Source organism: Alphaproteobacteria bacterium, from assembly GCA_017308135.1.
Taxonomy (GTDB): domain Bacteria; phylum Pseudomonadota; class Alphaproteobacteria; order CACIAM-22H2; family CACIAM-22H2; genus Tagaea.
On record JAFKFM010000006.1, the window covers coordinates 113,614 to 168,730 of the forward strand.

At 65.7% G+C, this 55,117-nt stretch carries 61 protein-coding genes and 1 riboswitch (2 of these 62 running past the window's edge); of the genes, 26 read left to right on the forward strand and 35 right to left on the reverse strand.

Annotated elements, in window-relative coordinates; translation table 11 throughout:
- On the reverse strand, positions 1-147 hold the 5' end (the start) of the coding sequence (locus J0H39_00760; GenBank protein ID MBN9495255.1) for an ActR/PrrA/RegA family redox response regulator transcription factor. Its footprint begins 420 nt before the window's first position; the window shows 147 of its 567 coding nt (coding positions 1-147); it begins with the start codon at positions 145-147; its stop codon lies beyond the left edge, outside the window.
- Positions 148-156: 9 nt separating this feature from the next.
- Positions 157-1,446 (reverse strand): ActS/PrrB/RegB family redox-sensitive histidine kinase, encoded by a 1,290-nt coding sequence (locus J0H39_00765; GenBank protein ID MBN9495256.1) that lies wholly within the window; start codon positions 1,444-1,446, stop codon positions 157-159.
- 57 nt (positions 1,447-1,503) lie between these two features.
- Between J0H39_00765 and J0H39_00770 the strand changes: the two genes are divergently transcribed.
- Positions 1,504-2,256: an ABC transporter ATP-binding protein gene (locus tag J0H39_00770; GenBank protein MBN9495257.1), complete on the forward strand. Its 753-nt coding sequence runs from the start codon at positions 1,504-1,506 to the stop codon at positions 2,254-2,256.
- Positions 2,253-3,050 carry an ABC transporter permease gene (locus J0H39_00775; GenBank protein ID MBN9495258.1) on the forward strand — a complete coding sequence of 266 codons (798 nt, stop codon included), beginning with the start codon at positions 2,253-2,255 and terminating at the stop codon, positions 3,048-3,050. Before J0H39_00770 ends, J0H39_00775 begins: the two co-directional genes overlap by 4 nt.
- A gap of 4 nt (positions 3,051-3,054) precedes the next feature.
- On the opposite strand, the gene J0H39_00780 is transcribed toward J0H39_00775, so the two are convergent.
- Positions 3,055-3,951 carry a LysR family transcriptional regulator gene (locus tag J0H39_00780; protein MBN9495259.1) on the reverse strand — a complete coding sequence of 299 codons (897 nt, stop codon included), beginning with the start codon at positions 3,949-3,951 and terminating at the stop codon, positions 3,055-3,057.
- 213 nt (positions 3,952-4,164) lie between these two features.
- A complete protein-coding gene (gene cobT / locus J0H39_00785; GenBank protein MBN9495260.1) occupies positions 4,165-5,193 on the reverse strand; it encodes a nicotinate-nucleotide--dimethylbenzimidazole phosphoribosyltransferase in 1,029 nt (342 codons plus the stop codon).
- A gap of 78 nt (positions 5,194-5,271) precedes the next feature.
- On the opposite strand from cobT, the gene cobS reads away from it, so the two are divergent.
- A complete protein-coding gene (gene cobS, locus J0H39_00790; protein ID MBN9495261.1) occupies positions 5,272-6,048 on the forward strand; it encodes an adenosylcobinamide-GDP ribazoletransferase in 777 nt (258 codons plus the stop codon).
- 5 nt (positions 6,049-6,053) lie between these two features.
- Positions 6,054-6,698 (forward strand): histidine phosphatase family protein, encoded by a 645-nt coding sequence (locus J0H39_00795; GenBank protein MBN9495262.1) that lies wholly within the window; start codon positions 6,054-6,056, stop codon positions 6,696-6,698.
- A 1-nt stretch (position 6,699) separates the two neighbouring features.
- On the opposite strand, the gene J0H39_00800 is transcribed toward J0H39_00795, so the two are convergent.
- Both J0H39_00800 and J0H39_00805 read right to left on the reverse strand, forming a co-directional pair.
- Entirely contained in the window at positions 6,700-7,263 is a 564-nt protein-coding gene (locus tag J0H39_00800) for a HupE/UreJ family protein (protein ID MBN9495263.1), read from the reverse strand.
- Positions 7,264-7,338: 75 nt separating this feature from the next.
- The gene (locus J0H39_00805) at positions 7,339-8,160 is read right to left on the reverse strand and encodes a hypothetical protein (protein ID MBN9495264.1); all 822 of its coding nucleotides are present in this window, start codon (positions 8,158-8,160) and stop codon (positions 7,339-7,341) included.
- A riboswitch (cobalamin riboswitch) is annotated at positions 8,160-8,402 on the forward strand. Its footprint overlaps the gene before it by 1 nt.
- Positions 8,403-8,449: 47 nt before the next feature.
- Between J0H39_00805 and cobU the strand changes: the two genes are divergently transcribed.
- From cobU to J0H39_00830, 5 genes are read left to right on the forward strand one after another with little or no spacing between them, the layout of a single operon-like run.
- Entirely contained in the window at positions 8,450-9,013 is a 564-nt protein-coding gene (gene cobU, locus J0H39_00810; GenBank protein MBN9495265.1) for a bifunctional adenosylcobinamide kinase/adenosylcobinamide-phosphate guanylyltransferase, read from the forward strand.
- Complete coding sequence (cobW, locus tag J0H39_00815; protein ID MBN9495266.1) at positions 9,010-10,032, forward strand: cobalamin biosynthesis protein CobW; 1,023 nt, start codon at positions 9,010-9,012, stop codon at positions 10,030-10,032. Before cobU ends, cobW begins: the two co-directional genes overlap by 4 nt.
- A complete protein-coding gene (cobN, locus tag J0H39_00820) occupies positions 10,032-13,388 on the forward strand; it encodes a cobaltochelatase subunit CobN (protein MBN9495267.1) in 3,357 nt (1,118 codons plus the stop codon). Before cobW ends, cobN begins: the two co-directional genes overlap by 1 nt.
- A complete protein-coding gene (gene cobO, locus J0H39_00825; GenBank protein ID MBN9495268.1) occupies positions 13,385-13,981 on the forward strand; it encodes a cob(I)yrinic acid a,c-diamide adenosyltransferase in 597 nt (198 codons plus the stop codon). Before cobN ends, cobO begins: the two co-directional genes overlap by 4 nt.
- Before the next feature lie 3 nt (positions 13,982-13,984).
- The gene (locus J0H39_00830) at positions 13,985-15,436 is read left to right on the forward strand and encodes a cobyric acid synthase (protein MBN9495269.1); all 1,452 of its coding nucleotides are present in this window, start codon (positions 13,985-13,987) and stop codon (positions 15,434-15,436) included.
- Between the two features lie 2 nt (positions 15,437-15,438).
- On the opposite strand, the gene cobD is transcribed toward J0H39_00830, so the two are convergent.
- Positions 15,439-16,428 carry a cobalamin biosynthesis protein CobD gene (gene cobD, locus J0H39_00835; GenBank protein ID MBN9495270.1) on the reverse strand — a complete coding sequence of 330 codons (990 nt, stop codon included), beginning with the start codon at positions 16,426-16,428 and terminating at the stop codon, positions 15,439-15,441.
- Between the two features lie 56 nt (positions 16,429-16,484).
- On the opposite strand from cobD, the gene J0H39_00840 reads away from it, so the two are divergent.
- Both J0H39_00840 and cobM read left to right on the forward strand, forming a co-directional pair.
- Positions 16,485-16,871 (forward strand): cobalamin biosynthesis protein, encoded by a 387-nt coding sequence (locus J0H39_00840; protein ID MBN9495271.1) that lies wholly within the window; start codon positions 16,485-16,487, stop codon positions 16,869-16,871.
- On the forward strand, positions 16,868-17,623 hold the full coding sequence (cobM, locus tag J0H39_00845) for a precorrin-4 C(11)-methyltransferase (protein MBN9495272.1): 756 nt from the start codon (positions 16,868-16,870) through the stop codon (positions 17,621-17,623). The genes J0H39_00840 and cobM overlap by 4 nt, the downstream gene beginning before the upstream one ends.
- Before the next feature lies 1 nt (position 17,624).
- Here the strand turns inward: cobM and J0H39_00850 are convergent, their stop codons facing one another.
- Entirely contained in the window at positions 17,625-18,176 is a 552-nt protein-coding gene (locus tag J0H39_00850; protein ID MBN9495273.1) for an ankyrin repeat domain-containing protein, read from the reverse strand.
- Between the two features lie 109 nt (positions 18,177-18,285).
- On the opposite strand from J0H39_00850, the gene cobA reads away from it, so the two are divergent.
- The 4 genes from cobA to J0H39_00870 all read left to right on the forward strand — a co-directional run bounded on the left by cobA (position 18,286) and on the right by J0H39_00870 (position 22,114).
- Complete coding sequence (gene cobA, locus J0H39_00855) at positions 18,286-19,128, forward strand: uroporphyrinogen-III C-methyltransferase (protein ID MBN9495274.1); 843 nt, start codon at positions 18,286-18,288, stop codon at positions 19,126-19,128.
- A 26-nt stretch (positions 19,129-19,154) separates the two neighbouring features.
- Positions 19,155-19,475: a hypothetical protein gene (locus J0H39_00860; GenBank protein ID MBN9495275.1), complete on the forward strand. Its 321-nt coding sequence runs from the start codon at positions 19,155-19,157 to the stop codon at positions 19,473-19,475.
- A 9-nt stretch (positions 19,476-19,484) separates the two neighbouring features.
- On the forward strand, positions 19,485-20,804 hold the full coding sequence (locus tag J0H39_00865; GenBank protein MBN9495276.1) for a cobyrinate a,c-diamide synthase: 1,320 nt from the start codon (positions 19,485-19,487) through the stop codon (positions 20,802-20,804).
- Between the two features lie 86 nt (positions 20,805-20,890).
- Positions 20,891-22,114, forward strand: coding sequence for a polyhydroxyalkanoate depolymerase (locus tag J0H39_00870; GenBank protein ID MBN9495277.1), 1,224 nt, complete (start codon positions 20,891-20,893; stop codon positions 22,112-22,114).
- Positions 22,115-22,117: 3 nt separating this feature from the next.
- Here J0H39_00870 and J0H39_00875 read toward each other — a convergent pair whose 3' ends face one another.
- Positions 22,118-22,960, reverse strand: coding sequence for a DMT family transporter (locus tag J0H39_00875; GenBank protein ID MBN9495278.1), 843 nt, complete (start codon positions 22,958-22,960; stop codon positions 22,118-22,120).
- 49 nt (positions 22,961-23,009) lie between these two features.
- Between J0H39_00875 and J0H39_00880 the strand changes: the two genes are divergently transcribed.
- The gene (locus J0H39_00880) at positions 23,010-23,888 is read left to right on the forward strand and encodes an endonuclease/exonuclease/phosphatase family protein (GenBank protein MBN9495279.1); all 879 of its coding nucleotides are present in this window, start codon (positions 23,010-23,012) and stop codon (positions 23,886-23,888) included.
- 1 nt (position 23,889) lies between these two features.
- On the opposite strand, the gene J0H39_00885 is transcribed toward J0H39_00880, so the two are convergent.
- The 14 genes from J0H39_00885 to J0H39_00950 all read right to left on the reverse strand — a co-directional run bounded on the left by J0H39_00885 (position 23,890) and on the right by J0H39_00950 (position 34,784).
- Positions 23,890-24,345, reverse strand: a complete 456-nt coding sequence (locus J0H39_00885; protein ID MBN9495280.1) for an isoprenylcysteine carboxylmethyltransferase family protein — start codon at positions 24,343-24,345, stop codon at positions 23,890-23,892.
- A complete protein-coding gene (gene ugpC, locus J0H39_00890) occupies positions 24,342-25,418 on the reverse strand; it encodes a sn-glycerol-3-phosphate ABC transporter ATP-binding protein UgpC (GenBank protein MBN9495281.1) in 1,077 nt (358 codons plus the stop codon). The genes J0H39_00885 and ugpC (J0H39_00890) overlap by 4 nt, the downstream gene beginning before the upstream one ends.
- 14 nt (positions 25,419-25,432) lie before the next feature.
- The gene (gene ugpE / locus J0H39_00895) at positions 25,433-26,284 is read right to left on the reverse strand and encodes a sn-glycerol-3-phosphate ABC transporter permease UgpE (GenBank protein MBN9495282.1); all 852 of its coding nucleotides are present in this window, start codon (positions 26,282-26,284) and stop codon (positions 25,433-25,435) included.
- Positions 26,284-27,165 carry a sn-glycerol-3-phosphate ABC transporter permease UgpA gene (gene ugpA, locus J0H39_00900; GenBank protein ID MBN9495283.1) on the reverse strand — a complete coding sequence of 294 codons (882 nt, stop codon included), beginning with the start codon at positions 27,163-27,165 and terminating at the stop codon, positions 26,284-26,286. The genes ugpE and ugpA overlap by 1 nt, the downstream gene beginning before the upstream one ends.
- A 91-nt stretch (positions 27,166-27,256) precedes the next feature.
- Complete coding sequence (gene ugpB / locus J0H39_00905) at positions 27,257-28,594, reverse strand: sn-glycerol-3-phosphate ABC transporter substrate-binding protein UgpB (protein ID MBN9495284.1); 1,338 nt, start codon at positions 28,592-28,594, stop codon at positions 27,257-27,259.
- Positions 28,595-28,701: 107 nt separating this feature from the next.
- A complete protein-coding gene (gene glpK / locus J0H39_00910; GenBank protein ID MBN9495285.1) occupies positions 28,702-30,249 on the reverse strand; it encodes a glycerol kinase GlpK in 1,548 nt (515 codons plus the stop codon).
- A gap of 44 nt (positions 30,250-30,293) precedes the next feature.
- Entirely contained in the window at positions 30,294-31,412 is a 1,119-nt protein-coding gene (locus tag J0H39_00915) for an aminotransferase class V-fold PLP-dependent enzyme (GenBank protein MBN9495286.1), read from the reverse strand.
- 4 nt (positions 31,413-31,416) lie between these two features.
- Entirely contained in the window at positions 31,417-32,028 is a 612-nt protein-coding gene (locus tag J0H39_00920) for a glutathione peroxidase (GenBank protein MBN9495287.1), read from the reverse strand.
- The gene (locus J0H39_00925; GenBank protein MBN9495288.1) at positions 32,021-32,683 is read right to left on the reverse strand and encodes a sulfite oxidase-like oxidoreductase; all 663 of its coding nucleotides are present in this window, start codon (positions 32,681-32,683) and stop codon (positions 32,021-32,023) included. The genes J0H39_00920 and J0H39_00925 overlap by 8 nt, the downstream gene beginning before the upstream one ends.
- Before the next feature lie 102 nt (positions 32,684-32,785).
- The gene (locus tag J0H39_00930; protein ID MBN9495289.1) at positions 32,786-33,022 is read right to left on the reverse strand and encodes a hypothetical protein; all 237 of its coding nucleotides are present in this window, start codon (positions 33,020-33,022) and stop codon (positions 32,786-32,788) included.
- Positions 33,023-33,171: 149 nt separating this feature from the next.
- The gene (gene fliP / locus J0H39_00935) at positions 33,172-33,909 is read right to left on the reverse strand and encodes a flagellar type III secretion system pore protein FliP (GenBank protein MBN9495290.1); all 738 of its coding nucleotides are present in this window, start codon (positions 33,907-33,909) and stop codon (positions 33,172-33,174) included.
- Positions 33,906-34,187 (reverse strand): flagellar biosynthetic protein FliO, encoded by a 282-nt coding sequence (locus tag J0H39_00940; GenBank protein MBN9495291.1) that lies wholly within the window; start codon positions 34,185-34,187, stop codon positions 33,906-33,908. The genes fliP and J0H39_00940 overlap by 4 nt, the downstream gene beginning before the upstream one ends.
- Positions 34,187-34,456, reverse strand: coding sequence for a hypothetical protein (locus tag J0H39_00945; GenBank protein ID MBN9495292.1), 270 nt, complete (start codon positions 34,454-34,456; stop codon positions 34,187-34,189). The genes J0H39_00940 and J0H39_00945 overlap by 1 nt, the downstream gene beginning before the upstream one ends.
- Positions 34,457-34,460: 4 nt before the next feature.
- Positions 34,461-34,784 (reverse strand): EscU/YscU/HrcU family type III secretion system export apparatus switch protein, encoded by a 324-nt coding sequence (locus J0H39_00950; protein ID MBN9495293.1) that lies wholly within the window; start codon positions 34,782-34,784, stop codon positions 34,461-34,463.
- Positions 34,785-35,084: 300 nt separating this feature from the next.
- Here J0H39_00950 and flgB point away from each other — a divergent pair, with 300 nt between their 5' ends.
- The 7 genes from flgB to J0H39_00985 are packed head-to-tail and all read left to right on the forward strand — an operon-like array spanning position 35,085 to position 39,689.
- A complete protein-coding gene (gene flgB / locus J0H39_00955) occupies positions 35,085-35,474 on the forward strand; it encodes a flagellar basal body rod protein FlgB (protein MBN9495294.1) in 390 nt (129 codons plus the stop codon).
- A 12-nt stretch (positions 35,475-35,486) separates the two neighbouring features.
- Positions 35,487-35,897 (forward strand): flagellar basal body rod protein FlgC, encoded by a 411-nt coding sequence (flgC, locus tag J0H39_00960; protein MBN9495295.1) that lies wholly within the window; start codon positions 35,487-35,489, stop codon positions 35,895-35,897.
- Positions 35,898-35,920: 23 nt separating this feature from the next.
- A complete protein-coding gene (locus tag J0H39_00965) occupies positions 35,921-36,232 on the forward strand; it encodes a flagellar hook-basal body complex protein FliE (protein MBN9495296.1) in 312 nt (103 codons plus the stop codon).
- Positions 36,233-36,253: 21 nt separating this feature from the next.
- On the forward strand, positions 36,254-36,535 hold the full coding sequence (gene fliQ, locus J0H39_00970; GenBank protein MBN9495297.1) for a flagellar biosynthesis protein FliQ: 282 nt from the start codon (positions 36,254-36,256) through the stop codon (positions 36,533-36,535).
- A complete protein-coding gene (gene fliR / locus J0H39_00975; GenBank protein ID MBN9495298.1) occupies positions 36,532-37,314 on the forward strand; it encodes a flagellar biosynthetic protein FliR in 783 nt (260 codons plus the stop codon). Before fliQ ends, fliR begins: the two co-directional genes overlap by 4 nt.
- A 9-nt stretch (positions 37,315-37,323) precedes the next feature.
- The gene (gene flhB, locus J0H39_00980) at positions 37,324-38,430 is read left to right on the forward strand and encodes a flagellar biosynthesis protein FlhB (protein MBN9495299.1); all 1,107 of its coding nucleotides are present in this window, start codon (positions 37,324-37,326) and stop codon (positions 38,428-38,430) included.
- A 2-nt stretch (positions 38,431-38,432) separates the two neighbouring features.
- The gene (locus tag J0H39_00985; protein MBN9495300.1) at positions 38,433-39,689 is read left to right on the forward strand and encodes a class I SAM-dependent RNA methyltransferase; all 1,257 of its coding nucleotides are present in this window, start codon (positions 38,433-38,435) and stop codon (positions 39,687-39,689) included.
- On the opposite strand, the gene J0H39_00990 is transcribed toward J0H39_00985, so the two are convergent.
- Positions 39,686-40,444: a hypothetical protein gene (locus J0H39_00990; GenBank protein MBN9495301.1), complete on the reverse strand. Its 759-nt coding sequence runs from the start codon at positions 40,442-40,444 to the stop codon at positions 39,686-39,688. The genes J0H39_00985 and J0H39_00990 overlap by 4 nt on opposite strands.
- Positions 40,445-40,534: 90 nt before the next feature.
- Here J0H39_00990 and J0H39_00995 point away from each other — a divergent pair, with 90 nt between their 5' ends.
- The 3 genes from J0H39_00995 to J0H39_01005 are packed head-to-tail and all read left to right on the forward strand — an operon-like array spanning position 40,535 to position 43,660.
- Entirely contained in the window at positions 40,535-41,287 is a 753-nt protein-coding gene (locus J0H39_00995) for a M48 family metallopeptidase (GenBank protein ID MBN9495302.1), read from the forward strand.
- Positions 41,280-42,476 carry a multidrug effflux MFS transporter gene (locus tag J0H39_01000; GenBank protein MBN9495303.1) on the forward strand — a complete coding sequence of 399 codons (1,197 nt, stop codon included), beginning with the start codon at positions 41,280-41,282 and terminating at the stop codon, positions 42,474-42,476. Before J0H39_00995 ends, J0H39_01000 begins: the two co-directional genes overlap by 8 nt.
- Positions 42,473-43,660 carry a multidrug effflux MFS transporter gene (locus J0H39_01005; GenBank protein MBN9495304.1) on the forward strand — a complete coding sequence of 396 codons (1,188 nt, stop codon included), beginning with the start codon at positions 42,473-42,475 and terminating at the stop codon, positions 43,658-43,660. The genes J0H39_01000 and J0H39_01005 overlap by 4 nt, the downstream gene beginning before the upstream one ends.
- Here J0H39_01005 and J0H39_01010 read toward each other — a convergent pair.
- The 11 genes from J0H39_01010 to J0H39_01060 all read right to left on the reverse strand — a co-directional run.
- Positions 43,657-45,834: a PBP1A family penicillin-binding protein gene (locus J0H39_01010; GenBank protein MBN9495305.1), complete on the reverse strand. Its 2,178-nt coding sequence runs from the start codon at positions 45,832-45,834 to the stop codon at positions 43,657-43,659. The genes J0H39_01005 and J0H39_01010 overlap by 4 nt on opposite strands.
- Positions 45,835-45,887: 53 nt before the next feature.
- The gene (locus J0H39_01015; GenBank protein ID MBN9495306.1) at positions 45,888-46,496 is read right to left on the reverse strand and encodes a glutathione S-transferase family protein; all 609 of its coding nucleotides are present in this window, start codon (positions 46,494-46,496) and stop codon (positions 45,888-45,890) included.
- A complete protein-coding gene (gene ugpC / locus J0H39_01020) occupies positions 46,496-47,542 on the reverse strand; it encodes a sn-glycerol-3-phosphate ABC transporter ATP-binding protein UgpC (GenBank protein ID MBN9495307.1) in 1,047 nt (348 codons plus the stop codon). The genes J0H39_01015 and ugpC (J0H39_01020) overlap by 1 nt, the downstream gene beginning before the upstream one ends.
- A 269-nt stretch (positions 47,543-47,811) precedes the next feature.
- Positions 47,812-48,102 (reverse strand): HU family DNA-binding protein, encoded by a 291-nt coding sequence (locus tag J0H39_01025; GenBank protein ID MBN9495308.1) that lies wholly within the window; start codon positions 48,100-48,102, stop codon positions 47,812-47,814.
- A 308-nt stretch (positions 48,103-48,410) separates the two neighbouring features.
- Positions 48,411-48,929, reverse strand: a complete 519-nt coding sequence (locus J0H39_01030) for an ATP-binding protein (protein ID MBN9495309.1) — start codon at positions 48,927-48,929, stop codon at positions 48,411-48,413.
- 1 nt (position 48,930) lies between these two features.
- Positions 48,931-49,260, reverse strand: a complete 330-nt coding sequence (locus J0H39_01035; GenBank protein ID MBN9495310.1) for a hypothetical protein — start codon at positions 49,258-49,260, stop codon at positions 48,931-48,933.
- A 39-nt stretch (positions 49,261-49,299) separates the two neighbouring features.
- A complete protein-coding gene (locus J0H39_01040) occupies positions 49,300-50,307 on the reverse strand; it encodes a hypothetical protein (protein ID MBN9495311.1) in 1,008 nt (335 codons plus the stop codon).
- A gap of 9 nt (positions 50,308-50,316) precedes the next feature.
- Positions 50,317-51,282: a magnesium/cobalt transporter CorA gene (gene corA, locus J0H39_01045; protein MBN9495312.1), complete on the reverse strand. Its 966-nt coding sequence runs from the start codon at positions 51,280-51,282 to the stop codon at positions 50,317-50,319.
- 58 nt (positions 51,283-51,340) lie between these two features.
- Complete coding sequence (locus J0H39_01050) at positions 51,341-52,264, reverse strand: glutaminase (protein ID MBN9495313.1); 924 nt, start codon at positions 52,262-52,264, stop codon at positions 51,341-51,343.
- Positions 52,265-52,277: 13 nt separating this feature from the next.
- The gene (locus J0H39_01055; protein MBN9495314.1) at positions 52,278-53,489 is read right to left on the reverse strand and encodes a TIGR03862 family flavoprotein; all 1,212 of its coding nucleotides are present in this window, start codon (positions 53,487-53,489) and stop codon (positions 52,278-52,280) included.
- Positions 53,486-55,117 carry the 3' portion of a cache domain-containing protein gene (locus J0H39_01060; GenBank protein ID MBN9495315.1) on the reverse strand. It continues 327 nt past the right edge of the window, so 1,632 of the gene's 1,959 nt are visible here — the last part of the coding sequence; its start codon lies off the right edge, out of view; its stop codon occupies positions 53,486-53,488. Before J0H39_01060 ends, J0H39_01055 begins: the two co-directional genes overlap by 4 nt.

Below are 55,117 nucleotides of genomic sequence, written 5' to 3' on the forward strand. Positions count from 1 at the left end.
ATCGGCCGCCGCGATCGATTCGGCCATCGTGACCGCATAGCCGCGCCGTTCCATCGCGCGCGCCAGGCGCAGGCGGAAGGCCTCGTCGTCCTCGACGATCAGCAATTTGCGGGTGGCGACAATGGCCGCCGGGGCTTGCATATCCATGGTGCTTCCTTACGCGAAACGCGCCTTCGGCCAGCGCACCGAAACGCGCGCCCCGCCTTCCTCGCGATTGCCCCAGGATACAGTACCCCCCGTGCGCGATAGCAAGGTGCTTGCGATGAACACGCCCAGCCCCATGTGCTCGCCGTCGCCCACGCGGGTGGAGACGTAAGGCTCGCCCAGCCGCGCCAAAATCTCCGGCGGGAAACCCGGCCCGTCGTCCTCGATCTCCACGCCGACGAATTCCTCGTCCGACCAGGCGAAAATCTCGACCTTCTCGTGGGCAAACGTAGCGGCATTTTCCACAAGCGTTCCCAGCGCTTGCACGATTTCCGGCGTGCGCGCGATCGGCGGTTCGTTGCCGTCCTCGAAATCCTGATCGAGTTCGACCGGCACGCCGCGCGCGTAGCGATCCGCGATCTCGCGCAACAACACGGGTAGCGGAGGGCGCGGAAACGGGTTGCCTTCCGGCCCGCCGCCTTCGGGTTTGGCGGCCAGGCGCGCCAATATGTCGCGGCAGCGCATCGTCTCGCGCAGCAGCAAATCGGCGTCGGATTTAAGATCGCCCTCGGGCAAGTCGCGCGCGATTTCCTTAGCGACCACCGCGATGGTGGCGAGCGGCGTGCCAAGTTCATGCGCGGCGGCGGCGGCCAATCCGCCAACCGCACTCATCCGCTGTTCGCGCGCAAGGGCGGCTTGCGCCGCCCCAAACGCGTCGGACATTTGCCGCGCTTCGCCGGCGAGCCGCGCCACATAAGCGGCGACGAACACGATCGTCGTCGCCATCGCGAACCACACGCCGATGCGCAATTCCAACGGCAGCGCCAAGCCTTCGGGCCGCCACGGCAAAGGCTGGTGCCAAATGGCGAGCAACGTCGCGAGCCCCATCGCCAGCACGCCCAGCACCACCGTGACCACACGCGACAGCGACGCCGCCGCGACCGCGACGGGGGCGACCATCAGCACCGCGAACGGGTTCTGCAAGCCGCCGGTGAAATAGAGCAGCGTGGCGAGCTGCATCACGTCGTAGGCGAGAACCGCACCCGCCGCGCGGTCGTCCAACCGCCCGGCTTGCGGCCGGTCGAAGGTCAGCACGGCGTTGAGCAGCGCCGAGATCGCGATGGCGCCCAAAGTCGGGAACAGCGCGAAATGGAATCCGAGACCGTAATAGGTGCCGAGCACGGCGGCGGTCTGGCCCGCGATGGCGATCCAGCGCACGACCACGAGCGTGCGCAGACGCACGCGGCCCAACGGCGGCGGCGGGGCGATGTTTTGCGGCGGTGGCTTCGAAACGGCGGTCACGCGTGCTTTCTCGTTGTCCCTTTGCCTTTGGCGGCAAGGCGGGCCATATACATTGCCATGACCATCGCCGCGATCAATGTCCGCGACCTGACCAAGCGTTTCCGCGACGATACGCCGCCGGCCGTCGACGGAATTTCGTTCACCGTACCACGCGGCCAGGTCGTCGGCCTGCTCGGCGGCAACGGCGCGGGCAAGACGACGACGATCTCGATGCTGCTGGGAATTTTGATCCCCACCGCCGGCACGATCGAAATCCTCGGCGTCGATATGCGCCGCGACCGCTATTCCGCTTTACCGCGGCTCAATTTCTCCTCGCCCTATGTCGACCTGCCCTCGCGCCTGACGGTGCGCGAGAATCTCGACGTGTTCGGCGGACTCTACGGCGTGCGCGACCTTAAAGCGCGGATCGGCGAGCTCGCCGAATTGCTTGACCTCACGGCGTTTCTCGACCGCAAGACCGGCTCGCTATCCAGCGGCCAGAAGACGCGCGCGGCGCTGGCCAAGGCGCTCATCAACCGGCCCGAGTTGCTGCTGCTCGACGAGCCGACCGCGAGCCTCGATCCCGACACCGCCGATCGCGTGCGCGGCCATCTCGAAACCTACGCGCGCACCCAAGGCGCTGCGATCCTGCTCGCCTCGCACAACATGGCCGAGGTCGAGCGTCTCTGCGCCGACGTGCTGATGATGAAATCGGGGCGGATCGTCGATCGCGGCTCGCCCGCCGACCTCATCGCGCGCTACGGGCGCGACGATATGGAACAGGTCTTCTTGGATGTGGCGCGCGGCACGGCGCAGGTAGCAGCACAATGAGCGGATCTTTCGGCCGTATCGGCGCGATGACGCGCCGGCATCTTTATCTCTTCCGCTCGTCCTGGACGCGGGTCTTCGACCTCGTCTACTGGCCCGTGCTGCAGATGACGATTTGGGGCTTCGTCACCGTGTTCTTGAACCAGCATTCCAACTGGTTCGCGAACGCGGCGGGCGTGCTGATCGGCGCCGTGCTGCTGTGGGACGTGCTCGTGCGCTCGCAATTCGGACTGACACTATCGCTGCTCGAGGAAATGTGGTCGCGCAACCTCGCCAATCTTTTCGTGTCGCCCTTGCGGCCGTGGGAATTCGCGGCGTCGCTGATGCTGCTCTCCGTCACGCGCTCGATGATCGGCGTGCTGCCGGCGGCCCTGCTGGCGATCCCGCTGTTCGCCTATTCGGTCTTCGATCTCGGCCTGCCGCTGCTCGCCTTCTGGATGATGCTGGTCATGCTGGGCTGGTCGATCGGGTTGCTGATCGGCGCGCTGCTATTCCGCTTCGGCCTCGCCGCCGAAAGCTATGCTTGGGCCTCGATCTTCATCATCCAGCCGATTTCGGGCGTCTGGTATCCGGTGTCGGTGCTGCCCGAATGGCTGAAGCCGCTCGCGTGGTCCCTGCCCTCGACCTATGTGTTCGAGGGCATGCGCGCGGTCATGATCGACAAGGTGTTCCGCTGGGATCTGTTGGCGCAAGCCTTCGCGCTGAACCTGGTCATCATGGCGCTGGCTTTCGGCGCGTTCCTGTTCGCCTTTACCCGCGCGCGCCAACGCGGGCAGCTGCTGCAATCCAGCGAATAAGGCGTCAGCGTCCGATCAGCGATTTCGCGTGGCGCTTGCAGAGTGCCGCGATCGCGTCGGCCGCGCGGCGCACGGCCGCGACGCGCCGCAGATCGCGATGCACGACGAGATACATATCCTCGTCGAGATCGGCGAGGCGCGGGCCGATGCGCTGCAAGGTCGGCTCCGCATCGCCCAGATGGCAGGGCAGCAACGTGGCGCCCAACCCGTCCAGGACCGCTTGGTGGCGTAGAACGGTCTCCGACACGCGGCACACGACGCGCACGCGCTTGGCGATATCGGCCGAATAGCGCGCTTGCGCGGAAATCTCCGACCCCGTTTCGCGCGCGATAAAGTCGATCCCGTCCATGCCGTCCGCCGGCTTGCGGCCCGTGCGCGCGAGATAGGCTTTGGACACGTAGATCGCGTTGCCCACGCGGCCGATTTTGCGCCCGGTCAGATCATGCGCGTCGGGCAGCGATTGCATGCGCAAGGCGATATCCGCTTCGCGGCGCGCAAGATCGACCGAACGGCGCGTGGGCTTCAGCACCAAGGGCGTGCCGGCGAGCTTGGCCTGCAATTCGCCGAAATGGCGGACCATGAACCACGCGATCGAATTGACCGAGGTGACGACGACCGGCCGCAATTCGGGTTCGGCGGCGAGTTTGGCGCGGCGCAGGATCGTGGCCGCGTCGTCGTCCATCGCGTTGGCGCCGTCGAGCGTCTCGCGGCCCAGCGCCGTCAACCGCAGCGCGTTGGGCAAACGGTCGAACAGCGGCGCGCCGAGCGTGGCTTCCAACGCGCGCAGATGACGGCCAAGCGTGGCTTGACTCAATCGCGTCGCCTTGGCCGCTTTGGCGAGGCTGCCTTCGCGGGCGATGGCGAGGAAGGCGCGGATATCGTTCCAGTCGGGGTCGGTCATTTCCTCCATCGTCGCGCGATCCGCGCGAAGAGGGAAGGCGCAACGGGCAACCGCACAGGCACGGCTTCGCCGATACGCGGCGGGCGCTGATAACCATGGGCGGCAAGGCAAAGATCGATGAAGGGTGCGAATTTCATGGGGCGCAGATTGCCCCAAACCGCACGCTGGCATGGCCCCATAACTTCGCGCCCTACCCGCGCAGAATCGAGGGGCTTACGCTTTGCCGTCGACGCCCGCGTCGGCGAATGTCGCCATGCCGGTATGGCAAGCGATCGCCGCCTTGACCACGCCGAGGGCGAGTGCCGCGCCCGAGCCTTCGCCCAAGCGCATGCCAAGATCGAACAGCGGCTGTTTTCCGATGCGGTCGAGCAAGCGCCGATGCCCGGGCTCGGCCGACATGTGGGCCACCATGCAATGGTCGAGCGCGTGTTCGTCGAGCGCGTAAAGCACCGACGCGGCGGCCGTGCAGGCGAAGCCGTCGAGCAGCACGGGCGTGCGCGCCAAGCGTGCGGCCATCACCGCCCCCGCGATCGCCGCGAGTTCGAGCCCGCCGACGCGCGCCAGCACGTCCAACGGATCGCGCTTCTCGGCGAAATGCAGCTTCAGCGCGCCGTCGATCACGGCTTTCTTATGCGCGAGGGCATCGCCCGCCACCCCAGTCCCCGGCCCGACCCAATCTTGCGCGTCGCCGCCGAACAGCCCCGCGCAAATCGCCGAGGCCGAGGCCGTGTTCGCGATACCCATCTCGCCCAGGCACAGAATGTCGAGATTGGGCTCCACCGCCATCATGCCGTAGGCCATGGCGCGCGCGGCATCCTCCTCGCTCATCGCCGGGCCTTTGGAGAAATCGGCCGTCGGTTTCTCGAGCGCCATTTCGTAGACGCGCAGATCCGCGTCGAACAGCGTGCTCAGCTGATTGACCGCCGCCCCGCCGGAGACGAAGTTCCGCACCATCTGCGCGGTCACGGATGGCGGAAACGCCGATACGCCCTGCGCGGCGATCCCGTGATTGGCGGCGAAGACCGCGACGCGCGGATGATCGGCTTTCGGGCGCGCTTTGCCCTGCCAAGTCGCCATCCAGGCGGAAATCTCCTCCAGCCGGCCCAGCGCCCCCGGCGGTTTGGTGAGCTGGCCTTCGCGCGCGGCGGCTTGGGCGGCGGCTTCGCGATCTGGGCCGGGAAAGGACGCAAGCACCGCGCGGATTTCGGCGAAGTTCGCGACGGGTCCTTTGGGCTGGGTCATGGCGGCGCTTTCGGCTGGAATTGCCCGGGTGGCCGTCCTATCTTCCCGCGCCTTTTCAAGCAAGGCTTCAACATCGAAATGTCCGACTTCGTCGACCACCGCCCCGGCCTGGGCAACGAGCTTCGCCTGGCGCTGGCGTTTTTGACGCGTCTGCCGGTCCGCCTGCCCCAGCATGTCGCCGAGGCGCCGTTGGCGGCCGCCGTGCGCGCATTTCCGATCGCGGGCGTGCCGGTCGCCTTGGCCGGTGGGGCGGCTTTCGCCCTGCCCTGGGCCTTGGGCTTGCCGACTTTGTTCGCGGCGTTGCTGGCGGTCGCGGCGATGACGGCGATGACCGGCGCGCTGCACGAAGACGGGCTTGCCGATTTCGCCGACTCGACCGGTGCCCGCGACCCTGCGCGGCGTTTGGCCATCATGCGCGACAGCCGGATCGGCACGTTCGGCGTGCTGGCTTTAATTTTCGCCATCTTCATGCGTGTGGTGCTGATCGCCGACAGCCTGGACCCGTGGGACGCGCTGTGCGTGATGCTCGCCGCGTCGTGCTTCAGCCGCGCTTGCGTCGTCCATGCGATGCACGTCTTGCCGATGGTGCGCGAGGACGGGCTGGCGCATGGCGCCGGGCGCCCCGCGCAAGGGCGGATGCTCGACACGATCGCCATCGGGGCGGCGTTCCTGTTTTTCGCGGGACCGTTGGGCGCTGCGTTGGGATTCGTCGCCGGTGCGGCGGCGACCTTCGCGGTCGAGCGGTTCGCGCGCAAACATATCGGCGGGCAAACCGGCGACGTGCTAGGTGCGGTTCAGCAGATCTCCGAAATCGCGATACTGAGCGCGGCGCTGGCCGCGACCCTTTGGTGGTGACAAATATGGACAATATGATCGAAACGCCGGTTTTCCTGGTGCGCCACGCGCCCGTCGTGGGCCAGGCCGGGCGCTGCTACGGCATTACGGACGTGGAATGCGACACGACCGACGCGCGCGCCTTCGAAGGCCTCGCACGCATCCTGCCGGGGGCCGACGCGCTGTGGACGGTGACACCCTTGTCGCGCACCGTGCGCACCGCCAATGCGGTGTGGGCGGCGCGTCAAGTTTCGGCGCCCGATTACCGGATCGTGCCAGGCTTGATCGAGCAAAGCTTCGGCGATTGGCAAGGCAAGACCTACGCCGAGCTTGGCGCCTATGGTCAGGGCGACGCGCGCAACACGCATCGCCATTGGCTGACGATGGCGGAGATCAAGCCCGAGAACGGCGAAAGCTTCCTCGAAGTTTGCGCGCGCGTCGCCGCCGCGCTGGACGAAACGGTCGCCAGCGCCAAGGGACGCCCCATCGCGATGGTCTGCCATGGCGGCGTGGTGCGCGCGGCCCTATCGCATGTGCTGGGGATCGCGCCCGAAGCGGCGTTGTCGATCGTCGTCGACACGCTGTCGGTCACGCGCGTCGACCGATTCGACGGTCCGGGCCGCGGCCACGCGTGGCGCGTGGCCTATGTAAACCGAGACCCGCGCGGCTGAGTTAGGCGAACAGCAAAACCGCGCCGATTGCCGCGATGGCGGCCCCGGCATAGCGCAGCATCGTGTTCGCGAACGTCGCAACCGCGAAACCGGCTGCGTGCAGCAGGCCCGTCGCGGTCAGGAAGCCGATCGCGTAAGGCAGGAAGCTCGCGCCCTCCGCGATTTCGCCGCCATGCGCGGCGCCGTGGAACAGCGCGAACACGCCCGCCAGCACGCCGCCCGCGACGGCGGGCACGCGATCGGCGAAGACGATGGCGAGACCGAAAAGCGCGACCGAGAACGCGATCCCGGTTTCGACCATCGGGAATTCGACGCCCGAAATCGCCAGCACGCCGCCGAACGCCATCGCGATCATGAACGACGCCGGGACCGCGAAGCGCCACACGCTGCCCTTCTGCGCCGCGAAGATGCCGACGGCCAGCATCGCCAGAACATGGTCGAGGCCGAACAGCGGATGCGCGAAGCCCGCCACCATGCCCTCGGTCGCATGACCGGGATGGGCGAAAGCGGGCGTCGCGGCCAAGGTCACGACGGCGGCGGCGATTCGGGCGATCGAGCGGTTCATGCGGGGCGGCTCCGGGTCCGGACGAGAGAAGAAAGAATTGCCGTCAGGCTAGCCCAGGATTTTGCGCAAGGAAAGTCAGCGCAAGACGGCGAGATACTTATCGAGCACCTGATCGAGCTTCGCTCGGTCGGTCATCAGCGACGCGCGCGTGCCCCGGTCGATCTGGATCGACAACTCGTTCTTGCCGCCGAAACGGCGCACGACATCCGAGGCGCCCTTCAGCACAGGGCAGCCCGCACGGTCGGGATCGGCGTCGCGCGTGCCGCACACGAAGGCCCAGCGCGTATCGTCGAATGGGCCCAGGCCGAACTGGCCTTCGCCGATACGCTTGTTGGCGGCGAGGTCGGCCGCCATCGCGCCCGAATTGGGGACGTTCAGCGCGAAGAACTTGCTGCCCGAATTGCGGTCGTAAGCGGCGAGCGCGTAGACATACTCCGCGCCGCGCCCGGTGCCGTAGAGCATCAGCGACCCGGGCCGCATATTCATCGTGCGCAGCACGGCTTCCAGCTCGCGATAGACGATATCGGCTGGCGCTTCGCTGGCGGGGCCCGTCCCCGTGCCGTACCACCATTGCATGGCGACGATGCCCAAGCCCCGGCGGATCAACGTCGCGTGCCAATCCTGCACCTCGGCCGGCGCCCAGCCGTTGCGATCGTGCAGCACCACGACCCAGCCGCGCGGGTTTGGGACCGGCGACCACGTCATCGCGAACAAGCGCCCGTCGCGCGACAGGCGCACTTGCGCGCCGATCTGCTGCGAGAATTTGACCTTGTCCGGCACTTTTTCGGTGGCGATTTGCAGGATCGTATTGGGCATTTGCGCATGCGCGGGCCCCGCCAGCGTCACCGCCAGCGCCAAAATCGCCGCCCCGACAAAGCCTAATCCCCGATACCGCAACGATCTTTCCCCGCCCCGGACGCCATGATAGTAACGGAGCCGCGTCCGAACAGGGAAGAGCGGTGACGCGAAAACCTTAGATTTTGTCGAAGGTTTCCGCCAAACCGACGCTGCCCCCGCAACTGTGAGCGGCGAGATCGCGCCCACCCCCAGCCACTGGGCCGGAAATGTTCCGGTCTGGGAAGGCGGTGCGCGATCGATGACCCCGAGCCAGGAAACCTGCCGGATGCCGATGCGCCGCTGTTGGCGCGTCGCAACGACCGTCCTCGGCGGGAGGAAAGGGTGACACGTGGCACGGACCAAACCGGCCCCCAAGCGGGCTAAACCCAAAATCGTGCTCGTGCTGGGCGGCGCGCGCTCGGGCAAGAGCGAATATGCCGAGGCGCGCACACGCGCGTTGCGGGCCCCGCGCGCCAAGGCGCTGTATCTCGCGACCGGCCAAGCGCACGACAAGGAAATGGCCGCGCGCATCGCCACGCATAAAGCGCGGCGCGGCGCCGGCTGGGCGACGATCGAAGCGCCGCTCGATATCGCGCGCGTCATCGCCACCCACGCCAAGCCGGGCGCGCCGATCCTCGTCGACTGCCTCACGCTGTGGCTGTCGAACCTGATGCACGCCAAAGCCGACATCGCCACCGAAATCGCGAAGCTCTGCGCAGCGCTGAAAGCGGCAAAAGGCCCGGTCGTGCTCGTCTCCAACGAGATTGGCCTCGGCATCGTGCCCGACAACAAACTCGCCCGCGCATTCCGCGACCATGCGGGCCGCATCCACCAAGACGTCGCCCGCGTGGCGAGCGACGCGATTTTCGTCGCGGCCGGTCTGCCGCTCGCCTTGAAAGGAAAAACAGTATGAACCGCATCCCCGCGACGATCGTCACCGGCTTTCTGGGGGCGGGCAAGACGACGCTGCTGCGCAAGCTCGCCGCCAACGCCAAGGGCAAGCGCATCGCCTTCGTCATCAACGAATTCGGCGAACTCGGAATGGACCGCGAGCTGTTGCTGGGCTGCGCGGAAGAAGGCTGCGCGCCCGGCGACGTGATCGAGCTCGCCAATGGCTGTATTTGCTGCACCGTCGCCGACGATTTCCTGCCGGCGATCGAAAAGCTGCTCGACCTGCCCGAGCCGCCCGATCACATCGTGATCGAAACCTCGGGCTTGGCGCTGCCCAAGCCGCTGGTCCAAGCGTTCAACTGGCCGGGCATCAAAACGCGCACGACGGTCGACGGCGTGGTCACGCTGATCGACGGGCCCGCGATGGCGGCGGGCCAATTCGCGGAGGATGAAGCGGCCCTCGAAGCACAGCGCCGGGCCGATCCCAATCTCGATCACGACAATCCGATCGAGGAAGTGTTTACCGACCAGCTCGCCTGCGCCGATCTGGTCGTGCTGACCAAGACCGACGCGCTCGACATGGTCGATCGCGCGCGGCTGGAAGCGGAACTCACCGCCAAATTGCGCGCGGGCGCGAAGCTCGTCGGCGCGGCGCATGGCGAGATCCCGCCCGAAGTGTTGATCGGGCTGGACGCGCACGCCGAAGACGATCTCGCCACGCGCCCCAGCCATGCCGATGCGGAAGGCGAGCACGATCACGACGATTTCGATTCGCGCGCGTTGAAGCTGGGCGAGATCGCCGATCCCACCGAATTCGTCGCGAAGCTCGAAGCCGCGATCGCCAAGCACGACGTGCTGCGCGCCAAGGGCTTTCTGTCGGTGCCCGGCAAGAAGATGCGCTTGGCGGTGCAGGCCGTGGGCCCGCGCATCGAACGCTATTTCGACCGGCCGTGGACGGCGGACGAGCCCCGCGCCTCGCGCCTCGTGGTGATCGGCCGCAAAGGTCTCGATTTCGACGCGATCCAGGCGGCGCTTGCCTGATGCATCTTCTCGCGGCCCAGCAAGGTGCGATCCTCGACGCCGATGTTCCGGTCGATCTGGAACAATCGGCGGCGGAGATCGCCTTGCTGACGACCGCGGATTCGGAAATCGCGTGCCTTGCCCGCGCGCGCCAAGCCGCCGGCGGGTTCAACGGCTTACGCCTTGCCAATCTTCTGGCGCTGAAACATCCCTACGCCGTCGATCTTTATGTCGAGCGCACGCTGCAAAGCGCCAAGCTGATCGTGGTGCGCTTGCTCGGCGGGCGCGGCTATTGGCCCTATGGCATCGACCGGCTGGTGGAGATCGCGCGCAAGACCGGCGCCAAACTCGCCTTGTTGCAAGGCGAGGAAAAAATCGACACCGACCTCGCCGCGTTCTCGACGGTCGATGCGCAATCGTGTGCGCGGCTCAGCGAGTATTTCGTCCAAGGCGGCCCGGCGAATTACGCCAACCTGCTCGCCTTTCTCGGCGATCTCGCTCATGGCACGAACAACGCCGCTGAACCGGTCGCGATCCCGCGCGCCGGATTGCACGCGCATAAACATGCGCGGCCCGGTGCCCCGGTCGCCGCGATCGTTTTCTATCGCGCACATTATCAAGCCGGTGATATCGCCCCCATCGACGTGCTGATCGAAAAACTCGCCGCGCGCGGATTGGATGCGCGGGCGATCCATGTCGCGAGCTTGAAGGACAAAGCCGCCGCCGCGTTCCTCGCGGCCGAATTCGCGGCCCACAAGCCGGCGGTCGCGATCAACTTAACCGGCTTCGCGGTCGGCGACGGCGATCCGTTGGCGGCGCTGGACGTGCCCGTGTTGCAAGCCGTGCTCGCCGCCGAAACGCGCGAAAGCTGGGCGCAGAGTACGCGCGGTCTCGGGCCCCGCGACGTGGCGATGAACGTGGCGCTGCCCGAACTCGACGGGCGGATTTTCAGCCGCGCGATCGGTTTTAAAGGTCCGCTGGGCCGCGACGCCGCGACGCAAGTCGAACTCGTCGGTTTCGCGGCCGATGAAGGGCGCTGCGCGTTCGTCGCCGATCTCGCCGCCGCCTGGGCAAAGCTGGGCCGCACCAAACCGGCCGACCGGCGCATCGGCCTGATCCTTGCCAATTATCCTGGTAAGGACGGGCGTCTCGCCAACGGTGTCGGTCTCGACACGCCCGCCTCGACCGTCGCGATTTTGCAGGCGCTGAAAGACGCGGGCTATGCGGTCGCGAACGCGCCCGACGATTCCGCGGCATTGATGGCGAAGCTGATCGCCGGGCCGACGAATGCGAAGAAGCTGGCGCATGGCGGTGTGCGCCTGCCCCTCGCCCGCTATCGCGACTTCTTCGGCACGTTGCCGCAAGCGGTGCAGAACGCCGTGATCGCGCGCTGGGGTGCGATCGAACACGACCAGCGCGTCGACGGCGATGATTTCGTGCTGCCGATCCACGAATTCGGCACTATCGCGGTCGCGATCCAACCGGCGCGCGGCTACGAGATCGATCCCAAAACGAGCTATCACGATCCCGCTTTGGTGCCGCCGCATGGCTATCTCGCCTTCCATGCCTGGATGCGCGACCGGCATGCGCTCGTTTTCGTCGGCAAGCACGGCAATCTCGAATGGCTGCCGGGCAAGGGCTTGTCGCTATCGGAAAACTGTTTTCCGGAAGCGGCCCTTGGCCCCATGCCCGCGATCTATCCCTTCATCGTCAACGACCCCGGCGAAGGCACCCAAGCCAAGCGGCGTATTTCGGCGGTCGTGATCGACCATCTGACGCCGCCTTTGACGCGCGCGGGCGCTTACGGCGCGCAAGCGGCCCTCGAACGCCTGATCGACGAGTACGACGAGGCGCGGCGCCTCGACCCGCGCCGGATGAAACCCATCGCGGCGGAGATCCTGGATCTCGCCACGCGCAGCGGTGTCGCCGACGAATGCGGCATTACGCCCGACGCCGCCCTCGACGACGCGCTCGCCAAGCTCGATGCGGGGCTTTGCGATCTCAAAGATCTGCAAATCCGCGACGGCTTGCACATCTTCGGCACGACGCCGGATGGCAAGCAGCGCGACGACACGCTGGCGGCGATCGCGTCGGGCAGCAAAGCCGATCCCGAAAAACTCGCCGCCGATTTCGACATCAGCGGTTCGCGCGAAATGGCGGCGTTGCTCGCGGCCCTCGACGCGCGGCGCATCGCACCCGGCCCATCGGGGGCGCCCACACGCGGCCGGGCGGACGTGCTGCCCACGGGCCGCAATTTCTATTCGGTCGATACGCGCGCCGTGCCCACGCCCTCAGCCTGGGCGCTGGGCTGGAAATCGGCCGGCATGCTGCTCGACCGCCATGTGCAGGAACATGGCGATTGGCCGCGTGCCGTCGCGCTGTCCGCCTGGGGAACCGCCAATATGCGCACCGGCGGCGACGATATCGCGCAAGGCCTGGCGCTGATGGGCGCCAAGCCCGTGTGGGACCCGACCAGTTTGCGCGTCACGGGGTTCGAGATCATGAGCCTCGATCTGCTCGACCGGCCGCGCGTGGACGTGACCTTGCGCGTGTCCGGATTTTTCCGCGACGCGTTCGCCTCGCTGATCGATCTGTTCGATTCGGCCGTGCGCGCCGTGGCGGCGCTGGACGAGCCCGCGCATTTGAACCCGCTGGCCGCGCGTGCGCGCGAAGAAGGCGACGCGACGCGCGTGTTCGGCTCGCAACCCGGCGCCTATGGGGCGGGCTTGCAAAGCCTGCTCGACGACGGCGGCTGGTCGTCGCGCGACGATCTGGCCGAGGCCTATCGGCGCTGGAGCGGCTTCGCCTATCGCAGCGGCGCCGAAGGCGTGGACGCGCACGCCGCATTTGCGAAACGCCTCGGCCAGATCGAAGCTGTGCTGCACAACCAGGATAATCGCGAGCACGATTTGCTGGATTCCAGCGAGTATCATCAATTCGAAGGCGGGCTTGCCGCCGCCGTGGCGCAAGCGCGCGGAGCGGCGCCGACGATCTATCACAACGATCACTCGCGGCCCGAATCGCCCAAGATCGGCACGCTGGGCGAGGAGATCGCGCGCATCGTGCGCGCGCGCGCCGCCAATCCCAGATGGATCGAAGGCTGCAAGCGCCACGGCTACAAGGGCGCCTTCGAAATGGCGGCGACGGTCGACTATCTGTTCGCCTTCGCCGCGACCACCGACGCCGTCAAGGACCGCCATTTCGACGCGCTGTTCGACGCGTATTTGCGCGACGACGCGACAAGGGCGTTCATCGCCGATTCCAACGCGCCCGCTTTGCGCGAAATGACCGAACGCTTCATCGAAGCGCGCGCGCGCGGACTGTGGCGCCCGGGTGCGAACGACACGCCCGCCATTCTCGAAAGTCTGATCGCATGACCGATACCGAACACGCCGAGAAAATGCGCCGCATCAAAGCCGCGCGCGACAAGATGATGGCGGGCAAGAGCGGCGAAAAAGGCCTGCTGCTCGTGCATACCGGCAAGGGCAAAGGCAAGTCGTCGTCGGCCTTCGGCATGGCGCTGCGCTGCCTGGGCCACGGCATGAAGGTCGGCATCGTCCAATACGTGAAGGGCGCTTGGGATACCGGCGAAGCGCGATTCCTGGCGCGGTTTCCCGAGCTTTGCGAGATCAAGACGCTGGGCGAAGGCTTCACCTGGGAGACACAGGACAAGGCGCGCGACATCGCCGCCGCCGAACGGGCCTGGGCCGAATCCGCGCGCATGCTTGCCGATCCTTCCTATGCGATGGTGATCTTGGACGAGATCAACATCGCCTTGCGCTACGACCTGATCCCGTTGGCGCAAGTGCTGGAAGCGATCGCCGCCCGGCCGCCCTTGCAGCACGTTGTTGCCACGGGGCGCAACGCGCCCGACGCGCTGATCGAGATCGCCGATCTCGTCACCGAGATGACGCTGGTGAAGCACCCGTTCCGCGACGGCATCAAGGCGCAGAAGGGCGTCGAGTTCTAAGCGATGGCCGCGAAGGCGATCATGTTCATGGGCACGGGCTCCGACGTCGGCAAGTCGCTGATCGTCGCGGGCCTCGCTCGCGCCTTCGCGAATCGGGGCCTACGCGTTGCCCCCTTCAAGCCGCAGAACATGTCCAACAACGCGGCCGTCACCGAAGACGGCGGCGAGATCGGCCGCGCCCAAGCCTTGCAAGCGCGGGCCGCGCGCATTCCCGCCAGCGTCCATATGAACCCGGTGCTGCTGAAGCCCGAAAGCGACACCGGCAGCCAGATCGTCGTGCACGGCCAGGTCACGGGCCGTGCCACCGCGTGCGACTATCATGCGCTGAAGCCGAAGCTGCTCGGCGCCGTGCGCGACAGCTTCGCGCGGCTGAAAGCGCAAGCCGATCTGGTGCTGGTCGAAGGGGCCGGTTCGCCCGCCGAGATCAATCTGCGCAGCGGCGACATCGCGAATATGGGCTTCGCGATTTCCGAGCGCGTGCCCGTCGTGCTGATCGCCGATATCGAGCGCGGCGGGGCCATCGCGTCAATCGTCGGCACGCTTGCCGTATTGGAGCAAGACGAACGCGCGGCGATCGTCGGGTGCCTGATCAACAAATTCCGCGGCGACGCGACGCTGTTCGATTCCGGCGTCGCCGAAATCGAACGACGTGCGGTTCCCTGCTTGGGCGTGATCCCCTATTTCGCGCGCGCACGCGATTTGCCGCCCGAAGATTCGGTCGGGCTGGAACAACGCCATGCGGGCCGCGCCGGCGCGATCAAGATCCGCGTGCCGCGTTTGCCGCGCATCGCCAATACCGACGATCTCGACCCGTTGGCGGCCGAGCCGGATGTCGATCTGGCGTTGCTCGAACAAGGCGACGCGTTGCCGGGCGATTGCGACGTGGTGCTGTTGCCCGGCTCGAAGGCCACACTCGGCGATCTCGCTGCCTTGCGCGAGAATGGCTGGGATATCGACATCGCAGCACACCGGCGGCGCGGCGGCTGGATCGTCGGGCTCTGCGGCGGCTATCAAATGCTCGGCATCAAGATCGCCGATCCCGCCGGTCTCGAAGGCCCCGCCCAAGAAGCGGTAGGACTTGGCCTGCTCGACGCGACCTCCGTGTTGGCGCGCGAGAAGATTTTGCGCCGCGTGGAATCGCGCGACGCGATTACCGAGTTGCCGATCGCGGGCTACGAAATCCATCTCGGCGAAACCTGGTCGAACGAAGCGCCCTTGCTGTCGCTCGACGGCGTGCCGGAAGGGGCGCGCAGCGCGGATGGCCGCGTGATCGGGTCCTATATCCATGGACTGTTCGCGTCGGACCACTACCGCGCGTCGTTCCTGGCCCAAGTGCGCGCACGCCCGGATTCGGGGCTCGCCTTCGAAGCGCGCATCGACGCGACACTGGACGCGCTGGCCGATCACATCGCCAAAGCGGTCGATCTCGACCGATTGCTGGAATTGGCGCGATGAAACTAGAGCGCCATTCGGCCGAGGCCAATCGCGGCGAAGAGCAGCGCGTTGACCAGACACGCGGCGACGAACAGCCACAAGGCGCGGCGCATGTCTTCGAGCGTGGCGCGCGCCCGGCCCTGGCCGATCCATGGATCGTTGACGATCTCGCTGCCGTAGCGGCGTGGGCCCGCCAAAGCGAGATTCAAAGCGCCGGCGAACGCGCCTTCGGGCCAGCCCGCATTGACGGATTTATGCTTGCGCGCGTCGGCGATCGCCGTCTTGACCGCCGCGAAGGGCTTGGCGCCGGGCGCGACCAAGGCCGCCACCGCCACGATCAACGTGGACAGGCGCGCGGGGATGAAATTCATCGCCGTGTCGAGGCGCGCGGCAAAACGGCCGAAATCCAGATAACGCTCGCTGCGATGCGCGATCATCGAATCGAGCGTGTTGACGGCCTTGTAGAAGAACAAGCCCGGCAGGCCGAACACCGCGTACCAGAAGCACGGTGCGACGACCGCGTCGGAAAAATTCTCTGCCAAGGATTCGATTCCTGCGCGCGCGACGCCATGCGCATCGAGACTTTCGGGATCGCGGCCGACGATATGCGACACCGCTTCGCGCCCGCCCGCGAGCCCGCCCTTGTCGAGCCCGTCGGCGACCGCGCGCACGTGATCGTAGAGCGAGCGCTGCGCGACCAGAATCGCGACCAGCACGATTTCCGCGATCCAACCCCAGCCGCGCGCGCGCAAGGCGTAAAGCAACGCGAAACCGATCCCGGCCGCCAGCGCGCCGACGATCAGGACCGTCAGCGCGCCGCGCGCGCGCCGTTCGGCGGCCGAACGCTGCGGGCGGTTGAGTTTCGTTTCCAGAAACGCGATCAGCTTGCCGAGCCACTGCACCGGATGGCCGATCACGCCGAAGACCGGGCGCATTTCGCCGACCACGGCGTCGAGTGCCAAGGCGGCGGCCAAGATCAACAAAGGATCGAAGGGTGCGGCGTGGGGAAACATCGGCGCCACCTTGGCCGCCTTGACCGATTCGGTCAATTCCAACGCGGATGTCGGGCATGATCGTAACGATCGGTATCGGCTGCAAAAGCGGCGCAGCCTCCAGCGAGGTATTGGAGCTGGTGCGCGCGACGCTTGCAGACGCAAGGCTTTCGCCCAGTGCCGTCGCCTGCGTCGCGACGATCGACCGCAAAAAGGACGAAGCCGCGATCGTCGAGCTCGCGGCCAGGTTCGGCGTGCCCGCGCGGTTTTTCTCGGCCGCCGATTTGGCGGCGGAAACGCGCATCGCACAAGCATCGGAACACGTCTTGGACGCGGTCGATACGGCGTCGGTATCGGAAGCGGCGGCGTTGCTGGCCGCCGGACCGGACGCCAAATTGATCGTGCCCAAGCGCAAATCGGCGCACGCGACTTGCGCCATCGCCGCGACCGGAGATGTGCGATGACCGTTTCATTTATCGGCGCCGGGCCCGGCGCGCCCGACCTGATCACCTTGCGCGGATTGGAGCGCATCCGGACCGCCGATCTGGTGCTCTTTGCGGGGTCGCTGGTGCCCGAAGCGGTCGTGGCGCAGCGCCGCGCGGGCGTCGACGCGATCGACACCGCGCCACTAACGCTCGACGCGATCGTCGCGAAAATCGAAGACGCGCATGCCAAAGGCTGGAACATCGCGCGCGTGCATTCGGGCGATCCGTCGATCTACGGCGCCATCGCCGAACAGATGCGCCGTCTCGACGCCGCCGGCATTCCCTACGAGGTCGTGCCCGGCGTGCCCGCCTTCGCCGCGATGGCCGCATCGCTCAATCTTGAACTCACGCTGCCGAATATCGTGCAGTCGATCGTGTTGACGCGCGTGTCGTCGCGCGCATCGGCGATGCCGGCGGGCGAAGATCTCGCCGCCTTCGCGCGCACGGGCGCCACACTCGCGATCCATCTGTCGATCGCGGGCCTCGACAAAATCGTCGCCGAATTGACGCCGATCCTGGGCGCCGATTGCCCCGCGATCGTCGGGCATCGCGTGTCGTGGCCCGATCAGGCGTTCGTGTCCGGCACGCTGGCCGATATTCGCGACAAGACAATCGCGGCAGGTTTCAAGCGCACCGCGCTGATTTTGATCGGGCGGGGTTTAACCGGTGCGGCGCAAGCCGCCGACAGTCGCCTCTACGCCGCCGAGCACACCCGATATTTGCGCGAGTAAATCAGCGCCGCAGCGCGTCGATGACGGCGCGCTTGTTGCCCGCTTGGGCGATATCCAACGCCGTACGGCCGGTCGAATCGGTCTTGTTCTTGTCCGCGCCGCTTCGCAGTAACATTTCGACGATGCGGATGTTGCCTTCGCGCGCCGCGATCATCAGCGCGGTCGAACCGGTGCGATCGTCGAGATCGGGTCTAGCCTTGCCGCGGATCAATTCCTCGACGACCCGCAGATGCCCGCGCTCCGTGGCCCACATCAACGCGGTACGATTGTCGCGATCGCGCCCGTCGGGATTGGCGCGATTTTCCAGCAGCAATCGCACGATATCCGGAAAATTATTGGCGGCCGCGAGCAGCAAAGCCGGCCGGAAGTCGAGATCCGGTTGATTGGGAGAATCGCCCGCATTCAGACGCTGACGGACGGCTTCCAGATTGCCATCGCGCGCCGCCTCGGCCAGAGGTCGGCGCTGGCGGATCTCGATATTCATCTGCGCCCAAGCGGGCATCGCGGCGGCAAGGGAAATCGCGGCCAGAACGGCCCGGCGTGTGATCGTCATGGGCCGGGATTAGAGCGAAGCGGGCGTCGTTTCGTCAAGCCGGGCCGGGGCTGGTATTGGCGGCCTCCGCGCGATAAAGTCGGGGACTGGTTTTCATATGATCAAGCCTATGGAATCTTTGCCTTTCGACATGCCCGAATTCGCGCCGGGCAGCGTGTGGCTGGTGGGTGCGGGCCCCGGCGATCCGGGCCTGATCAGCTTGCTGGGTTATCACGCTTTGCGCCACGCCGACGCCGTCGTCTACGACGCGCTGGTCGATTCGCGCCTGCTGCAAGCCGTGCGCGCGGGCGCGATCGTCGAATACGCGGGCAAGCGCGGCGGCAAGCCCAGCCCCAAGCAGCGCGACATCTCGCTGCGCCTGGTCGAGCTGGCGCGCGCCGGGCATCGCGTGTTGCGCTTGAAAGGCGGCGACCCGTTCGTGTTCGGGCGCGGCGGCGAGGAAGCGCTGACGCTGGTCGGCGCCGATATTCCCTTCCGCGTCGTCCCGGGCATCAGCGCGGGTGTGGGCGGGCTCGCCTATGCCGGCATTCCCGTCACCCATCGCGATGTGAACCAAGCGGTGACCTTCGTGACCGGCCATGGCGTGACCGGCGACGTGCCCGATGGGCTCGATTGGCAAGGCCTCGCCAAAGGCTCGCCCGTCCTCGTCTTCTACATGGCGCTCAAACATCTCGGCACCATCGCCGCCAATCTGATCGCCAGCGGGCGCAACCCGGCCGAGGCGGCCGCGATCGTCGTGCGCGCCAGCCTGCCCGATCAACGCGTGCTGGAGACCACGCTGGGTGCCGCCGCGCGCGACGCTTCGGCGCAGGATTTGCGCCCGCCCGGATTGTTCGTGGTGGGCGACGTGGTGCGCTTGCGCGCCGGGCTGGACTGGCTGGGCGCGATGGCGCATAACCGCCGTCTGGACGCCGATCCGCTGCGCAACGGGCCGCCCGCACGCAGCGCCTGAACGTTCCGAAGACGAAGGAAGAGAGAATGAGCCGGGTTGCCAATATCGCGCGTTTCGCCGTCATCGCCGCATCGCTCGCCGTTTTGGGTGCGTGCGAATCGCGCACGGTTTGGGTCAAGGAAAGCGCGCCCGCCGGGCAGCTCGCCATCGATCAGCGCGATTGCACGCGCGCGGCCAGCGGTTACGGCTATATCGAGCGCGGCTCGTCGACCGGCCTCGACGACGGCCGCGCGATGGGCGGTGCGGGCTCGGTCTCGTCGGATTCCTACCGCCGCTGCATGGAGCAGCGCGGCTGGCGCCGCGAACGGCAGGGCGAAACCGCGCCCGCCGGTTCCCAGCGCACCTAATTTTTTAAATTGAACGGCGGCGGCCTCGTCTTCGCGGCCCCTTCTTCGGGTTCGGGGAAGACGACGCTCGTCCTGGGCCTCGCGCGCGCGTTGCGCGACCGGGGCCTCGCCGTCGCTTGCGCCAAATCCGGCCCCGATTACATCGATCCCGCCTTCCACGCAGCGGCGAGCGGGCGGCCTTGCCGCAACCTTGATCGCTGGGCGATGCGCGAAGACACGCTCGCCGGATTGATTGCCGAGGCGGGTCAAGCGCAGCTTGTCCTGTGCGAAGGGGCAATGGGGCTCTTCGACGGCATCGACGCGCAAGGAACCGGCTCTTGCGCCGACCTCGCGCGCTTCGCCGGCTGGCCGGTGATTTTAATCGTCGATGCGCGCGGCCTCGCCGCCTCCGCCGGACCGCTGGTCGCGGGTTTCGCCAACGCCGCGAACGCGCCGCGCATTGCGGGCGTCATCTTCAATCGCGTGGGCGGCGAGACGCATGCGCATATCTTGCGCGACGCCTTGGCGATTCACGCGCCCGATGTCGTCTATCTCGGCGCAATGCCGCGCGACGCGAAGCTTGTTCATCCCGAACGGCATTTGGGCTTGGTGCAGGCGCGTGAACGCGACGACCTCGACGCGTTCATCGCCCATGCGGCGGCGGTCGTCGCCACGCATGTCGATCTCGACGCGTTGCAAGCGCTCGCCGTGCCCAGCGCGCGCAAGGGAGACACGGCGACACCGCTGCCGCCTTTGGGTTCGCGCATCGCGATCGCGCGCGACGACGCTTTCGCCTTCGCCTATCCCGCGATTTTCGACGGCTGGCGCCGCCAAGGCGCGGAACTCTCGTTTTTCGCGCCCTTGGATGGCGCGACGCCGGAATCGAATGCCGACGCGATCTATCTGCCCGGCGGCTACCCGGAACTTCACGCCGGCAAGCTCGCCGCCGGTCCGTTGCCGCAAGCCTTGCGCGACGCGGCCACGCGGAACGCGACGATCTATGGCGAGTGCGGCGGCTATATGGTGCTCGGCCGCACGATGATCGACGCGAACGGCGTCACGCACGCGATGGCGGGTTTGCTGCCGCTCGACACGTCCTTCGCCGCGCGGCGTTTGCATTTGGGTTACCGGCGCGTCGTTTTGTATGCCGAAACGAAGCTGGGCGCGGCGGGCGGCGCGTTCCGCGCGCACGAATTCCATTACACCGCGATTTTGCGCGAAGGCCCCGGCGAACCGCTGTTCACCGCGTCCGACGCGCGCGGAAAACCCCTTGGTGTCATGGGCTTGCGGGCCGGACCGGTGTTCGGATCCTTCGCCCATCTGATCGACAGGGATGCATGCGATTCATGACGCAGTGCAGCAATGATGCTTGCTTTCGCGCCGAATAGGACTAGCGTGGTGCGACAAATAGAAGCAAGTCTTCGGGCGAAATCGGAATGCTTTATCAGATCTACGATCTGCATCAGACGATGCTGTCGCCGGTGCGTTTGGCCGCCGAAACCATGCAGCAGGTGTTCAGCCATCCGCTGATGCCGATGAGCTATACGCGCATGGGCCGCGCGCTCGCCGCCGGGGCGGAGATGGTGGAGCGCGCGACGCGCCGCTACGGCAAGCCCGCATTCGATTTGAACTTCACTGTGATCGACGGCGACGAAACGCCGATCGCCGAACAGGTGGTCGCGAGCAAGCCGTTTTGCGATCTGCTGCATTTCGCGCGCGCGACGAAGCATCATCGCGACGACCCCAAAGTGCTGGTCGTGGCGCCGATGTCGGGCCACTACGCCACGCTGCTGCGCGGCACGGTCGAGGCGTTGCTGCCCGACCACGATGTCTACATCACCGATTGGATGAACGCGGCGCATGTGCCGCTGGCCGAAGGCACGTTCGGCCTGGACGACTATATCGACTACGTGATCGAGTTCCTGGAATTCCTCGGTCCCGACACGCATGTGATCGCCGTGTGCCAGCCCTCCGTGCCGGTCTTCGCGGCCATCGCGCTGATGTCGGCCGAGACCCCGGAAGCCGCGCCGCGCTCGATGACGCTGATGGGCGGGCCGATCGACACGCGCGTGAACCCCACCAAGGTGAACCAGCTCGCGGCCGACCGCTCGATCGAATGGTTCGAACGCACGGTCGTGCAGACCGTGCCGCCGGGCTATCAGGGCTTCATGCGCCGCGTCTATCCGGGCTTCATCCAATTGTCGGGATTCATGAGCATGAATCTCGACCGCCATGTCGGCTCGGCGATGAAGCAGTTCAACCACCTCGTGCGCGGCGACGGCGAAAGCGCGCAAGGCCATCGCGCGTTCTACGACGAGTATCTCTCGGTCATGGATCTCGACGCCGCGTTCTATCTGGAAACGGTGCGCATCGCCTTCCAGGAACATGCGCTGCCCGAAGGCACCTGGGTCAGCCGCAATCGCAAAATCGACGGCGGCGCCATCCGCAATACGGCACTGCTGACGGTCGAAGGCGAGTTCGACGACATCTCCGGCGTCGGCCAGACTTATGCCGCACACGCCCTCGCGCCCAACCTGCCCGCCGACAAGCACCGGCATTGGCTGCAGCCCAAGGTCGGCCATTACGGCATTTTCAACGGCAAGCGCTGGCGCGCGGAAATCCTGCCGCAGGTGCGCGGCTTCATCCGCGACAATCGCTGACGATCAGCCGCGTCCCGCGCGGGTGACGAGGGCGAGACCGGCGAGGATCGCCGCCATCGCGCCCCAGATATAAAGGCTGTGCGTCTCGCCGAAGAACAGCCAGCCCCAGAACACGCCGAAGATCGTGCTGATGAATCCGGTCTGGCTGAAAAAGACCGGCCCGGCGAGCCGCATCACTTCGAAAAACAGCAGCGACGAAATCCAATACATCGCCGCCAGCGCGATCAGCGCCCAGTCGCCCGCATGGGCCGGCGGGATCGGAATATGGGTGCCCTGCCACAAGGCCAGCGGCAGCAAGGCGGCGACCGAGCCGACCTGCATCACGCCCGCCAGCGCGATCGAATCCACGCCTGCGGGCCTGGCGCGCGCCACGTAGATGTTCGACAGCGCGTAAAAGAACGGGACCAGCAGATTGAGCGCCACCCACGGAATCATCGCCGGATCGGGCAGGCTGGCGCGCGGGCCCAAGATCAGCAGCGTGCCGATCACGCCGAAGCCGATGCCCGCGACGCGCAGGGGATGGAACTTGTCCATCGCGAAACCCAGCGCCATCGCATAGGTCATGACCGGCGACAGCGTGTTGAGCATCGAGGCGACGCCCGCGGGCACGTGCCCGACGACGAACGCCATCACCGTATTCGGGATCGCGACCGAGGTGGCGCCGGCCAGGATCGCGTAGCGCGTATGGGGGATCAGATCGCCCGCCCGCACACCCCGCCACCTTGCGATGGCGAGCAAAGCGATCGCGGCCGTCGCGCAAACGAAGATCGTCCAGGCCGAAGGCGCGATCCCCTCTTGCATCCCGATCTTGGCGAGCGAAAACTGGGCGCCCCAAATGGCACCCATCGCAAACATGTAAACCAAAGCGCGGTATAAACGGGCGGGAGGAATCGACATGCTGCTCGCGAGCTACAACATCCAATACGGCAAGGGCAAGGATCTGAAATACGACCTGGCCCGCATCTGCGCTTCGATCGAAAGTGCGGACATCATCGCATTGCAGGAGGTCGAACGCCATTGGCCGCGTTCGGGCGATATGGACCAACCCGCCGAGATCGCGCGCTTGCTGGGCGGCAAGTATTATTGGGTCTACGGCCCCGGCTTCGACGTCGACGCCAGCGGCGGCAAACCCGGCAACCGGCGCGCGCAATTCGGCAATATGGTGCTGTCGCGCTTTCCGATCGTTTCGTCGCGCCACCATTTGCTGCCCAAAATGGGCCTCGCCAAGCAGTACAGCTTGCAGCGTTCGCTGATCGAGGCGGTGATCGTTTCGCCCCAAGGCAATGCGTTGCGGGTGAACTCGCTGCATCTGAGCCATGTGGGTGATGGCGACCGCGCACCGCAGGTCGAGAAGCTGCTGGAAATCCACCGCACGGCGCCGCTGGAAGGCGGGGCGTGGTGCGGCGAACGCGACGACGCCGATTGGACGTTCGGCAAGCCGCAACCGCCGATGCCCGCCGAAGCGGTCTATATGGGCGATTTCAACCTGACGCCGGATTCGCCGCTTTATACCCGCCTGACCGCGCCGTATTCGGCCGATTACGGCCGCATGAGCCATGCGGGCGGCTTGGTCGACGCGTTCGTCGTGGCCGGTGGGGCGGAGAACGACCCCAAGGATTGGACCTGCGATACCTGCCCCGAGCCGACGACGCTGCGCCGTCTGGATTACTGTTTCGTCTCGACCGAGCTTTCCAAACGCATCAAGAAAGCCTGGGTCGATCAGAAGGCGCAGGGCTCGGACCACCAGCCGATTTTCACCGAGCTGGATTACTGAGTCAGATCCAGCGCCGGACGCGCGCGCGATAGGCATCGTAGTCGGCGCCGAACAGCGCCGACAGCGCGCGTTCCTCCGGCCCGATCTGGAAGCGGTTCATATAGAGCACGAAGAACGGCACGGTTAGAACGGCGACCCAGGCGCCGAGATGAAGCGCCCAGCCGGCGAGGATCAGCGCGGAGCCCAGATACATCGGGTTGCGTGTGACGCGATAAAGCCCGTCGACGACGAGGGCGGCACTGCGTTCGGGCGAGATCGGATTCACGGTCGTGCCGCGCGCCCGAAACGCCAGCGCCGCGACGATCTTGAGGCCGAGCCCAGCTGCCATCGCGGCAAGGCCAAGGACCGCGCGGCCGGGAAATTCGGAACGCGGCCCGCCGGCCCCCCAAGCGAGCAGAAGCAACAGTCCGAGCAGAAGCAGCGGCGGAACGCGCGTTTCGAGAAACGCGCGCTTCATGCCCGCCGCAAGCTGCGGCCGGATTCCGGATCGAAGATGTGGACGGTCTCGGGCGTCGCCTCGAGCGTCAATTCGCGCGCGGGCGTGTCGATATCGGCTTGCATCGCCAGTACGAAGGCGCTGCCCGCGAGCATGCCGTGCAACAGGCGCGTGGCGCCCAGCTCTTCGGTGACTTCCCAAACGAGCTTCGGCCGGCCGGGGGCCGCGACGCTCGCTTTCGCGTCTTCGGGGCGCAAGCCGATCTCAACCTTGGCGCCAATCTTTGCGTCGAACACATTGGCGTCGTAGGCGAAGCTGCTGCCGTCGGCGAGCGTCACCTTGCCCGGCGCGGCGATGGTGCCGGGGAACAGATTCATCGCCGGCGAACCGATGAAGGTCGCGACGAAAATACTGGCCGGGCGGCGATAGATTTCGAGCGGCGTGCCGGTCTGTTCGATGCGCCCCGCGTTCATCACGACGACCTGATCGGCGAGCGTCATCGCTTCGACCTGATCATGGGTCACGAAGATCGACGTGGCTTTGAGGCGGTTATGCAGCTTGCGGATTTCGAGCCGCATCTGCACGCGCAATTTGGCGTCGAGGTTGGAGAGCGGCTCGTCGAACAGGAAGGCCGCCGGCTCGCGTACGATCGCGCGGCCCATCGCCACGCGCTGGCGCTGCCCCCCCGACAAAGCGCGCGGCTTGCGCTGCAAATAGGGCTCGATCGCCAGCATGCGCGCGGCTTCGGCCACGCGGCGCTCGATCTCTTCCTTCGCGGTGCCGCGATTGCGCAGCCCGTAGGCCATATTGTCGTAGACGCTCATATGCGGGTAGAGCGCGTAATTCTGGAACACCATCGCGATATCGCGGTCCGACGGCTCGACGTCGTTGACCTTCTTGTCGCCGATCGTGACGGTGCCGCCGCTGATTTCCTCCAGCCCCGCGATCATGCGCAGCAATGTGGATTTGCCGCAGCCCGACGGGCCCAGCAGCACGGTGAAGGAACCGTTCGGAATGGTCAGCGACAGGCCTTTCACCGCCTCCACGCCGCCCGCATAGACTTTCCGCACCGCTTCGAGAACAACGCTCGCCATCGATCAGGCCCCGCTCACTTCTCGGTCTCGACGAGACCTTTGACGAACAATTTCTGCATCAGCACCACGACGACGACCGGCGGCAGCAAGGCCAACACGGCTGTCGCCATGGCGAGCTGCCATTCGGTCAGCGCGTCCTGCGTGACGATCATCTTTTTGATGCCGATGACGATCGTCTGCATGTTGTCGCGCGTGGTGATCAGCAGCGGCCAGAGATACTGGTTCCAGCCGTAGATGAATTGGATCACGAACAGCGCCGCCATCGTCGTGACCGACAGCGGCAGCAGCGTGTCTTTGAAGAATTTGTAGGGCCCCGCGCCGTCGATCTTCGAGGCTTCGACGAGTTCCTCGGGCACGGTCATGAAGAACTGCCGGAACAGCAGCGTGGCGGTCGCGGACGCGATCAACGGCAGCGTCAGCCCCGTATAGGTGTCGAGCAACTGAAGATCGGCGACGATCTTGTAGGTCGGGTAGATACGCACTTCGACGGGCAGCATCAGCGTCACGAAGATCAGCCAGAACGCGGCCATGCGGAACGGAAAGCGGAAAAACACGATCGCGTACGCGGAGATCAGCGAGATCGCGATTTTGCCGAGTGCGATCACCATCGCCATGATGAAGCTGTTCATCAGCATCGTGCCGACGGGTTCGCGCGTCGTGGCGCGCGCGCCGCTGAAGATGATGCGCTCGTAATTCTCCAGCATCTGGTCGCCGGGCAGCAGGGTCATCCGGCCGTTCTGCACCGTGCCCGCGTCGTAGGTCGAGGCGAGGAGCGCGAGATAGACGGGAAACGCGACGATGCACACGCCGGTTATCAGCACGACATGCGGCAGGATGCGGGCGAAAAGGGTTTGGCGCTCGACCATCAGTATTGGACCTTGCGCTCGATGAATTTGAACTGGACCGCGGTCAGCGCGATCACGATGACCATCAGCACCACGGATTGCGCGGCCGAGCTGCCGAGATTGGCGCCCGATTTTCCGTCCTGATAGACCTTGTAGACCATCGTGATCGTATTGCCTGCGGGGCCCCCGCCGGTGACCGAATCGATGATGCCGAACGTGTCGAAGAACACGTAGACGATGTTGATGACCAGCAGGAAAAACGCGGTCGGCGACAGCAGCGGAAAGATGATCGTCCAGAAGCGGCGCATCGGCTTGGCGCCGTCGATCGCGGCGGCCTCGATCACGCTTTTGGGGATCGCCGCGAGGCCGGCGAGGAAGAACAGGAAATTGTAAGAGATCTGCTTCCACGTCGCGGCGAGCACGACCAGGATCATCGCGTGATTGCCGTTGAGCAGCGGGTTCCAATCGATACCCCAGCTGCGCAACATTTTCGCGAGCATGCCCAGCGACGGCTGGAACATGAACAGCCACAGTACGCCCGCGACCGCCGGCGCCACCGCGTAGGGCCAGATCAGCATGGTCTTGTAGATCGTCGCACCCTTGATCTGCTTGTCGGCCATGACGGCGAGCAACAGACCGCAAGAGAGGGACAGGAACGCGACGAGGAACGAGAACACCGCCGTCGTCGTCATCGTCTTGTAGTATTCGGGGTTCACCGCGAGGAGCTGGTAATTCTCGAACCAGACGAATTCGGTGGATATGCCGAACGCGTCCTCCATCAGCAGCGATTGCCAGACCGCCTGCCCGGCCGGGAAATAGAAGAACACCACGACGATCGCGAATTGCGGCAGCAGCAGCATATAGGGCAAGGTCTTGCCGCCGAATAGTGCGCGTCGTTCCATGGGTGAAGCCGGTCCGGTTGGTTTTATTCTGTCTTCAGAACGCGAGAGGGGCCGGACCTTGCGGGTCCGACCCCTTCGACATCACGTCAGCTCAGCGCGAAACCGTGCGCTCGAACTGGCGCAGCGAGGCGTTGCCGCGGGCAACCGCCGCGTCCATGCCCGCCTGCGCGGTCTTCTTGCCGGCCAGGATCTCTTCGATCTCCTCCGACCAGATGTCGCGGATCTGGACGAGGTTGCCGAAGCGCAGACCGCGCGAGTTCTCGGTCGGCGCCTTGTTGTTGAGCGACTTCAGCGGCGTCTCGAGATAGGGGTTGGTGTTGTAGAAGCCCGAGGCCTTCACCTTCTCGTAGGCCGCCTTGGTGATCGGCAGATAGCCCGAGTCGGTGTGCAGCTTCGCCTGACGGTCCGTGTCCGACAGGAAGGCGAAGAACTTCGCCACGCCGCGATATTCGTTCGCCGGCTTGCCGCCCATGACCCACAGCGAAGCGCCGCCCAGGGTCGAGTTCTGCGGGGCGCCCGCGACGTCCGGATAATACGGCATCGGCGCGTTGGCCCAGTCGAACTTCGCGTTGGCCTTCACGTTGCCGTAGAAGCCCGACGAGGTCAGCATGATCGGGCATTCGCCCGAGGTGAACGTGCCTTCGCCGGTGTTGGTGCGGCCGCCATAGACGTAGGTCTTGTCCTTGGCGAGCTCGGCCAGATTGGCGAAGTGCTTCACATGCGTGGGCGAGTTGATCTTGAACTCGGTGTCGAAGCCGTCGATCCCGTTGGCCTTCGTGCCGATCGGAATGTTGTGCCACACCGAGAACTGCTCGACGTTCACCCACGTCACCCACGCGGTCGAGAAGCCGCAATTCGGCGTCGCCGCAGCCTTCAGCTTCTTGGCGGCTTCGAACACTTCCGGCCACGTCTTCGGCGGCGCGTCGGGGTTCAAGCCCGCCTTGCGGAAGGCGTCCTTGTTGTACCACATGACGGTCGACGACGAATTGAACGGGAAGGACAACATCTCGCCCTTCGACGTCGAGTAATAGCCCGCGACCGCCGGCAGATACGAATCCGGCACGAAGCGTTCGCCCGCGTCCTTCATCACGTCGGCGACCGGCTTGATCGCGCCGCGCGCGGCCATCATCGTGGCCGTGCCGACTTCGAACACCTGCATGATGTGCGGCGCGTTGCCCGCACGGAACGCGGCGATGCCGGCGTTCATCGTGTCGGGGTACGAGCCCTTATACGAGGCGACGACCTTGTACTCGTTCTGCGCGGCGTTGAATTCGGCGGCGAGGCGGTTGACGACGTCGTTATTGGCGCCCGTCATCGCGTGCCACCACTGGATTTCGACCTGCGCCGAGGCCGGGGCGGCCAGCGTCAGTGCCGTGCCGGCGAGCAGCGCGCCGGCGGCAATACGGGAAACGTTACGACCGAAAGACATCGGGTTTCTTCCTCTCCTTGTTTGCGCGGGGGGTCGGGATTTCGATTGGCCCACCGCGACCTTTATGCTTCGTCCGATTTCCATCGCAAGACGGAAACATGAAGCTTTTATGACGCGGTTTTAGCACGGGCCCGCGCGCGCCCCAAGCCCTTGTGTTTGGCCGGTTGGGTGCGCACCCGCGCCACCGCGTCCCGCCAGCCGGAATACAGCGCGTCATACGCTTTGCGGGATTTTACCGGCTGGAACAGTCGTTCCGACCGCCACCGCGCGGCGATGTCGTCGAGCCCGCGATAGGCACCGATCCCCAAACCCGCCAGGGCGGCGGCCCCCCAGGCGGTCGTTTCGGTCACGGCCGGGCGGTTGACGCGAAGTCCCAGCTGGTCGGCCAGGAACTGCATGACCCAATCATTGACGACCATGCCGCCATCCACGCGGATTTCGGCGAGCTTCGCGCCTGCGCCCATATCGGCCTTCATCGCGGCCATCAAATCGCGGGTTTGATAGACAGTCGATTCCAACCCTGCGCGGACGATCTGCGCGATGCCCGAATCGCGGGTCAGGCCCAGGATCGCGCCGCGCGCCTCGGGGTCCCACCACGGCGCCCCCAACCCGGTGAAGGCGGGTACGAGATAGACGCCGCCGGTGTTTTCGATGCCGCGCGCCAAGGCTTCGCTATCCGCCGCACGCGGAATGGCTTTGAGCCCGTCGCGCAGCCATTGCATCACGGCGCCCGAAATGAAGATCGAGCCTTCGATCGCGTAGGTCGCCTTGCCGCCGATGCGATAGGCGATGGTCGAGAGCAGCCGGTTTTTCGAGCGCACGAATTTGCCGCCCGTATTGGCGAGCGCGAAACAGCCCGTGCCGTAAGTCGATTTGATCATGCCGGGCTTGAAACAGGCCTGACCGACCGTCGCGGCCTGCTGATCGCCCGCGATGCCGCGAATGGGAATCGCCGCCCCGAACAAAGCGGGCTGCGTCGTGCCGAAATCGGCGGCCGAATCCTTCACCTCCGGCAGCAGCGAGGGCGGAATGCCGAACGCCTTGAGCAGCGTTCCATCCCATTCTTGCTTCGCGATATTGAAGACCATCGTGCGCGAGGCGTTGGTCGCGTCGGTCGCATGGACCTTGCCGCCGGTCAGGCGCCACAACAGGAACGTATCGATCGTGCCGAAGGCGAGCTCGCCGCGCTTGGCGGCCTCTTTGGCGCCGGCGACGTTGTTCAGGATCCAGGCGATCTTGGAGCCGGAGAAATACGCGTCGAACAACAAGCCGGTGCGCTTGCCCAGTTCCGCGTCGCCGATCTTGGCCTTCATCTTGCGGCACCAATCGGCCGTGCGCCGGTCCTGCCAGACGATCGCCTTGTGGATCGGCCGCCCGGTGCCGCGTTCCCACACCACGGTCGTTTCGCGCTGATTGGTGATGCCGATCGCCAGGATATCCGCCGCCGACAAACGCGCGTTCTGCAGCGCCTGGCGAACGGTCGCGACCGTCGCCTGCCAGATTTCCTCCGGGTCGTGTTCCACCCAGCCGGGCTGCGGAAAATATTGCTTGAGCTCGACTTGCGCGGTTGAAACCGGCGCGCCGTTCAGGCCGAAGATCAACGCGCGCGTCGATGTCGTGCCCTGATCGATGGCAAGCAAATATTCGGCGGACATGGCCTCTCCCCAATTATTGGGAAGGAACTTGGCGCGGCGGCCGGTCAGGCGTCAAGCTTGCGCCAATCGACTTTCGCCAAAGCCTCGTAATCGGCGGTGCGATTATAGATCTGGACCGAGGGCCGCGCCCATAACCCGCCCGCAAAGGCGATCACCGGCATTTGGATTTGGTGAACGTCGTAAAGCCGCGACCACAGCTTCTGGGCGCGCGCTTCGTCGGCCAGGCCGAGCAGCGGAATTTCCACGCAAGCCATGTGCGCGCGCATCGCATCCGGCGTGCCGATGCGTGTGCCCCAGACTTGCGCCAGCAGCTTGGCGGCGTCGCTGGCCAGATCGTTGTTGCGCTGGCGCAATTGCGCCCAGCCGAGATTCTCGCCATAGGCGATGCCGTCGGGCACGCTGAGCCAAGCGCCGACATCGCGCGTGCCCACCCAATCGAACTCGGCCGCCATGCCTTGGCCGTAGCCATGCGAGATCGTGCCCGGATGCAAGCGATCGCGGAATTGCGGGGCGGCATAAAGGAACGCGGCGCCCTTCGCGGCGAACAGCCATTTATGGCAATTGCCGACGTAGAAATCCGGCGACAGGGCGGCGAGATCGAGCGGCACTTGACCGGGCGCATGCGCGCCGTCGATCAGCACGGGCACGCCGCGCTTGCGCGCGCGGGTTTGAATCGCGGCGACGGGAAACACCGCCGCGGTGGGCGAGGTGATGTGATCGACGACGATCAAGCGCGCACGCGGCGTGATCGCGGCGTCGATCGCGTCGACCACCGCTTCGGGTCCGGTCAGCGGAAACGGAATATCGACGATGCGCGCGACGGCACCCGTGCGCCGACAAACATACTCGACGGTTTTGGAAACGGCGCGATAGCCATGCGACGTGACCAGAATCTCGTCGCCGGCGGCGAAATCGAGCGAGCGCAATACGGCATTGGCGCCGTCGCTCGCATTCATCACGAAAGCGAGGCCCGCGATATCGGCGTTGAGGAACGCGGCAAGCTTCGCCTTCGCTTCGGCCAGCGACGGCGCCCAGAGGCGACGCATGAAATGCGTCGGGTCCGCTTCGAATTTGCGCCGCCACGCCTCGGCCGCGTCGAGCACCGGGATCGGCGTGGCGCCGAACGAGCCGTGATTGATCTGGATCGTGCCGGACGTCAGGATGAAATCAGACACGCGCGGCGAGCGCCTTCTCGATGGCGCCGCGAATTTCCGATCCCGTCGGCGATGCGGTCGACGGCCAAGCGCCCTGCAGCGTGCCGTCGCGCCCGACGAGATATTTGAAGAAGTTCCAGCGCGGCAAGGCGCCGTCGCCCAATTCCGCCGCCACCCATTTGAAGAATTCGTGGCGCGCAGCACCTTTGGTCGCCGCCTTCTCCGCGATCGGGAACGACACGTCGTAGCTTTCGCAGAAGGCTTTGATCTCGGCCGCCGAGCCCGGCTCCTGCCCGCCGAAATCGTTCGACGGCACGCCGATCACGACAAGGCCCTTGTCCTTGTACTCGGTCCAGATTTTTTCCAGCTCCTTGTATTGCGGCGTGAAGCCGCAAAGGCTGGCGGTGTTGACGACCAGCAGCGCTTTGCCCTGGAAATTCTTCAGCGGCAATGCCTCGCCTTCGATCGACACGAAATCGATATCCCACGCGCGCATACTGGTTCGCGGTCCCCCGGCCGAAATCTGCGCCGCGTCGACCTGCCCGATCAGACGCCAGCCGTAATAGCCGGCCATGCCGGCGACGAACGCGAAACCGGCGAACAGCCGGCGGCCGAGCTTAGCCATAGCGCTCCTCCGTCCACGGATCGCCGCGCATGTGATAGCCGCGCACTTCCCAGAAACCCGCCTTGTCCTCCGCGACGAATTCGAGCTTCGAGAGCCACTTCGTGCTTTTCCAGAAATAGAGTTTGGGCAGCACCAAGCGCACCGGCCCGCCATGTTCGCGGCTGATCGGCTTTCCTTCCCATTCGTGCGCGAGCAGCACGTCGTCGTCCGCGAAATATTCGAGCGGCACATTGGTCGTGTAGCCGTCGAACCCGTGCTGGACGACGAACTTCGCTTCCTTGCGCGGCTTGACGAGATCGAGCAACGCGCGCGTCGAGAGGCCCTTCCAGCGATTGTCGTAACGCGACCACGCGGTCACGCAATGGATGTCGGACACGAATTCTTCCTGCGCGTGGCCGATGAATTTCCGCCAATCCCAAACCAGCGGAAAATCGACCAGGCCGCCCACTTCCAGGCGCCAATTTTCGGCCGTCACGTCGGGCTGGATGCCCAGATCGAGCACCGGCCAGTTCTTCACCTCGCGCTGGCCGGGCGGCAGGCGCGTGGCGGGATCGGCGGCTTTGCCGGTCAGCAAGCGGCCTTCCTGCGACCATTTACGCTTGGAATCGACCAGCTTTTGCTTGATCTGGCCGATCAATCCGTCGTCGTTCGCCATGGGGGGCCCTCGATTCCATTCGAATATAGGTCGCGGCCCCCCGAATCAAAAGGGCCCGGCGTCGCCGCCGGGCCCTTTCGTTTCGCCGGAACGGGCGCGCGGTTACGCGCGGTGCGTCGCCGGCTTCTTCGCGGCCGTCTTCTTGGCCGGGGTCTTCTTCTTGGAAGCCGACTTCTTGGTCGACTTCTTCTTCGTCGCCACGTCTTGGGTCAGGCTCGTGTCAGACGCGACCGACTTGGCGGCAGCGGGGGCGCCGAACGCGGCGGCCTTGGCTTGATAGGGAACGGCGAGAGCGACGGCGATCATCAGACCGGCGGCAAGAACAGCGAACTTCTTCATGGTTTCTCCTCGTCGCCGGTTAAGGCGGGCGCGGGGGCGACACGCACCCCGATCGCCGCAGGCGACTCGATATCCGAATCTTGCGCCCGCGAATCGTGCCGTTTCAAGCGATACAACGAGTTGTAACCGTATTTTCCAGCCGCCGACGCCTAGCCGCCACCGAACGACTGCACCAGCGACCCGGCGATCAGGTACCAGCCATCGACCAGCACGAAGAAAATCAGTTTGAACGGCAAGGCGACCACGGCCGGCGGCATCATCATCATGCCCATCGACATCAAGACGGCGGCCACGACCATATCGATGATGACGAAGGGCACGAAGAGCAGGAAGCCGATTTCGAACGCGCGGCGCAGTTCCGAGATCAAGAAGGCCGGGATCAGCACGCGATAGGGAATCGCCTCGGGCGAGGCCGGCGCTTCGATCTTCGCGATGTCGACGAACAGCGCCACGTCGTTTTCGCGCACATGGGCGACCATAAAATCGTGGAACGGCTTCGCCGTGCGCTCGACCGCCTGTTCCTCGGTGATCTGGCCGTTGATGAGCGGCGACACGCCCTCGCGCCACGCGCGCTCGCCCGTCGGCGTCATGATGAAGAAGGTCAAGAACAGCGCAAGGCTCGTCAAAACAACGTTGGGCGGGGCTTGCTGCGTGCCCAAGGCCGTGCGCAGCAGCGACAGCACGACGATGATGCGCACGAAGCTCGTGACCATCATCAGGATGGACGGTGCAAGCGTCAGCACCGTCATCATCAGGATCAATTGGACGATGCGGCCCGTGGTCGAGCTGCCGTCGCCCAAATCGAGGGTGAAGGCTTGCGCGAAGGCCTCGGCCGGAATCGCGATTCCGGCGACAACCAAACCGAGAAGCAGCATCCGGCGGATCATGCGCGATCCTCCGCTTCCGCTTTCAACGTTTCGACCTTCACCGCGCCGTGGGGCCCGAGCACGATCAGATGCTCGACATCGTCGCGGCGCAGCAGAACCGCGCGGGTTTTGGGATCGAGCGTCAAGGATTCGAGCAGCGCCAAACGCTTGCGCTTGCCGGTCGATATTCCGCCCGCTCCCGGCAGGAAGCGGCGCGCGAGCCAGCCGAACAATGCAACCAGCGCAAGAACGAAGGCGAGAGCCGCCGCGTAGAGGAACAGGTTTTGCGGTTCGATCATCACGGCTTGGCGCCCGGCTTCAGATCCACGCGCTCGGCCATGCGCAAAGCGGCGGTCAAACGGTCGAGCCCCACCGCGATCGATTCGAACGCGTCGGCGCAGACCTTGCCTTCGGCGCGCGGCAATTCGGTCGCGGCCAAGCATAGATCGCGCACGCGCAGATCGAAACCGGCCATATCGACATCCAGACCGCGATGCACGCGCGCGCGCGCGTCGTCCAGCTCGCGCGTCATATCGACGATATTCTGCAGAACTTCCACGGCGCGCATCGCGTCAACGTTCCCGTTTTTCGCCGGGTTTCGGCGGTTTGAGTTTGTCCTGCCGGCGATAGATGTAGGACAGGATTTCGGCCACGGCCTGGAAAGCCTCCAGCGGAATCGGGCTGTCGATATCGACCGTGTCGAGCAAGCGCACCAAATCGCGGTCGGAGCGCACTTCGACGCCGTGCGCGCGCGCCACTTCGATGATCTTGTCCGCGAGCAGCCCTTCGCCCTTGGCCGTGACGCGCGGCGCATCGGCCTCGCCGCGGGCGTATTTGAGGGCCACGGCCCGGTTGACGTCCGGGTCGAAGGGCTTGCGGGGCGGGCGACGGGCCAAACGACGGATGATCCTTCGACGAAACTCGGCAGGGTCATGATGGCCACAAAACCGCTAAAAGTTTCTTAAAAGGCGTTTCACCAAAGAAATCCGAGGGGTTAACCTTGAATTCGCCCTCGAATCCGACTCGGCTCTTAACCACAAGGTATTGATTCCGGGGTCGAATCGAAAGGACTTCAAATTCTCTAAAATTTGGGATAATTTACGTTCTGTTAACCTTCGACGGGTCATACTCCCCGTCAACGCCGCGAAAAGCGGTGGATTTTCACGGAACCCAGGCGCGTTATGGATTTCTCGCGTATGCCCCTGTTCGGGATGATCTCCCGCCGCATGGACTGGCTCAGCCAGCGCCAGCAGGTGCTCGCGCAGAATATCGCCAACGCCGATACGCCCAATTACAAGCCGCACGATCTGCGCGCGCTCGATTTCCGCGCCGAGTTGCGCGGCCAGACGCAGCGTTTGTCCGCGACGACGACGTCGGGCCAGCATCAGGTCAGCAAGCTGATCCCGCCGCCGCATCGCGTCGATACGCCGCGCGCGAAGGAAACCACGCTGTCGGGCAACTCGGTCGAGATGGATACCGAGTTGATGAAGGTCGCCGACACGTCGATGGACTATCAGCTCACCACCAACATCTATCGCCGTCAGATCGCCATGCTGCGCGCCGCCATCGGGCGGCCCGGCCAGTAAGGACATCGGATCATGGATCTCCAGAAAGCCATCAAGGTTTCCGCGTCGGGCCTGCAAGCGCAATCGACGCGCATGCGCGTGATCTCGGAAAACATCGCCAACGCCGATGCGCTCGGCGAAACGCCGGGTGCGGATCCGTTCCGCCGCAAGACGATCAGCTTCCGCAACGTGCTCGACCGCCAGCTCGGCGCCGAGACGGTGCGCCCGTCGCGCATCGGCACCGACAAGACCGCCTTCCAGCGCCGCTACGATCCGGGCCACCCGGCCGCCGACCAGGAAGGTTATGTGCTGGCGCCGAACGTCAACACGCTGATCGAGGCGATGGATATGCGCCAGGCCCAGCGCAGCTACGAAGCGAATATCAACGTCATCGACGCGTCGAAGACGATGATCATGCGCACGATCGATCTGCTGCGCGGCTAATAGAAAACGGGGCGCAAAGCTAAATGGCCATCAATCCCTCCGCCGTCGCCGCCGCCTACGCCGGCACGCAATCCATCGGCAAATCCGCGGGCGTCGACGCGCGCGGTTCGGGCGATGTGCCGGCTTTCGGCGACGTCCTCGCCGACGCCGCCAAGGCGACGATGGGCAGTTTGCGCGCGGGCGAACAGGCGAGCCTGCGCGCCCTCGCGGGCAAAGCCGACGTCGCCCAGGTCGTGCAGGCGGTTTCCGCCGCCGAAGTCACGCTGCAAACAGCCGTCGCGGTGCGCGACCGCGTGGTCGGCGCGTATCAAGAAATCATTCGGATGCAAATCTAGCGGCGAAGGGGCCGTTCGCGCATGAACGCCGCCGACGTCCTTGGAATTTCCCGCGAAGCGGTCTGGGTCATGCTCAAGATCGCCGCACCGTTGATGCTGACCGCCCTCGTCGTCGGCTTGGTCATCAGTCTGTTCCAGGCGCTGACCCAGCTGCAGGAACAGACGCTGACCTTCGTGCCGAAAATCCTGATCCTGCTGGCCGTATTCGTGCTGACCATTCCGTTCATGTCGAACACGCTGATCGAGTTCACGCGCGAGCTGATGGCCAAAGCCGTCGGCATCGGCATCGGCGGCGCGGGATGAATGCGCTTATCAATCCGCTGATCGCGATCCTGCCGGCGGAAGCCTTCGCCTTTTTCGCGGTGCTGGTACGCGTGGGCGCCGCGTTAATGGCGATGCCCGGTTTCGGCGAAGTCTACGTGCCCATGCGCATCCGCTTGGGGGCCGCCCTGGCGATCACGGCGATCGTGACACCCGTCGTCGCGGGAACCTTGCCGCCCTTGCCCGCAAGCCCGCTGCTGTTCGCCGGCATCTTCGCCCAGGAAACGCTGGTCGGCGCCTTTATCGGCTTGGCCGCGCGCTTCAGCCTGTCGGCCCTGACGGTCGCGGGCACGATCATCGCGCAGCAAGGCGGCTTGGCGGCCGCCACGTTGTTCGACCCCGGTTTCGGCCAGCAAGGCACGGCCGTGTCCTCGATCATGGTCGCCACGGCGCTGGCGATCATCTTCACCGCCGATATGCATCATCTGCTGCTGCGCGCGATGGCGGATTCCTACGCGTTGTTCCCGCCGGGCTCGGTCGTGCCTTACGGCGATTGGGCGGAAGCCTTCGTGCGCTGGACGTCCAACGCCTTCCTGGTCGGCGTGCAGATTTCCGCCCCCTTCCTCGTCTTCGGCCTGATCATCAACCTCGCCATGGCGCTGGTCGCGCGCCTGATGCCGCAGATGCAGGTCTTCTTCGTCGCCCAGCCCTTGATCATCGCAGTGGCGCTGTTCGCGCTGGCGATCACGATGTCGGGCGCCATGTTCGCCTTCGAGCGCGGTTTGATGGACCGTCTCGAACCGCTCTTGCTCCAGCCCTAGGATCGCGCCATGGCGGAAGAAGCCGACGACGACTCCTCAAAAACAGAAGAGCCAACCGGCAAACGGCTGGAAGACGCGCGCGAGAAAGGCCAAGTCGCCGCCTCGCGCGAGATCACCCATTGGATGATGTTCGTGACGGCGACCTTGGCGCTGTCGCTGTTCGCGAGTTATTCGTGGAAGCGCCTCACCTCGGCGATGACGCCCTATATCGAGCGGCCGCACGAGATGGATTTGTCCATCATGGGCGTGCAGCGCATCATCGGCCACGCGCTGCTGGAGCCGTTGATCGCCGTCGGCCCGTTGCTGGCGCTGCTCGTTCTCGCCGCGATGGCCGCGCAATGGCTGCAGAACGGCTTCCTCTATTCCGGAGAATCGCTGATCCCGAAATTCTCCAAGATTTCGCCCGCGACCGGCTTCAAGCGCATGTTCTCGGCCAATGCGCTGGTCGAATTCATCAAAGGCCTGATCAAGATCACCATCGTGGGCGCGGCCGCCTGGCACGTGATCTCGGGCCAGCTGCACGACATCGACCGTTTCATCGACATGTCGCCGATGCAGCTGGGGCCGATCATGGGCGACATGACCATCGCGGTGATGATCGCGGTGATTTCGGTCGTGACCGTGATCGCGGGGCTCGACTATTTCTGGCAGCGCTTCCAGCACATGAAGCGCCTGCGCATGACCAAGCAGGAAATCAAAGAGGAATACAAACAGGCCGAAGGCGATCCGGTCATCAAGGGCCGCATCAAACAGATGCGCATGGAACGCGCGCGCAAGCGCATGATGGCCGAAGTGCCCAAGGCGACCGTGATCGTCACCAACCCGACCCACTACGCGGTCGCTCTGCGCTACGACGAATCCAAATCGCCGGCGCCGATCTGCGTCGCCAAGGGTGTAGATCTCGTCGCGCTTCGCATCCGCGAAATCGCGACCGAAGCGCAGGTGCCGATCGTCGAGAACCCGCCCCTCGCCCGCGCGCTTTACGCCACCGTGGACCTCGAAGAAGAGATTCCGCCCGACCAGTACAAGGCCGTGGCGGAAGTCATCTCCTACGTCTTCGCGCTCAAGAAGAAGCGTCCCGGCCGTCTCGACATCGCCGCGCGTCCGCAGCGCTGACAATGACGACGATCGAACTCACCATCGACGCCCTCGGGTCGGGCGGCGACGGGCTCGCCAAGACCGCGGAAGGTTCGCGCGTCATTGTACCCGGCGCGCTGCCCGGCGAGCGCGTGCGCGCGACGATCGGCAAAGGTGCGCGTGCCGAGAATGTCGAAATCCTCGCCGCGTCGCCGGATCGCGTGGCGCCGCCTTGCGCGCATTTCGGCGCTTGCGGCGGCTGTTCGATCCAGCATCTGGGAGCGGCCGCCTATGCCGAATGGAAAGCCGGCCTGCTGCGCGAAGCGCTCAATCGCGTTGGTCTGTCGCCGGAGATCGCCCCTTTGCGATCCATCCCGCCGCGCACGCGACGGCGCGCCGATCTCGCCGCCGTCAACGCGGCAAGCGGTGTCGCGCTGGGTTTCCATCGCGACGGATCGGCCGATATCGTCGACGTGACGAATTGCGAAGTGTTGAGCCCCGTCCTCGCCGCCGCCTTGCCGGGCTTGCGCGGCGTGTTGCGCGAAGCGCTGGACGCGTCCGAGCGCGTCGATCTGCATCTGACCGCGACGAAGGAAGGCATCGACGTTCTGATCACCGGCCGCCTGCCCGATGCGCGTATCCGCGCGAAGCTGGCCGAATACGCGCGCGCCGCCGATATCCCGCGCATCGCCTGGCGCAAGAATATCCGCGCGACGCCCGAGATCGTGGTTTTACGCGCCGTTCCGCATCTCGATATTTCCGGCGTGCCGGTCGAACCGCCGCCCGGCGCTTTCCTGCAAGCCGCTCGCGAATCCGAAGCCATTCTGGTCGAGGAAATCGTGGCCGCGATCGGCAAGGCCAAGCGCGTCGCCGATCTTTATGCGGGCCTCGGTACGTTCACGTTCCCGTTGAACGCCCGCGTGCATGCGGTCGAGGGCAACGATCCCGCCCGCTTGGCGCTGGACGCCGCCGCACGCAAAGCCGAGCGCGCGGGGCGCGTCACGTCGGAAACGCGCGATCTCGAGCGTCGGCCGCTGACGCCGCCCGAACTCGAAGCCTATGACGCCGCGATTTTCGATCCGCCGCGCGAAGGGGCCGAAGCCCAGGCGCGCAATTTCGCGCGCGGGCGCGTGCCCACCGTGATCGGCGTGTCGTGCAATCCCGTCACATTCGCGCGCGACGCGAAGATCATGGTCGAGGGCGGCTATAAGCTCGAACGCGTCGTGCCGGTCGACCAGTTCCTATGGACCGGCCATCTGGAACTGGTCGCGACGTTCAAGAAACCGCGTAAGCGCTAGAAGTTTTCGGCGAGATCGGCTTTTGCACCCCGGCGCATCAAGCCGAATTCGGTCGTGCCGGCGATGAAGCGCATGCCGCGCGCGAACAGCTTCTTCGCCCCCCACGGCCCGTGCGGCACGGTGCCGACCGGTACGTTGGATTTGCGCGCGTCCGCAATGATCTTGTCGATCGCGCGCTCCAGCACCGGCGATTCGAAATTCTGCGGCACGCCAAGTGAACCCGACAGATCGTTGGGCCCGACGATGATCATGTCGACGCCCTCGACCGCCGCGATCTTCTCGGCGTTCGCGACACCCTTTTCCGATTCGATCTGGAGCATGACGAACAGGTTTTCGGACATGAACTCGATATAATTCGCCAAGGGAATGCCGCGCATCATCGCGCGCCACGGGCCGTAGCCGCGCCTTCCCTTGGGCGGATAGCGGCACGCCGCCACGGCCGCCTTGGCCTGCTCGGCATCGTCGATCATCGGGATCATCACCGTGTCGGCGCCCAGATCGAGCAATTGCTTCAAATAAACTTGGTCGTTCCATGGCGTGCGCACGCACAAGCCGCAATCATAGGGAAACGACGCCAGCAATTGCGTGCGCGTCTGTTCGAGCGACGATGGCCCGTGTTCGTTGTCGACGATCAGGCAGTCGTAGCCGGTATCGCCCAACGCTTCGACCGTCGATGCCGAGGCCGAATGCAGCCACACGCCCGACAGATTGGCGCCGGTCGCAAGGCGACGTTTGAATTGGTTGGGCTTCAGCATCGGACTTGGTCTCCCCCGGTTGGTTATTTCCGGCCATCTTCGGCGCTTGCAACGGTCACGGGCAAGCCCATAAAACGGGGCGTGGGCTTGATGTCCTCCCTCCTCTCCCGGTTGTCGCGCGGGCTCGGCGATCAACAAGGCCGCAAGCGCACGCTGGACGTCGCCGATCTGGTCGAACCCGGCCGGACGACGCAGGTGCGCGTGACGCGCAATCCGCGCGCGCGGCGCATTTCCTTGCGCGTCGATCCGACCGATGGCGCGGTCGCGTTGACCGTGCCGTGGCATGTGTCGATCGAGGAAGGCTTGCGCTTCGCCCGGCGCGAGGCCGAGTGGCTGCGCAAGCGCCTCGAAAGATTACCCGAATCGGCGCCCTTCGCGGCCGGCGCGGAATTCGACTTTTTGGGCAAGCGCGTGCGCGTCGAACATGAGCCGGGCGGCGGGCCGACGCGCCTCGACGGCGACACGCTACGCGTGGGCGGCGATGCGGCGTTCGTCGCGCGCCGGGTGCGCGATTTCCTGCGCGCGCAAGCGCGAACCGTGTTGCTGGCGAAATCCCGCGACGCGGCGCAGCGCATCGGCAAGACGGTGCGCGCCGTGCGCATAGCAGACCCCAGATCGCGCTGGGGTTCGGCGGCGCAGGGCGGGCGGCTTTCCTATTCCTGGCGGCTGGTGCTCGCCCCCGTCTTCGTGCTGGACTATGTCGTCGCGCACGAAGTGGCGCATCTGGCCCATATGAATCACGGGCCCCGCTTCTGGGCGACGGTCGAACAACTCTACGGCGATCATCGGGCCGCCAAGGCTTGGCTCGCCGAGCACGGAACGAAACTCCACCGGCATGGCTGAACAAGCGCGCGCGACGGCGGGCACGATCGCGTTGCTCACCTTGATCTCGATCCTCGGGCAATTGTCGATCGGCCTTTACACGCCGTCGCTGCCCTCGCTCGCCCAGGCCTTGGGCGCGGCGGCGGGCGAGATCAAGCTGACCATGACGGTGTTCCTCGCGTCATTCGCGGTCGCGCAGTTGTTCTGGGGCGCCTTCTCCGACCGCTTCGGCCGCCGGCCGATTCTGTTCGCGGGCGTGATCGTCTATCTCGCGGGCACCATCATCTGCATGACCGCCGGCTCGATCGGCATTCTGATCGCCGGGCGCTTCATCCAAGGGATCGGCGCTTGCGTAGGCGTCACGATTTCGCGCGCCGTGGTGCGCGACCGTTACGATCGCGTGCAAGGGGCGCGCACCCTCGCCTTCATCGGCATGGCGATGGCGGCGGGCCCGGCCATCGCACCCGTTCTTGGCGGACAGTTGCAGGTGTTGTTCGGCTGGCGCGCCGCCTTCGCCGCGTTGCTGCTGATCGGTGCTGGAATCGGGCTTGCCACCTATCTGCGGCTCGACGAAAGCATCCGGCAACGCGATCCCGCCGCCACCGACCCCGTCCGGTTGATGACGAATTACGGCGCCTTGCTGCGCAGCCGGATCTACATCGCCTATTCCGGGCTGACCGCGGCATTCTTCGGCGGGCTGATGGCGTTCGCGACCGGCCTGCCCTTCGTGATGATCGACGGCTTCGGGATGAGCCCCGCCTTGTTCGGCTTCATGCCGCTGTTCACGGTGGTCGGCTATTTCTCCGGTTCCACGCTCGCGGGCAAACGCACCGGGCGCGATCCGTCGCATAAGCTGGCCCGTATCGGTGCGGGTTGCGCGCTCGCCGGCGGCATGGCCTATGCGGCGGTCACGTTGCTGGGGCTGGAAGCGCCGGCCACCGTGATCGCGCCGATGATGATCTATATGTTCGGCTACGGCCTCGTCTTGCCCTCCGCCCTCGCCGCCGCGATGCAGCCTTTCGCGCAGATGGCGGGAACCGCCGCCGCCCTGCAAGGCTTCGCGCAGATGGCGATGGGCGCCAGCGTCACATTGATCGTCGCCGCTTTCGCCGACGGCAGCGCGCGGTCGATGGCGTTGGCGATCGCGGCCGCATCGATTCTGGTCGCGGTCTTCGCCTGGCTCGCCCCCGCCGAGAGCAAACACGCATGACCGCCGGGCGCTACGTCTTCGCGCTGATCGTCGGCATGGTGGCCATCGGGCCGCTGTCGACCGATCTTTATCTGCCCTCGCTGCCCGCGATCGGTAAAGCGCTGGACGCCGACGTGGCACGCGTGCAGCTCACGCTGTCCGCCTATATGTGCGCTTTCGCGGTCGTGCAGCTCGTCTACGGCCCGCTATCCGATCGTTACGGCCGTCGGCCGGTGGCGATCGCGGGCATCGCGATCTACACGGCGGCCAGCCTCGCCTGCGCGCTCGCCCCCACGATCGAAGCGTTGATCTGGGGCCGGGCGGGTCAAGCGGCCGGCGCCTGTGCGGGCGTGGTGCTCGGCCGCGCGATCGTGCGCGACGTCTATGGCCGCGACGGCGCCGCGCGCGCTTTGGCCATCGTCGGATCGATCATGGCGTTCGCACCCGCCATCGGACCGATCTTCGGCGGCTTCATCGAAGTCGCGTTCGGTTGGCGCTGGAATTTCGTGCTGCTGCTCGGCTTCGCGCTGGTGCTGCTAGCGGGGCTCGTCTTCGGTCTCGACGAGACCAACGCGCACAAGGACCCCGCCGCGACCGATCCCGGCCGCATGCTGCGCAATTTCGCGCTGCTGCTCGCCAGCCGCACATATCTCGGCTACGCGCTGGTCGTGTCGCTTTGCTATGGCGGGTTCTTTGCCTTCATTTCCGGCTCGCCCTTCGTGTTGATCGAGGTGCTGGGCCTGTCGCCGCCGGAATACGCGGGCTTCTTCCTGATTTGCGTGATCGGCTATGTCGTCGGCGCGCAATTGACCGTGCGGCTCAGCAAAAGCTGGGGCGCGGATAAATTGCTGCGGCTGGGCACCTGCCTCAACGTCGCGGGCGGGGCGGCGATGCTGCTCGTCGCTTCCGGCGGCTTCGCCACACCCGGCTTGATCGGCGCCACGCTGCTAACGGCGCCGATGGCGGTCTATATGGCCGGCATGGGCATCGTGCTGCCCAATGGCCAGGGTGCCGCACTTGGCCCCTATCCCACGATGGCGGGGGCGGCGTCGGCCCTGATGGGTTTCCTGCAAATGGCGACGGCGGCCTTCACCGGCATCGTGTTCGGCGCGTTGCATGCGGGCGGCACGACCGCCCTGCCCGCGATCGTGCTTGCTTGCGGGTCGGCCGCGTTCGTCAGCTTCGCGCTGCTCGCCAAACGCTAGTTGGTGGTGCCGTGATTGGGCGTGTAGCCCGGATCGCCGGGCAATAGCCCGCGATAGTCGCGCTGAGATTCGTCGATCATGCGTTGCGCGGGCGCGCTGGGTGATGCGGGCACGCGCAGGACCTGGCCTTGCGATTCGGGTGTTGGCGCCGACGGCGCTTGCAGCGATTGGAACAGCCGCGCGAACCAGCCCGGTTGTTCGATCGGGATATCGCCGGGCAGCGGGCGCGCGGGCAGGCCGCGATGCGCTTCGAGCATCACGCTGCGCCACAACCGGGCGGGCAACGTACCGCCAGTGATGCGGCGCATATCGTCGCGATCGTCGTTGCCGAACCACGCCCCGCCCACGTAATCGGCGGTGAAGCCGATGAACAGCGCGTCGCGATAATCCTGCGTCGTGCCCGTTTTGCCGGCGGTCGGCCGGTCCAGCGCGGCCGCACGGCCCGAGCCTTCCTTCACCACCGCCGTCAGCAATTCGGTCATCGCGGCCAAAGCCGGTTTCTCGACGACCATGCCGGGGCCCGAGCCTTGGCGGCGATACAGCACGGTGCCGCCCGCATCGCGGATTTCGGTGATCGCATGCGGGATGACGCCCTCGCCGCCATTGGCGAAAGGCGCATAGGCGGCAACCATTTCCAGCAGCGTGGTTTCCGACGTGCCCAGCGCGATCGACAGATCGCGGCGCAAGGGCGAGGCCACGCCCAAACGCTGCGCGGTGCGCAGCACGTTGTCGATGCCCGCCTGCTGGGCCACGCGGATCGCGGCCGTGTTGACCGAACGCGCGAACGCGTCGTGCACGGTCATATCGCCGAAGACGCGCCCGTCGATATTCTGCGGGCGCCAATCGCGGATCTGAAGCGGCGCACCCGACACGATATCGGTCGTCTTCAACCCATGTTCGATGCCCGCGAGATAGACGAAGGTTTTGAACGACGAGCCGGGCTGGCGGCGCGCTTCGGTCGCGCGATTGAAGGGGCTGGTCGCGTAATCGCGCCCGCCGACCAGCGCCTGCACCGCACCGTCGGGCTTCATCAACACGAAGGCGCCCTGTTCGACCTCCGCGCGCGGGCCTTCGCGGTTGAGGATATCGGCGAGCGCCGTTTCGGCCGCGCGCTGCAAGCGCTGATCGATCGTGGTGACGATCGTCAAATCCCGATCGGCGAAGCCGACGAAGCCTTGCACCTGATCGAGCAGCCAATCGGTGAAATAGCGATTGCCGCGCTGGGCTTGGGTGAAGCTGGGGCTCGACACCGGCATCGTGCCCGCCGTCTGGCGCTGGGTAGATGTCAAGAATCCCGCCTCGACCATATTGTCGAGCACGTCGGAGGCGCGCGCCTTGGCGCGCGGCAGGCTGGCGGTGGGTGCCAAGCGTGACGGCGCTTTCAGAAGCCCCGCGATGATCGCGGCTTCGTGGACATTCACCTCGCGCGCCGATTTGCCGAAATAGCGCCGCGCGGCGGCTTCCACACCATAGGTGCCCGCCCCCAGATAGACGCGGTTCAAATAGAGCGTGAGGATCTGTTCCTTGGTAAATTTGCGCTCCAGCCAGAAGGCGAGCAGCAATTCACGGATCTTGCGCTCGGCCGAACGGTCGTTGTCGAGAAACACGTTCTTGGCGAGCTGCTGGGTGATCGTCGAGCCGCCTTGCACGACGCGACCCGCCTGAAGATTGGCGACGAAAGCGCGCGCGATGCCGCGCGGATCGACGCCGAAATGCTCGTAGAAGCGCCGATCCTCGGTCGCCAACACGGCCATCGGCAGATAGGCCGGCATCTCGTCCAGGCGCACGAGACCGCCATAGAGATCGCCATAGGTCGCGACCGTGTCGCCGCCCGCATCGACGAAAGTCATCGCCGGGCGGCGGTCGAAACGCTCGATCCGATCGATCGGCGGCAGGGTCAGCGCGAAATAGGCGAGCGCCCCGGCCCCTGCGATACCGCCCCAAATGCCAACGACGAGACCCCATTTGAGGGCGAATTTCGCGATCTTGCCAAAGCGGCCGCCGCCGCCGCCGCGCCTCTTGGCGGATTTGTCGGCTTTGGCGCGCTTGGGCTTGGGGCTCCGCCTTGGCGGTCGCGATTCCGGGTCGGCGCGCAAGGAATCCCCGCGTTCGGCCGTATCGGCGGCGGACCGTTCGAAGCTCGGCTCGCGCCGGGAGATTCTGCGACTCGACATAGGCGGATTCTACCGCCGAATCCGCCGGATTTATGGCGAAGCCGCGCCGAAGCTTAGGCCAGGGCGGCCAGACCCTTGGCCATCGCCGGGCGGGCGAAAACCCGCGCGATATAGGCCTGGAGATGGGCGAGGTCCGCCACGCCGGGTATGTCCTTCGCCCGGCGCGCGGCCGGGGCAAGGGCGAGATCGGCGATGGTGAATTCGTCGCCCGCGATGAACGGGCGGCCATCGGCGAGCGCCTTGTCGGCCTGGCCCAGCGCCGTCGCGACGCGCGCGGCGAGCCATTCGCCCACGGGGGCCGGCTTGTCGGCGAGCTTCGACATCGAGAAGCCGATATAGGCGCCGACGGCACCCGACACATCGGACGCCGCATAGGCGACCAAGCGCAGCACATCCGCCTTCTTGGCGGCGGGCAGCAGCTTGCCGGTCTTGTCGGCGAGATAGAGCAGGATCGCGCAAGACTGCGCGAGCTTCACGCCGGCCGCGTCATCGACCATGGCGGGCACTTGGCCCGCCGGGTTGATCGCCAGGAATTCCGCCGTCTTTTGCTCGCCCTTCGACAGGTCGAGCTTATGCAGCGTGTAGGGCAAACCGAATTCCTCCAACGCGCAGCTGGCGCGCTGCGCGTTGGAGGTGTTCGCGGCGTAAAGATGCAGCGCCATTAGAGACGACGGCCGGAAGCGGCGTCGAACACATGGAACATGCCGGGCTTGGGCGTGAGCTTGATGTGCTCGCCCGGACGGAAGGCATGACGCTCGCTGAACACGGCGGTCGTGTCCTGACCGTCGATTTCGAACAGCACCAGCGTTTCCGCACCCGTCGGCTCGATCACCTTGACCGTCGCCGGCAAGCCTTCACCGCCGGTGGCGAGCGTGAGGTGTTCGGGCCGGATGCCGACCTTGAGATCGGAGCCCGCACCCTTGGGGGCCTGAACCTTCAAGCCGCCGGGCAGTTCGACCGCGCCGCCATTGGCCTTGGCCTTCAGGAAGTTCATCGCCGGCGAGCCGATGAAGCCCGCGACGAACAGGTTCGCCGGGCTGTCGTACAGCTCGAGCGGCGTGCCGATCTGCTCGACGATGCCGTCATGCATGACGACGATGCGGTCGGCCATCGTCATCGCTTCGATCTGGTCGTGCGTGACGTAGACGGTCGTGGTCTTCAGGCGCTGGTGCAGCGCCTTGATTTCCGTGCGCATCGCGACGCGCAGCTTGGCGTCGAGGTTCGACAACGGTTCGTCGAACAGGAACACCTGCGGGTCGCGCACGATCGCGCGGCCCATGGCGACGCGCTGGCGCTGACCGCCCGACAACTGCTTCGGGTAACGGTCGAGATACTTCTCGAGGTTCAGAATCTCGGACGCGCGCTTCACGCGCTTGTCGATCTCGGCCTTGTCGGCTTTGCGCAGCGTCAGCGAGAACGCCATGTTGTCGCGCACGGTCATGTGCGGATACAGCGCATAGTTCTGGAACACCATCGCGACGTCGCGTTCCTTCGGCGGCAGGTGGTTCACCACCCGGTTTCCGATCGAGATTTCGCCGCCGGAGATTTCCTCCAGACCCGCGATCATACGCAGCAGGGTCGACTTGCCGCAGCCCGAGGGACCGACCAGAACAACGAATTCGCCGTCCGCGATTTCGACGTCCACGCCGTGAATGACGGCCGTGTTGCCATAAGCCTTGCGAACGTCACGTACAGATACGCCAGCCATAGGTGTTTCCCCCGTTGGAATTATGGGGGGCAGATTAATGCGATACACCCGCCTTGGGCAACCTGAAGATTGCGCCGGAGTACCGTTCCGCGATGCAATAAAACCGACGGCGGCGATGTGATTACAAAAGCAGGCGGTTTCAAGTCATGGAACCGGCCGCGACGTGAAGTTCAAAAATTGGGCAAAAGAACCGGGCCCAAAAGAAAAAGCGCGGGAACGGCGATGCGTCCCCGCGCTTTTATTCCGGCCCGAAAGCCGGGCAAGAAAGCTTAGACGGCTTCCTTGAGATCCTTGGCGGCGCGGAAAGCGACCTTCTTCGACGCCTTGATCTTGATCTGCTCGCCCGTGGCCGGGTTACGGCCGAGGCGCGCCGGACGCTTGCGAACCTGGAAAATGCCCAGGCCCGGAACGCGGATCTTGGCACCCTTCTTCAGGCTCTTCGTCAGCGCGGCGACGAAGCCGTCGAGGATCTCGACCGACTGCTTCTTGGGGATCTCATGCTTCTCAGCGAGCTCATACGCGATCGCCTTGAGCGTAACGACTTCCTGCTTCTCGGCCATTGAGGTAGGCCTCCTCTAACGGGTTTCTTCCTTTTCGACGCCCCCGAGCGGACTTCGAACGCGCTATCGCGCCGTTCATCGAACCTTCGAGTTGCGCCGCCCCCATCCCCTCGCACCCGCATCAAAGCCCGGATTTACGGGCGATTCGAAGCGAATCGGAGAGGGTGGCTGCGAATCGGTATGCCCCTTCGACCGATTCGGGGCAAGCACAAAAAAATGAGAAATGCCGATGGAATCGGTATTTCTTGCGCTTCCGATCCGAAAAACACCGGAAATCCGGGTTTTTACGACGGTCGGCGCCGAACGATTCAATGTCGCGGCACGACGCCGCGCACGCGCGAAGCCAGTATTTCCGCGGCTTGAGATGCGGAAGTCGCGGCCGTATCGACGCGAATATCCGCGTCGTCCCACCGGCGATAGTCGCGCGCGACGACGGCCGACCATTCGACTTTCGGCACGCCGGGCAGATCGTTCATCCGGCCTTCCAAACGTTCGCGATGAAGGCCCGCATCGGCGCAGACGATCTCCACGCCCAGAAATTCGGCATGCGCGCGACGCGCCGCTTGGCGGAAACCCTCGCGCGTCAACGGCCACGGATTGACGCAATCGACAATCGCGTCCCGCCCGGTTTCCAGATTGGAAACGGCGAGTGCGGCCGCGATGTCGTAGCCTTCGGGCCCGATCGCGCGGCCGGGATCGAGGCTGCGCAACGCGCCTTCGATCGCATCGACGCGCAAATAGACCGCACCGATCGCGCGCGCCAGCAATTTGGCGATCGTCGATTTTCCGGTTCCCGGCAGGCCGGCAAAAGCGATCAGAACCGCCATTTCAGCTTGTCGGCCGCGCGCAGCGTTCCCACACTTCGTCGCTCGCAGCACCTTCGGGCCGGAACAACATGGTGCGGTCGTTGACCAAGCGCATCGCGACGCGCTTGCCCGCTTCGCGTTCGCCCGCCGGCGCCAAATACGAAAAATCGTGACGGCGGTAATCGCCGTCGATCGCTTTGCCGGCCGGCGTCACGATCTTGGGCCCGGCGATATTGAGATGACGGCGCGACGTGGTCGAACACCAATCCCCATCGATCGCATCGGCGAAGGCCGATCCGGCGAACGCGACACAAGCGATGCACGCAACGAAGGCACCAACCGGAATTCGCATGGCTCCCTCCCCTTATGAGCGTCGAAACGCCGCTTATTCTTACCTGCGCGGCGGCAGGTCGCCCATCACGAAGCGGATTTCCAGCATGCGCGCTTGTGTAACAGGCGGCGCGCCCGGCTGGCGGGCGAAGGGCTGGGCCGCGCGCGCGGCGACGACGAAGGATTCGAGCAACGAGCGCGCGTCGCGCGCTTCGGGATTGCGCGCGGATGCCGCGACGATCGCGTCGTAGTCGCCGATGATCCGCCGGTAGTCGAGCGGTGCGCGCGCGTTCATCTCGTCGCGCAACATGCCGTCGGGTTCGATGATGAAAAAGAAGGAAATCTGAATCTTCGCGAAGCGCGGATTGCTGTAATCGAGCATCCAGTTGCGCAGGATCTGCGCGAGCAGGAAATCCGTTTCCGCCTGGGTGACTTTTTCGGACGGCACGCCGCCGCCGACGGTCGGGCGCGCTTCGTCCTGCACTTGCGCCGGGCGCTGGGCGGGCGGGGCGGCCGGGGCCGCGCGGCGCGGCACCGGGGCGGGCGGCGGCGGGGCAAGCCCGTCGGGCGAGGTCGGCACGGGCGGCGCCTCGGCAGCGGCGGCGGGCGGCTCCGGCGCAACCGCCTCGCGATTGGCGGGCGATGGCGACGGGGCGGGTGTCGCGCGCCGGTCGATCGGCGGCACGGTTTCAGGCCGCGCATTGGGCGTGGGCGAGCTCGACCGTTCGGCCGGTGTGGCGGTTTCAAGCTGCGGCGGCAAAGGCGGCGGCGGCGGTGGTGCGACTTGCGGTGCGGGCGGCGGTTGCGGCACGCGCGGCGCCTCGCGCGCCGGCGGCGGTGCGGGCGGCGGCGGTGCGGGCGGCGGCGGCGGTTCGATAAATTCCATCGGGATCGCGACGATCTCGGGCTCGGCCGGCGGCAAATCGCGCCGTTCGGCGCCGACCCATAGAAACAGCAGCAGCAAATGCAGCAGGATCGACGCGATCAACGCCAATAGCAGCGGCTTGCCGCCGCCGGGCAACGGCGCGGTCGAAAGCCTGGAATCGGCGTCGATAACGGCGACGGCCATGCTGGTGCCTTACAACCAGCCCGTCTTCTTGAAGCGCCGATAGAGCAGCCCGCACGCCAATGCGATCGTGACGAGAGCGGCCGGATAGCCGTAATCCCAGTCGAGCTCCGGCATGTTTTTGAAGTTCATGCCCCAGATGCCGGCGAAGGCGGTGGCGACGGCGAAGATACCGGCCCAAGCCGCGAGGCGCTTGTTGACCTCGCTTTCTTCGATCGTGACCATCGACAGGTTCACCTGCATCGCAGTCGTCGCGGTGTCGCGCAAATCGTCGATCGACGCGTTGATGCGCAGCAGATGGTCGTAGACGTCGCGGAAATATTCCTGGCTATGCGTGCACACGGCGGGCACGCGCCCGCCATAGAGCTTGCTGACCCCTTCGATCAACGGCACCACCGCGTGGCGCAGGCACATGACCTTGCGCTTCAATTCGTAAAGCCGTTCGATATTCGCGCGCTGGCCGCCCTTTTCGAAGATCCGGTCTTCGATCGCCTCAAGCTCGGTCTCCAGCGCATCGACGACCGGGAAATAGCGATCGACCGCGGCGTCCATCAGCGCGTAGAGCACGAAGGAAGCGCCCTGCTTCAACAGATGCGGCTCGCGCTCGCAACGGTCGCGCACGCCCAGGAAGGTCTGCTTGGCGCGGCTGCGCACCGACAACACGTAGTTCGGGCCGACGAACACCGCGACCTCGCCGACCGATAATTCGCCACCCTCGATATCCACGAGCTGAATGATCGCGAACAGCGAGTCGCCATATTCCTCGATCTTCGGGCGCTGATGGCCGCGCAGCGCGTCTTCGACCGCCAATTCGTGCAGGCCGAATTCGCGGCGCATCGCCTCCATCTCCGCCTGGTCGGGATCGCGCATGGCGACCCAAACGAAGGTCCCGGGCGTGTGCAGGACTTCGCTGATCCGTTCGACGGGAATGTCGGAGAGCTTCTTGCCCTCCTGATAGGCGACGCAATTCAGCAGCATGGGGGCGCCCCGGGGTGAACGGGCGCACCCTAGCAGGACGCCCGCGAACTGGCACGTCTCAGAACACCGACCAGCCGGTCCGCGCGGCGAGTTTTTCCAGCGCCAGCCCGCCCAGCAACGATGTGCCCGCCGTCCCCAGCCCCGGCGACCAGACCGCGATTGCCGCCCGTTTGGGCGCCACGGCCAGAATGCCACCGCCCACGCCGCTTTTGCCCGGCAGGCCGACGCGGAAGGCGAAATCGCCCGACGCGTCGTAATGGCCGCAGGTCATCATGACCGCGCAAATACGCCGCGCACCCGCCGCGTCGATCACCCGGCGCTTGGCCAACGGATCGACGCCTTCATTGGCGAGGTAGAGCCCCGCGCGCGCCAAGGCAAGGCAGCTCGCCGCGATGGCGCATTGGCCGAAATAGACGGCCAGCACGTCGTCGATCGGATTATGGATATTGCCGAAGGCGCGAATGAAATTCGCAAGGCTGGCGTTGCGGAACCCCGTCGCCGCTTCCGAAGCCGCGACTTCCGCGTCGCGCGTGACGGGTTCGCCGCCTGCACGTTCACGCATGAACGCCAGAATATCGGCGGCCGTCTCGTCCCGCCCGCGCCCGTCGAGCAGCGTGTCAGTCACGACCAGCGCCCCCGCGTTGATCAGCGGATTGCGCGGAATGCCGCGCTCGGCCTCCAGCTGCACGATCGAATTGAACGGCGAGCCCGACGGCTCGCGCCCGACCCGCGTCCAAAGCTCCGCACCCGACCGGCCCAGCGCCATCGTCAGCGTGAAGACCTTCGAGATACTCTGGATCGAGAACGGCGTTTTCGCGTCGCCCGCGATCGCCGCCTTGCCATCGAGATCGACGACCGCGAGGCCGAATTTCTTGGCGTCGACCCGCGCCAAAGCCGGGATGTAATCCGCGACCTTGCCTTCGCCGCGCCGCGGGGCCAGTTCGGCGTGGATCTCGTCGACGATGTTTTGCAGATCGGTCATGCCGACTGGAAGACTATCGTCCGGATTCAAGAAACGCGAGAACGCCCTTGGCCGCCGCGTGACCGGTGGCGAAACAGGCTTGCAGCAAATACCCGCCGGTCGGCGCTTCCCAATCGAGCATTTCGCCCGCGACGAACACGCCCGGCAGATCGCGCAGCATGTAGTGCGCGTCGATCCCGCCGAAAGCCACACCGCCGGCGGAGGAAATCGCGCGGTCGATCGGCGCCATCGCGACCAGCGTGATCGGCACCGATTTGATCGCCGCCGCCACGCCCGAAGCGTCGAGCTTGGCGACGTTGCGGTCTTCCTGCAGCAGCGCCAAGGCGGCGGGCGGCAGCGCCACGGCGCGGCGCACCCAGGTGGCGAAGGATTTTGTCCCGCGCGGCTTGTCGAGCTTGGCGTGCAGTTCGGCAAAGCTCATATCGGGTACGAGATCGATCCGCGCGGTCGCGTAGCCGTCGCGCAAAATCGCGTCGCGCAACGGCCCCGACAGCGCGTAGATCGCCCCGCCTTCGATGCCTTCGCGCGTCAGCATCGCTTCGCCGCGCGCGCGCTTATCGCCGAACGCGATCGCGATGCGTTTGAGCGGCGTGCCCGCGTGGTTCGCGGCCAGATGCGCCGACCATGTTGCGACGAAACCGCAATTCGACGGCTGCAATTTCGCGACATTCACGCCGCGCGCGGCGAGTGTATCGACCCATGCGCCATCCGAGCCGAGCTTGGGCCAGCTGGCCCCGCCCAGCGCCAGGATCGTCGCGTCGGCTTTGAACGTGACGTCGCCGTCCGGCGTTTCGAAACGCAACGCGCCATCGTCGGTCCAGCCGATCCAGCGATGCCGCGCGCGCAGTTCCACGCCCAGCCGCGAAAGTTCGCGCAGCCACGCGCGCGCCAAAGGCGAGGCCTTCATCGCTTTGGGAAATACGCGGTTGGACGAGCCGACGAAGGTTTCGGCCCCCAACCCATCGGCCCATTCGCGCAATTTCGCAGGCGGAAAGTCGCGGATCGCCGCTTCCAAGTTCGGCGCGGCGCCCGCATAGCGCGCAAGGAACGGATCGAGCGCTTCGCCATGCGTCAGATTCAAACCGCCGCGCCCGGCGAGCAGGAATTTGCGCAACGGCGCGGCCATAAGGTCGAACACGACCGGGGCCAGCCCCGCTTGTGCCAGGACTTGCGCGGCGAACAACCCGGCGGGGCCCGCCCCGATAATGGCAACCTTGCGCGTCACGCCGCCTGCTTGGCGACCAGCGCCGAGACCACGCGCCGGACGGCTTCGTTCTGGTTGAGGCTGATGCCCACACCATCCGCATTGCGGCGCACGACGCGCCCGATCAGCGCTTCGGCGAAACCCACCGGCGTCACCCGCAATTGGGTGCCGATCGGCGCATCCAGCGCGCCGTCGACCAACGCACCGGCGCTGGAGACGTTGAGCAGCTTGGCGTCATTCGTGCGGCCGGCATATTCGATGCGGCACGCGACGTTGCAATCGTGACGCTCGAACATGCGCCGTTCGCCCGCGTTGCGCATCGAGTCGAGGAATTCTTCGACCTCGCTACGCAGCTCGCTGGCCTGTTTCGACAGATCGCTTGCCGCATTCAGCACTTCGCCGGCGGCCGAGCCGGTTTCGGCGGCGGCTTGCGAGACGTGATCGATCGACGCGGTGACCGAGCGGGTCGAATCGCTGGCGTGCTGGACGTTGCGCACGATGTCTTGCGTCGTCGCGCCCTGCTCCTCGACGGCGGCGGCGATGGCGGACGAGATCTGGCTGACCTGCCCGATGATCTTGGACACGTTGGCGAGCGACGAGCTCGCCTCGCCCGTGGCGCTTTGCACGGCCTTGATCTTCGCCGCGATTTCCTCGGTCGCCTTGGATGTCTGGTTGGCGAGGTTCTTGACCTCCGACGCGACGACCGCGAAGCCCTTGCCCGCTTCGCCCGCGCGCGCGGCTTCGATCGTGGCGTTGAGCGCCAGCAGATTCGTCTGGCCCGCGATGTCGTTGATGAGCTTCACCACGTCGCCGATCTGGGCGGCCGCATCGACCAGCCCCGCAACGATACGGTCGGTCTTTTCGGTCTCACCCACGGCGTCGGCGGCGATCTTGGTCGCGTCTTCGACCTGGCGGCCGATTTCGCGCACGGTCGCCAGCATTTCCTCGGTCGCGCCCGCGACGGTCGCGAGATTTTCCGACGACGCGGTCGCCGCGCGCGACACGGTTTCGGCTTGGCTGCGCGTCGTGTCGGCGGTGTCGGTCATCGTCTTGGACGTCGCCTGCATTTCGTCGGCCGCGGCCGACAAGGTTTGCAGCACGCTCGACACGGCGGTGTTGAAATCCGCCGTCAATTGCTCGACCGCGGCTTGGCGGCGCGCTTTGGCTTCGCGTTCGGCTTCCGCCGCCTGTTCGAGCTTGCGCTGCGCGCGGCCCTTCTCGACGAACACGGCCAAAGCGCGCGCCAATTCGCCGATCTCGTCCGGACGATCGGTGTCCGGCACGGTCACGTCGAGCTTGCCGTCGGCGACTTCGCCGATCAGCGCGACTTTGGCGTTCAACGGGCGCGCGATCGAGCGCGACAGCACGAAGCCGATCGCGAAAATGACGCCGCCCGCGACGATCAGGATGGCGCCCAGGATCATCGCCTTGCGGATCAGTTCGGCCTGAATGTCGTCGACATAGACGCCCGAGCCGACGATCCAGCCCCAGGGCTGGAAGCCGCGCACGAAGGAGATCTTCTCGACCGGCTTCTCGAAGCCGGGCTTGGGCCACAGATACGGCACGAACCCCGCCCCCGCTTCGCGCACCTTGGTCGCGAATTCGCGGAACAGGAACTTGCCGGTCGGGTCCTTAACCTCGGCCACGCT

Coding starts and splice junctions, on each gene's coding strand:
- J0H39_01015 (MBN9495306.1), bottom strand. CDS start 46,496: ATGGCGCTGCATCTTTACGCCGCGAACACCTCCAACGCGCAGCGCGCC.
- flhB (MBN9495299.1), top strand. CDS start 37,324: ATGGCGGAAGAAGCCGACGACGACTCCTCAAAAACAGAAGAGCCAACC.
- J0H39_00930 (MBN9495289.1), bottom strand. CDS start 33,022: ATGAAGAAGTTCGCTGTTCTTGCCGCCGGTCTGATGATCGCCGTCGCT.
- ugpB (MBN9495284.1), bottom strand. CDS start 28,594: ATGTCTTTCGGTCGTAACGTTTCCCGTATTGCCGCCGGCGCGCTGCTC.
- J0H39_00775 (MBN9495258.1), top strand. CDS start 2,253: ATGAGCGGATCTTTCGGCCGTATCGGCGCGATGACGCGCCGGCATCTT.
- ugpC (MBN9495307.1), bottom strand. CDS start 47,542: ATGGCTGGCGTATCTGTACGTGACGTTCGCAAGGCTTATGGCAACACG.
- J0H39_00995 (MBN9495302.1), top strand. CDS start 40,535: ATGTCCTCCCTCCTCTCCCGGTTGTCGCGCGGGCTCGGCGATCAACAA.
- J0H39_00885 (MBN9495280.1), bottom strand. CDS start 24,345: ATGAAGCGCGCGTTTCTCGAAACGCGCGTTCCGCCGCTGCTTCTGCTC.
- cobD (MBN9495270.1), bottom strand. CDS start 16,428: ATGTTTCCCCACGCCGCACCCTTCGATCCTTTGTTGATCTTGGCCGCC.
- J0H39_00880 (MBN9495279.1), top strand. CDS start 23,010: ATGCTGCTCGCGAGCTACAACATCCAATACGGCAAGGGCAAGGATCTG.
- fliR (MBN9495298.1), top strand. CDS start 36,532: ATGAATGCGCTTATCAATCCGCTGATCGCGATCCTGCCGGCGGAAGCC.
- ugpA (MBN9495283.1), bottom strand. CDS start 27,165: ATGGAACGACGCGCACTATTCGGCGGCAAGACCTTGCCCTATATGCTG.
- J0H39_00985 (MBN9495300.1), top strand. CDS start 38,433: ATGACGACGATCGAACTCACCATCGACGCCCTCGGGTCGGGCGGCGAC.
- cobW (MBN9495266.1), top strand. CDS start 9,010: ATGAACCGCATCCCCGCGACGATCGTCACCGGCTTTCTGGGGGCGGGC.
- J0H39_00945 (MBN9495292.1), bottom strand. CDS start 34,456: ATGCGCGCCGTGGAAGTTCTGCAGAATATCGTCGATATGACGCGCGAG.
- cobS (MBN9495261.1), top strand. CDS start 5,272: ATGTCCGACTTCGTCGACCACCGCCCCGGCCTGGGCAACGAGCTTCGC.
- J0H39_00830 (MBN9495269.1), top strand. CDS start 13,985: ATGGCCGCGAAGGCGATCATGTTCATGGGCACGGGCTCCGACGTCGGC.
- ugpC (MBN9495281.1), bottom strand. CDS start 25,418: ATGGCGAGCGTTGTTCTCGAAGCGGTGCGGAAAGTCTATGCGGGCGGC.
- J0H39_00770 (MBN9495257.1), top strand. CDS start 1,504: ATGACCATCGCCGCGATCAATGTCCGCGACCTGACCAAGCGTTTCCGC.
- J0H39_00860 (MBN9495275.1), top strand. CDS start 19,155: ATGAGCCGGGTTGCCAATATCGCGCGTTTCGCCGTCATCGCCGCATCG.
- cobA (MBN9495274.1), top strand. CDS start 18,286: ATGGAATCTTTGCCTTTCGACATGCCCGAATTCGCGCCGGGCAGCGTG.
- J0H39_00965 (MBN9495296.1), top strand. CDS start 35,921: ATGGCCATCAATCCCTCCGCCGTCGCCGCCGCCTACGCCGGCACGCAA.
- fliP (MBN9495290.1), bottom strand. CDS start 33,909: ATGATCCGCCGGATGCTGCTTCTCGGTTTGGTTGTCGCCGGAATCGCG.
- J0H39_00940 (MBN9495291.1), bottom strand. CDS start 34,187: ATGATCGAACCGCAAAACCTGTTCCTCTACGCGGCGGCTCTCGCCTTC.
- cobN (MBN9495267.1), top strand. CDS start 10,032: ATGCATCTTCTCGCGGCCCAGCAAGGTGCGATCCTCGACGCCGATGTT.
- J0H39_00800 (MBN9495263.1), bottom strand. CDS start 7,263: ATGAACCGCTCGATCGCCCGAATCGCCGCCGCCGTCGTGACCTTGGCC.
- cobM (MBN9495272.1), top strand. CDS start 16,868: ATGACCGTTTCATTTATCGGCGCCGGGCCCGGCGCGCCCGACCTGATC.
- glpK (MBN9495285.1), bottom strand. CDS start 30,249: ATGTCCGCCGAATATTTGCTTGCCATCGATCAGGGCACGACATCGACG.
- J0H39_01010 (MBN9495305.1), bottom strand. CDS start 45,834: ATGTCGAGTCGCAGAATCTCCCGGCGCGAGCCGAGCTTCGAACGGTCC.
- J0H39_01050 (MBN9495313.1), bottom strand. CDS start 52,264: ATGACCGATCTGCAAAACATCGTCGACGAGATCCACGCCGAACTGGCC.
- J0H39_01005 (MBN9495304.1), top strand. CDS start 42,473: ATGACCGCCGGGCGCTACGTCTTCGCGCTGATCGTCGGCATGGTGGCC.
- cobO (MBN9495268.1), top strand. CDS start 13,385: ATGACCGATACCGAACACGCCGAGAAAATGCGCCGCATCAAAGCCGCG.
- J0H39_01000 (MBN9495303.1), top strand. CDS start 41,280: ATGGCTGAACAAGCGCGCGCGACGGCGGGCACGATCGCGTTGCTCACC.
- J0H39_01025 (MBN9495308.1), bottom strand. CDS start 48,102: ATGGCCGAGAAGCAGGAAGTCGTTACGCTCAAGGCGATCGCGTATGAG.
- J0H39_01035 (MBN9495310.1), bottom strand. CDS start 49,260: ATGCGAATTCCGGTTGGTGCCTTCGTTGCGTGCATCGCTTGTGTCGCG.
- J0H39_00780 (MBN9495259.1), bottom strand. CDS start 3,951: ATGACCGACCCCGACTGGAACGATATCCGCGCCTTCCTCGCCATCGCC.
- ugpE (MBN9495282.1), bottom strand. CDS start 26,284: ATGGTCGAGCGCCAAACCCTTTTCGCCCGCATCCTGCCGCATGTCGTG.
- J0H39_00870 (MBN9495277.1), top strand. CDS start 20,891: ATGCTTTATCAGATCTACGATCTGCATCAGACGATGCTGTCGCCGGTG.
- cobT (MBN9495260.1), bottom strand. CDS start 5,193: ATGACCCAGCCCAAAGGACCCGTCGCGAACTTCGCCGAAATCCGCGCG.
- flgB (MBN9495294.1), top strand. CDS start 35,085: ATGCCCCTGTTCGGGATGATCTCCCGCCGCATGGACTGGCTCAGCCAG.
- J0H39_00795 (MBN9495262.1), top strand. CDS start 6,054: ATGGACAATATGATCGAAACGCCGGTTTTCCTGGTGCGCCACGCGCCC.
- J0H39_01030 (MBN9495309.1), bottom strand. CDS start 48,929: ATGGCGGTTCTGATCGCTTTTGCCGGCCTGCCGGGAACCGGAAAATCG.
- J0H39_01040 (MBN9495311.1), bottom strand. CDS start 50,307: ATGGCCGTCGCCGTTATCGACGCCGATTCCAGGCTTTCGACCGCGCCG.
- J0H39_00990 (MBN9495301.1), bottom strand. CDS start 40,444: ATGCTGAAGCCCAACCAATTCAAACGTCGCCTTGCGACCGGCGCCAAT.
- fliQ (MBN9495297.1), top strand. CDS start 36,254: ATGAACGCCGCCGACGTCCTTGGAATTTCCCGCGAAGCGGTCTGGGTC.
- J0H39_00875 (MBN9495278.1), bottom strand. CDS start 22,960: ATGGGTGCCATTTGGGGCGCCCAGTTTTCGCTCGCCAAGATCGGGATG.
- corA (MBN9495312.1), bottom strand. CDS start 51,282: ATGCTGCTGAATTGCGTCGCCTATCAGGAGGGCAAGAAGCTCTCCGAC.
- J0H39_00850 (MBN9495273.1), bottom strand. CDS start 18,176: ATGACGATCACACGCCGGGCCGTTCTGGCCGCGATTTCCCTTGCCGCC.
- J0H39_00925 (MBN9495288.1), bottom strand. CDS start 32,683: ATGGCGAACGACGACGGATTGATCGGCCAGATCAAGCAAAAGCTGGTC.
- J0H39_00840 (MBN9495271.1), top strand. CDS start 16,485: ATGATCGTAACGATCGGTATCGGCTGCAAAAGCGGCGCAGCCTCCAGC.
- J0H39_00920 (MBN9495287.1), bottom strand. CDS start 32,028: ATGGCTAAGCTCGGCCGCCGGCTGTTCGCCGGTTTCGCGTTCGTCGCC.
- flgC (MBN9495295.1), top strand. CDS start 35,487: ATGGATCTCCAGAAAGCCATCAAGGTTTCCGCGTCGGGCCTGCAAGCG.